This is a genomic window from Aquabacter spiritensis, assembly GCF_004346185.1.
Classification (GTDB): domain Bacteria; phylum Pseudomonadota; class Alphaproteobacteria; order Rhizobiales; family Xanthobacteraceae; genus Aquabacter; species Aquabacter spiritensis.
The window spans coordinates 56,857-112,464 of record NZ_SMAI01000016.1 but is presented as its reverse complement, the minus strand read 5'-3'; the positions used below and the strand labels follow the sequence as shown (position 1 = coordinate 112,464).

The 55,608-nt window shown below is 63.8% G+C and carries 56 protein-coding genes (1 of these 56 only partly in view); 22 read left to right on the top strand and 34 right to left on the bottom strand.

The window, feature by feature from the left end; genetic code table 11:
• Nucleotides 1-402: 402 nt before the first annotated feature.
• The 9 genes from EDC64_RS20455 to EDC64_RS20420 all read right to left on the bottom strand — a co-directional run bounded on the left by EDC64_RS20455 (nucleotide 403) and on the right by EDC64_RS20420 (nucleotide 8,551).
• Nucleotides 403-1,044, bottom strand: coding sequence for an NrsF family protein (locus EDC64_RS20455; protein ID WP_132034860.1), 642 nt, complete (start codon nucleotides 1,042-1,044; stop codon nucleotides 403-405).
• Nucleotides 1,041-1,598, bottom strand: a complete 558-nt coding sequence (locus EDC64_RS20450; RefSeq protein ID WP_132034858.1) for a sigma-70 family RNA polymerase sigma factor — start codon at nucleotides 1,596-1,598, stop codon at nucleotides 1,041-1,043. The genes EDC64_RS20455 and EDC64_RS20450 overlap by 4 nt, the downstream gene beginning before the upstream one ends.
• A gap of 115 nt (nucleotides 1,599-1,713) precedes the next feature.
• The gene (locus EDC64_RS20445; protein WP_132034856.1) at nucleotides 1,714-2,205 is read right to left on the bottom strand and encodes a DUF411 domain-containing protein; all 492 of its coding nucleotides are present in this window, start codon (nucleotides 2,203-2,205) and stop codon (nucleotides 1,714-1,716) included.
• A 35-nt stretch (nucleotides 2,206-2,240) separates the two neighbouring features.
• Complete coding sequence (locus tag EDC64_RS20440; protein ID WP_132034854.1) at nucleotides 2,241-2,933, bottom strand: c-type cytochrome; 693 nt, start codon at nucleotides 2,931-2,933, stop codon at nucleotides 2,241-2,243.
• A gap of 8 nt (nucleotides 2,934-2,941) precedes the next feature.
• Nucleotides 2,942-3,070 carry a hypothetical protein gene (locus EDC64_RS24065; protein ID WP_274594961.1) on the bottom strand — a complete coding sequence of 43 codons (129 nt, stop codon included), beginning with the start codon at nucleotides 3,068-3,070 and terminating at the stop codon, nucleotides 2,942-2,944.
• A gap of 15 nt (nucleotides 3,071-3,085) precedes the next feature.
• Nucleotides 3,086-6,250 (bottom strand): efflux RND transporter permease subunit, encoded by a 3,165-nt coding sequence (locus EDC64_RS20435; protein ID WP_132034852.1) that lies wholly within the window; start codon nucleotides 6,248-6,250, stop codon nucleotides 3,086-3,088.
• On the bottom strand, nucleotides 6,247-7,650 hold the full coding sequence (locus tag EDC64_RS20430; RefSeq protein WP_132034850.1) for an efflux RND transporter periplasmic adaptor subunit: 1,404 nt from the start codon (nucleotides 7,648-7,650) through the stop codon (nucleotides 6,247-6,249). Before EDC64_RS20430 ends, EDC64_RS20435 begins: the two co-directional genes overlap by 4 nt.
• Nucleotides 7,647-8,054, bottom strand: a complete 408-nt coding sequence (locus EDC64_RS20425; RefSeq protein WP_132034848.1) for a FixH family protein — start codon at nucleotides 8,052-8,054, stop codon at nucleotides 7,647-7,649. The genes EDC64_RS20430 and EDC64_RS20425 overlap by 4 nt, the downstream gene beginning before the upstream one ends.
• Before the next feature lie 128 nt (nucleotides 8,055-8,182).
• The gene (locus EDC64_RS20420; RefSeq protein WP_132034846.1) at nucleotides 8,183-8,551 is read right to left on the bottom strand and encodes a hypothetical protein; all 369 of its coding nucleotides are present in this window, start codon (nucleotides 8,549-8,551) and stop codon (nucleotides 8,183-8,185) included.
• Between the two features lie 235 nt (nucleotides 8,552-8,786).
• On the opposite strand from EDC64_RS20420, the gene EDC64_RS20415 reads away from it, so the two are divergent.
• The 7 genes from EDC64_RS20415 (at nucleotide 8,787) to EDC64_RS20385 (ending at nucleotide 16,646) form a co-directional block, all read left to right on the top strand.
• Nucleotides 8,787-9,170 (top strand): hypothetical protein, encoded by a 384-nt coding sequence (locus EDC64_RS20415; protein WP_132034844.1) that lies wholly within the window; start codon nucleotides 8,787-8,789, stop codon nucleotides 9,168-9,170.
• Nucleotides 9,171-9,259: 89 nt separating this feature from the next.
• Complete coding sequence (locus tag EDC64_RS20410; protein WP_132034842.1) at nucleotides 9,260-10,729, top strand: multicopper oxidase family protein; 1,470 nt, start codon at nucleotides 9,260-9,262, stop codon at nucleotides 10,727-10,729.
• Between the two features lie 15 nt (nucleotides 10,730-10,744).
• Nucleotides 10,745-12,625: a DUF3141 domain-containing protein gene (locus EDC64_RS20405; protein WP_132034840.1), complete on the top strand. Its 1,881-nt coding sequence runs from the start codon at nucleotides 10,745-10,747 to the stop codon at nucleotides 12,623-12,625.
• Nucleotides 12,626-12,641: 16 nt separating this feature from the next.
• Nucleotides 12,642-13,226 (top strand): Spy/CpxP family protein refolding chaperone, encoded by a 585-nt coding sequence (locus EDC64_RS20400; protein WP_132034838.1) that lies wholly within the window; start codon nucleotides 12,642-12,644, stop codon nucleotides 13,224-13,226.
• A gap of 69 nt (nucleotides 13,227-13,295) precedes the next feature.
• Nucleotides 13,296-13,595: a DUF2933 domain-containing protein gene (locus EDC64_RS20395; RefSeq protein ID WP_132034836.1), complete on the top strand. Its 300-nt coding sequence runs from the start codon at nucleotides 13,296-13,298 to the stop codon at nucleotides 13,593-13,595.
• Nucleotides 13,592-14,269, top strand: coding sequence for a methyltransferase family protein (locus EDC64_RS20390; protein WP_132034834.1), 678 nt, complete (start codon nucleotides 13,592-13,594; stop codon nucleotides 14,267-14,269). Before EDC64_RS20395 ends, EDC64_RS20390 begins: the two co-directional genes overlap by 4 nt.
• Nucleotides 14,262-16,646: a heavy metal translocating P-type ATPase gene (locus tag EDC64_RS20385; protein ID WP_132034832.1), complete on the top strand. Its 2,385-nt coding sequence runs from the start codon at nucleotides 14,262-14,264 to the stop codon at nucleotides 16,644-16,646. The genes EDC64_RS20390 and EDC64_RS20385 overlap by 8 nt, the downstream gene beginning before the upstream one ends.
• Before the next feature lie 32 nt (nucleotides 16,647-16,678).
• Here the strand turns inward: EDC64_RS20385 and EDC64_RS20380 are convergent, their stop codons facing one another.
• The 9 genes from EDC64_RS20380 to EDC64_RS20335 all read right to left on the bottom strand — a co-directional run bounded on the left by EDC64_RS20380 (nucleotide 16,679) and on the right by EDC64_RS20335 (nucleotide 24,209).
• On the bottom strand, nucleotides 16,679-17,956 hold the full coding sequence (locus tag EDC64_RS20380) for a type II toxin-antitoxin system HipA family toxin (protein WP_245504814.1): 1,278 nt from the start codon (nucleotides 17,954-17,956) through the stop codon (nucleotides 16,679-16,681).
• Nucleotides 17,953-18,261, bottom strand: coding sequence for a helix-turn-helix domain-containing protein (locus tag EDC64_RS20375; protein ID WP_245504813.1), 309 nt, complete (start codon nucleotides 18,259-18,261; stop codon nucleotides 17,953-17,955). Before EDC64_RS20375 ends, EDC64_RS20380 begins: the two co-directional genes overlap by 4 nt.
• 254 nt (nucleotides 18,262-18,515) lie before the next feature.
• Nucleotides 18,516-18,911 carry a hypothetical protein gene (locus EDC64_RS23630; RefSeq protein ID WP_165933833.1) on the bottom strand — a complete coding sequence of 132 codons (396 nt, stop codon included), beginning with the start codon at nucleotides 18,909-18,911 and terminating at the stop codon, nucleotides 18,516-18,518.
• 320 nt (nucleotides 18,912-19,231) lie between these two features.
• Nucleotides 19,232-19,471: a hypothetical protein gene (locus EDC64_RS20365; protein WP_132034830.1), complete on the bottom strand. Its 240-nt coding sequence runs from the start codon at nucleotides 19,469-19,471 to the stop codon at nucleotides 19,232-19,234.
• A 119-nt stretch (nucleotides 19,472-19,590) separates the two neighbouring features.
• Nucleotides 19,591-19,875, bottom strand: coding sequence for a copper-binding protein (locus tag EDC64_RS20360; RefSeq protein WP_132034828.1), 285 nt, complete (start codon nucleotides 19,873-19,875; stop codon nucleotides 19,591-19,593).
• Nucleotides 19,876-19,895: 20 nt separating this feature from the next.
• Nucleotides 19,896-20,369 carry a cupredoxin domain-containing protein gene (locus tag EDC64_RS20355; protein WP_132034826.1) on the bottom strand — a complete coding sequence of 158 codons (474 nt, stop codon included), beginning with the start codon at nucleotides 20,367-20,369 and terminating at the stop codon, nucleotides 19,896-19,898.
• Nucleotides 20,370-20,404: 35 nt separating this feature from the next.
• Entirely contained in the window at nucleotides 20,405-21,805 is a 1,401-nt protein-coding gene (locus EDC64_RS20350; RefSeq protein ID WP_132034824.1) for a multicopper oxidase family protein, read from the bottom strand.
• 13 nt (nucleotides 21,806-21,818) lie between these two features.
• Complete coding sequence (locus tag EDC64_RS20345; RefSeq protein WP_132034822.1) at nucleotides 21,819-23,228, bottom strand: TolC family protein; 1,410 nt, start codon at nucleotides 23,226-23,228, stop codon at nucleotides 21,819-21,821.
• A 495-nt stretch (nucleotides 23,229-23,723) separates the two neighbouring features.
• On the bottom strand, nucleotides 23,724-24,209 hold the full coding sequence (locus EDC64_RS20335) for a hypothetical protein (protein WP_132034818.1): 486 nt from the start codon (nucleotides 24,207-24,209) through the stop codon (nucleotides 23,724-23,726).
• Nucleotides 24,210-25,013: 804 nt separating this feature from the next.
• Between EDC64_RS20335 and EDC64_RS20330 the strand changes: the two genes are divergently transcribed.
• Nucleotides 25,014-25,649: a hypothetical protein gene (locus EDC64_RS20330; protein ID WP_132034816.1), complete on the top strand. Its 636-nt coding sequence runs from the start codon at nucleotides 25,014-25,016 to the stop codon at nucleotides 25,647-25,649.
• A gap of 125 nt (nucleotides 25,650-25,774) precedes the next feature.
• Here EDC64_RS20330 and EDC64_RS20325 read toward each other — a convergent pair whose 3' ends face one another.
• From EDC64_RS20325 to EDC64_RS20300, 6 genes are all read right to left on the bottom strand, one after another.
• Nucleotides 25,775-26,398, bottom strand: a complete 624-nt coding sequence (locus EDC64_RS20325; RefSeq protein ID WP_132034814.1) for a hypothetical protein — start codon at nucleotides 26,396-26,398, stop codon at nucleotides 25,775-25,777.
• Nucleotides 26,399-26,535: 137 nt separating this feature from the next.
• On the bottom strand, nucleotides 26,536-27,552 hold the full coding sequence (locus tag EDC64_RS20320) for an HNH endonuclease (protein ID WP_132034812.1): 1,017 nt from the start codon (nucleotides 27,550-27,552) through the stop codon (nucleotides 26,536-26,538).
• 178 nt (nucleotides 27,553-27,730) lie between these two features.
• Nucleotides 27,731-30,112 carry a S8 family peptidase gene (locus tag EDC64_RS20315; protein WP_245504812.1) on the bottom strand — a complete coding sequence of 794 codons (2,382 nt, stop codon included), beginning with the start codon at nucleotides 30,110-30,112 and terminating at the stop codon, nucleotides 27,731-27,733.
• Nucleotides 30,113-30,164: 52 nt separating this feature from the next.
• Complete coding sequence (locus EDC64_RS20310) at nucleotides 30,165-31,430, bottom strand: AAA family ATPase (RefSeq protein ID WP_245504811.1); 1,266 nt, start codon at nucleotides 31,428-31,430, stop codon at nucleotides 30,165-30,167.
• Entirely contained in the window at nucleotides 31,387-32,079 is a 693-nt protein-coding gene (scpB, locus tag EDC64_RS20305) for an SMC-Scp complex subunit ScpB (protein ID WP_132034807.1), read from the bottom strand. The genes EDC64_RS20310 and scpB overlap by 44 nt, the downstream gene beginning before the upstream one ends.
• 1 nt (nucleotide 32,080) lies before the next feature.
• Nucleotides 32,081-33,028 carry a DUF1403 family protein gene (locus EDC64_RS20300; RefSeq protein WP_132034805.1) on the bottom strand — a complete coding sequence of 316 codons (948 nt, stop codon included), beginning with the start codon at nucleotides 33,026-33,028 and terminating at the stop codon, nucleotides 32,081-32,083.
• A gap of 320 nt (nucleotides 33,029-33,348) precedes the next feature.
• Between EDC64_RS20300 and EDC64_RS20295 the strand changes: the two genes are divergently transcribed.
• Genes EDC64_RS20295 through EDC64_RS20285 form a run of 3 tightly spaced genes read left to right on the top strand, consistent with a single transcriptional unit; the run spans nucleotide 33,349 to nucleotide 35,083 of the window.
• Nucleotides 33,349-33,591: a type II toxin-antitoxin system VapB family antitoxin gene (locus EDC64_RS20295; RefSeq protein WP_132034802.1), complete on the top strand. Its 243-nt coding sequence runs from the start codon at nucleotides 33,349-33,351 to the stop codon at nucleotides 33,589-33,591.
• Entirely contained in the window at nucleotides 33,591-33,989 is a 399-nt protein-coding gene (locus tag EDC64_RS20290) for a type II toxin-antitoxin system VapC family toxin (protein WP_132034800.1), read from the top strand. The genes EDC64_RS20295 and EDC64_RS20290 overlap by 1 nt, the downstream gene beginning before the upstream one ends.
• Nucleotides 33,989-35,083, top strand: a complete 1,095-nt coding sequence (locus EDC64_RS20285; RefSeq protein WP_132034798.1) for a site-specific integrase — start codon at nucleotides 33,989-33,991, stop codon at nucleotides 35,081-35,083. The genes EDC64_RS20290 and EDC64_RS20285 overlap by 1 nt, the downstream gene beginning before the upstream one ends.
• A gap of 47 nt (nucleotides 35,084-35,130) precedes the next feature.
• Here the strand turns inward: EDC64_RS20285 and repC are convergent, their stop codons facing one another.
• The 3 genes from repC to repA form a co-directional block, all read right to left on the bottom strand.
• Nucleotides 35,131-36,408, bottom strand: a complete 1,278-nt coding sequence (gene repC / locus EDC64_RS20280; RefSeq protein WP_132034796.1) for a plasmid replication protein RepC — start codon at nucleotides 36,406-36,408, stop codon at nucleotides 35,131-35,133.
• A 168-nt stretch (nucleotides 36,409-36,576) separates the two neighbouring features.
• On the bottom strand, nucleotides 36,577-37,569 hold the full coding sequence (gene repB, locus EDC64_RS20275; protein WP_132034794.1) for a plasmid partitioning protein RepB: 993 nt from the start codon (nucleotides 37,567-37,569) through the stop codon (nucleotides 36,577-36,579).
• Between the two features lie 72 nt (nucleotides 37,570-37,641).
• Nucleotides 37,642-38,829 carry a plasmid partitioning protein RepA gene (gene repA, locus EDC64_RS20270; RefSeq protein ID WP_132034792.1) on the bottom strand — a complete coding sequence of 396 codons (1,188 nt, stop codon included), beginning with the start codon at nucleotides 38,827-38,829 and terminating at the stop codon, nucleotides 37,642-37,644.
• A 473-nt stretch (nucleotides 38,830-39,302) separates the two neighbouring features.
• On the opposite strand from repA, the gene trbB reads away from it, so the two are divergent.
• The 11 genes from trbB (at nucleotide 39,303) to trbI (ending at nucleotide 48,836) form a co-directional block, all read left to right on the top strand.
• Nucleotides 39,303-40,265 carry a P-type conjugative transfer ATPase TrbB gene (trbB, locus tag EDC64_RS20265; RefSeq protein WP_132034790.1) on the top strand — a complete coding sequence of 321 codons (963 nt, stop codon included), beginning with the start codon at nucleotides 39,303-39,305 and terminating at the stop codon, nucleotides 40,263-40,265.
• Complete coding sequence (locus tag EDC64_RS20260; protein WP_132034788.1) at nucleotides 40,255-40,623, top strand: TrbC/VirB2 family protein; 369 nt, start codon at nucleotides 40,255-40,257, stop codon at nucleotides 40,621-40,623. The genes trbB and EDC64_RS20260 overlap by 11 nt, the downstream gene beginning before the upstream one ends.
• Nucleotides 40,616-40,915, top strand: a complete 300-nt coding sequence (locus EDC64_RS20255) for a conjugal transfer protein TrbD (RefSeq protein WP_132034786.1) — start codon at nucleotides 40,616-40,618, stop codon at nucleotides 40,913-40,915. The genes EDC64_RS20260 and EDC64_RS20255 overlap by 8 nt, the downstream gene beginning before the upstream one ends.
• A 9-nt stretch (nucleotides 40,916-40,924) precedes the next feature.
• A complete protein-coding gene (locus EDC64_RS20250) occupies nucleotides 40,925-43,372 on the top strand; it encodes a conjugal transfer protein TrbE (RefSeq protein WP_132034784.1) in 2,448 nt (815 codons plus the stop codon).
• Nucleotides 43,365-44,144, top strand: coding sequence for a P-type conjugative transfer protein TrbJ (gene trbJ, locus EDC64_RS20245; protein ID WP_245504810.1), 780 nt, complete (start codon nucleotides 43,365-43,367; stop codon nucleotides 44,142-44,144). Before EDC64_RS20250 ends, trbJ begins: the two co-directional genes overlap by 8 nt.
• Nucleotides 44,141-44,368, top strand: a complete 228-nt coding sequence (gene trbK / locus EDC64_RS20240) for an entry exclusion protein TrbK (protein ID WP_132034779.1) — start codon at nucleotides 44,141-44,143, stop codon at nucleotides 44,366-44,368. Before trbJ ends, trbK begins: the two co-directional genes overlap by 4 nt.
• Nucleotides 44,362-45,549, top strand: coding sequence for a P-type conjugative transfer protein TrbL (trbL, locus tag EDC64_RS20235; RefSeq protein WP_132034777.1), 1,188 nt, complete (start codon nucleotides 44,362-44,364; stop codon nucleotides 45,547-45,549). The genes trbK and trbL overlap by 7 nt, the downstream gene beginning before the upstream one ends.
• Before the next feature lie 32 nt (nucleotides 45,550-45,581).
• On the top strand, nucleotides 45,582-46,244 hold the full coding sequence (gene trbF, locus EDC64_RS20230) for a conjugal transfer protein TrbF (protein ID WP_132034775.1): 663 nt from the start codon (nucleotides 45,582-45,584) through the stop codon (nucleotides 46,242-46,244).
• Nucleotides 46,245-46,309: 65 nt separating this feature from the next.
• Nucleotides 46,310-47,089: a P-type conjugative transfer protein TrbG gene (gene trbG / locus EDC64_RS20225; RefSeq protein ID WP_245504815.1), complete on the top strand. Its 780-nt coding sequence runs from the start codon at nucleotides 46,310-46,312 to the stop codon at nucleotides 47,087-47,089.
• Nucleotides 47,090-47,091: 2 nt separating this feature from the next.
• Nucleotides 47,092-47,553: a conjugal transfer protein TrbH gene (trbH, locus tag EDC64_RS20220; RefSeq protein WP_207916149.1), complete on the top strand. Its 462-nt coding sequence runs from the start codon at nucleotides 47,092-47,094 to the stop codon at nucleotides 47,551-47,553.
• Complete coding sequence (gene trbI, locus EDC64_RS20215) at nucleotides 47,550-48,836, top strand: IncP-type conjugal transfer protein TrbI (RefSeq protein WP_132034773.1); 1,287 nt, start codon at nucleotides 47,550-47,552, stop codon at nucleotides 48,834-48,836. Before trbH ends, trbI begins: the two co-directional genes overlap by 4 nt.
• A gap of 125 nt (nucleotides 48,837-48,961) precedes the next feature.
• Here the strand turns inward: trbI and EDC64_RS20210 are convergent, their stop codons facing one another.
• The 7 genes from EDC64_RS20210 to traA all read right to left on the bottom strand — a co-directional run.
• Complete coding sequence (locus tag EDC64_RS20210; protein ID WP_165933832.1) at nucleotides 48,962-49,684, bottom strand: helix-turn-helix transcriptional regulator; 723 nt, start codon at nucleotides 49,682-49,684, stop codon at nucleotides 48,962-48,964.
• A 299-nt stretch (nucleotides 49,685-49,983) separates the two neighbouring features.
• Entirely contained in the window at nucleotides 49,984-50,694 is a 711-nt protein-coding gene (locus EDC64_RS20205) for a LytR/AlgR family response regulator transcription factor (RefSeq protein ID WP_132034769.1), read from the bottom strand.
• A complete protein-coding gene (locus tag EDC64_RS20200; RefSeq protein ID WP_165933831.1) occupies nucleotides 50,679-51,557 on the bottom strand; it encodes a sensor histidine kinase in 879 nt (292 codons plus the stop codon). Before EDC64_RS20200 ends, EDC64_RS20205 begins: the two co-directional genes overlap by 16 nt.
• 402 nt (nucleotides 51,558-51,959) lie before the next feature.
• Nucleotides 51,960-52,577 carry a lysozyme family protein gene (locus EDC64_RS20195; protein ID WP_132034765.1) on the bottom strand — a complete coding sequence of 206 codons (618 nt, stop codon included), beginning with the start codon at nucleotides 52,575-52,577 and terminating at the stop codon, nucleotides 51,960-51,962.
• Between the two features lie 7 nt (nucleotides 52,578-52,584).
• Complete coding sequence (locus EDC64_RS20190; protein WP_245504809.1) at nucleotides 52,585-53,751, bottom strand: conjugal transfer protein TraB; 1,167 nt, start codon at nucleotides 53,749-53,751, stop codon at nucleotides 52,585-52,587.
• Nucleotides 53,741-54,274 carry a conjugative transfer signal peptidase TraF gene (gene traF / locus EDC64_RS20185; RefSeq protein ID WP_132034761.1) on the bottom strand — a complete coding sequence of 178 codons (534 nt, stop codon included), beginning with the start codon at nucleotides 54,272-54,274 and terminating at the stop codon, nucleotides 53,741-53,743. Before traF ends, EDC64_RS20190 begins: the two co-directional genes overlap by 11 nt.
• Nucleotides 54,271-55,608 carry the 3' end of a Ti-type conjugative transfer relaxase TraA gene (gene traA, locus EDC64_RS20180; RefSeq protein WP_132034759.1) on the bottom strand. 1,971 nt of this gene lie beyond the right edge of the window, so the window shows 1,338 of its 3,309 coding nt (coding positions 1,972-3,309); its start codon lies off the right edge, out of view — the gene reads right to left on this strand; its stop codon occupies nucleotides 54,271-54,273. The genes traF and traA overlap by 4 nt, the downstream gene beginning before the upstream one ends.

Sequence of the window (55,608 nt, the reverse complement as noted above, 5' to 3'; positions counted from 1 at the left end):
CCAAACGCTCGAAGGCACTGTGCTTATGGACGTCCATACGCGCAGTCTCTTACCGCGCCGGTCAGTTCGAAAGGCGGTTTAGACCGTAGGCGTACAGTGCTTGTTCGAAGTGGCGGCAGCATTTGCAATGCCGGGGACCGCCAGCAACGGCAGCAGCAACGTGGTTGCGAGAAGGCGTTTCATGATCATGGTCCTATTCCTTATCGGTCAAAGAGCGCTTTGCGTGCTCTGACCATGAGTTCGGAAGGACCGACAGATCGGACACAGTTTCACAGGAATGTGAGATGGCAGAACCAACGACGGAGAATGGCTTCGCGAGCCTGGACGTACCCTGATCGAGTCAGCAGAAACGCAGCCCGCGCCGCCGTGCGGTCTTGGCGCACCACCGTGCCCAGAAGCAGCTCACCAACGCAGGAGCCATGGCCCGAGCTTGGCACCGGCGAAGCTGCACAAGGCGATGGTCCCGCCGTACCAGAGGGCGATGAACGGCAGCGAGTCGTCTATGCAATGAAGCGCGTAGCCAGTCGCGCTCACGGCGCCGGCGATCAGGCCCACCAGGGCGCCTGTGCGCACAAGATCCGTCGGCGCCGTCCTACGCACCGCCCAGATGATCACAGCAAACGGTACGATGGCGATGGTGGGAATGGATAAGAGACATTCGAGCCATTGGTCTCCGGTGATCATCTTGTTCCAATGCGAACTCGGCGCCGATGAGAGACTGATGGCGGCGAGCAGCATGATCGCGATGAACGGCAACGCCATCAAGGCGATCGATGTCTTTCGTTCCCCGCCGGGACGGGAGAGCCTGATCAGGTAGACGGATGCCGGAACGAGGATTCCCATGGTGAAAGCGAGCTTCAAGAACAGGGATGTCAGGGCACCCGCTTCGTCCAAGTCCGCACGAATGCCAAAAGTGAACAGCATGGCGCCAAGCGCCACTATAGCTCCGACCACGACGGCTGAGCTGAGCGTCCGCACGAATTGCCGACGGTCTACCCGCTCGACATTCGCACCCAGCATGGAGATCAAATCATCCGTCTTCATGTTCTCTTCTCCCGCGCGATCACGGCGGCCAGGGCCCTCAACCCTCGTTGTATGTTGACCTTCACTGCCGATTCCGAAGTGCCGCACTGCGCCGCAGCCTCGGTCACACTCAAGCCGTCCAGCTTCACGCACTGGATTGCGCACCGCATGCGATCCGGGAGCTGCCTCAGAAGTCTGTGAAGATCATATGCGCTTTCCACTTCGACGTGATCGTCATGCGCCATGAGCTCCCCCACGTCGTCGATGGGCACTTCCTTGAGGGATGCGCGTGTTCGGCGCAAATGGTCGATGAGCTTATAGCGCGCGATTGCATAGACCCAGGGGGTGAATAGCTCGTCAGGATGATAAGTATGCCTCCGTGTGTGCACGGCCAGGAGCACCTCCTGTACCAAATCCTCCGCCTCGGATGCATCCCGAGCGATACGCGCCAACCTTGTTTTGTAATAGCCGCGCAAATACCCGCTGAGCCGATCGAGAAGCATTCGATGCGCGGCCGAGTCTCCGTCGAGACCAGCGGTCATCAGCCCCTTCAGCTCGGCCTCGCTCGCCGTCATGCGCGACGCTTGTCTCCGATCAGGCGTCACCTGACGGCCAGCTCCCATGGGAGTGGTCATTATAGGGCCTTCATTTGCCGCTGGGCGTGGCCCGCGGCGAGGGACCCTCGCCCAGTCATAATTCCTGAGCACCGCGATAGTACGCGAACGTGCGATTCCCTGCTTGCCCGAACAGAACCACCTCGTAGGTCTCCGGCGCCTTGCCGGGAGCCTCCATGCCGGGCGATCCAAGCGGCATCCCGGGAACAGCCAGACCTGTCGCCTTTGGGTGCTCGGCGAGGAGCTTCTTGATTGCGCCCGCCGGCACATGGCCCTCGATCACGTACCCGCCGATCTGTCCCGTGTGGCAAGCAGCCAGGGCGTTCGGCACGCCGAGCCGGACCTTGAGAGGAGCGAGATCCGCAAGATCCACCACCTCGACCGTAAAGCCGGAGCGCCTCAGATGCGTCACCCAACCGCCACAGCAACTGCAGGTCGGGTCACGGGTCACGACCATCCTGGGCAGCATCTCAGCCGCCCAAGTGACTCGCGACACGGTGAACATGGTGGCCACTTGCGCGGCACCAATTATCAGCTCCCGACGTGTGCAAAGTAGATTTGGTTTCATGATGTTCTCCAGGTTAGGCCGCCTCGACGAAGACCTCAGCAGCCTGGCTTGATCCACGCGCTGATCTCTTCCGGCACGGCGAAGATCACCGATGCACGATCGCCCATCATGCCGGCATCGAGGATGGCCGGCGCATTCCTTTCCGGTCCGTCGCCACCCGAATCCGTCTTGAAGCGGAGATTGCGTTCCCAGATTTCATGCGTCTGGCCATCGGCCGTGGTGACACGGTAGGTGTCGCGGCAATAGGTGATTGCCTGCACCCGCTGAGCAGGCTCAAGCCGGCGCAGATTGGGGACGGGGCCGCCTCCCATCATCCCACCCCTGGAAGCGGCGGGCGGCTCGGCTGCCGTGCGACCCGGAACCGTTGCATCCTTGAGGAAGGCGATGAGATCGGCGCGCACGCCGGCCTCCTTGATGCCCGGAAAGGTCATCCGATTTCCCGGAATCATATGTGCCGGATCGGCCAACCACGGATCGAGAGAGGCTTCATTCCAGACAACGTCGGCAGTCTTCAGCGCCGGCGAGTAGCGTTCGAAGCCTGCCAGGCTTCCAGCCTTGCGTCCCCATAGCCCGGCAAGGCTCGGCCCGGTCATGTTGCGGTCGGGCGCGAGCGAGTGGCACGCGGCACAGGCCCGGTAGGCTTGGCGGCCACGGGCGACATTACCTTCTGCCGCGAGAGCGGGTGAGACCAGGATGCAGACGATCGATACGGTGAATAGTGAACGCATGATCCGCCTCACCGGAACAAGAGGTATTTCACGAGGGCGGCAATCACCAGACCCAGGACGATGAGGCCGACGATGCCGAACAGGCCCATGCCCCACATCATCCCTCCATTCATCATGTCGGACATCATGTCGGACATCATGTTCTCCGCCCTTCATTCCGCAGCGCCGAGCGCGGGATCGCGCACCCGCGCAGCGGCCTCCACCTCCCTGGGCAACTGCCAGCCCTTCACGAGGGCGTAGATGGCCGGGATCACCACCAGGGTGAGCAGCGTGGAGGACACCATGCCGCCGATCATCGGCACGGCGATGCGCTGCATCACCTCCGAGCCGGTGCCGGTGCTCCACAGGATGGGCAATAGGCCCGCCATGATGGCGACAACCGTCATCATCTTCGGACGCACGCGCTCCACAGCGCCGAGCATGATGGCCTCATGGAGATCGGCACGGGTAAAGAGGCCTCCCTCTCGGGCCCGCTTCTCCCGAAGCTCTTCCAAGGCCTGGTCGAGATAGATTAACATGACGACGCCAGTCTCCGCGGCGACCCCGGCGAGGGCGATGAAGCCCACCGCCACCGCGACCGACATGTTGAAGCCGAGCCACCACATCAGCCAGACGCCGCCCACGAGGGAGAAGGGCAGCGAGAGCATGACGATCAGCGTCTCGGTCAGGCGCCGGAAATTGAGGTAGAGCAGCAGGAAGATGATGAGCAGCGTGACGGGGACGACGATCTGCATCCGCGCCTCGGCCCGTTGCAGATATTCGAACTGTCCGCTCCAGCCGAGGGATGTGCCTGGCGGCAGTGTCACCGACGCGGCCACCGCCTTCTGCGCGTCGGCCACGTAGCCACCGAGGTCGCGGCCCGCGATGTCCACGTAGATGTAGACGGCGAGTAGGCCGTTCTCTGTGCGGATCGAGGTGGCGCCGCGCGTGAGCTCCACCTTCGCCACCTCGCCGAGCGGAACGGATCCGCCGCCGGGAAGCGCAACCTGGACCTCGGTGGCGATGGCACGCGGGCTCGAGCGCAGGTCGCGCGGGTAGCGGATGTTGACCCCGTAGCGCTCGCGCCCCTCGACCGTCGTGGTGACGGTCTCTCCGCCCAGAGCGGTGGCGATCACGTCCTGCACGTCGCCGACAGCGAGGCCGTAGCGGCCGAGCGCCGAGCGGTCCGGGACGATGTCGAGGTAATAGCCGCCGATCACCCGCTCGGCATAGGCACTGGAGGTGCCCGGCACGGTCCTCAGCACGGCCTCGATCTGGCGTGCGATCTTCTCCATCTCGGCGAGGTCGGTGCCGAACACCTTCACCCCGACGGGCGTGCGGATGCCGGTGGAGAGCATATCGATGCGGGCGCGGATCGGCATGGTCCAGGCGTTCGAGACACCCGGGAACTGGAGTGCCTTGTCCATCTCCGCCTTCAGGCTGTCGAGGGTGACGCCGGGGCGCCACTGGTCCTTCGGCTTCAGGTTGATGATGGTCTCGAACATCTCGGTCGGCGCCGGGTCGGTGGCGGTCAGGGCGCGCCCCGCCTTGCCGTAGACGGTGTCCACCTCCGGGAACGTCTTGATGATGCGGTCCTGCATCTGGAGGAGTTCCCCCGCCTTGGTGACGGAGATTCCCGGCAGGGTGGTGGGCATGTAGAGCAGCGTGCCCTCGTCGAGACTCGGCATGAATTCGGAGCCGAGCTGGCGCGCGGGCCAGACGGTGACGGCCAGCGCCGCCAGCGCGAGCAGGATCGTCAGCGTCTTCGCCCGGAGCACGCCGCGGATGACGGGGCGATAGATCCAGATCAGGAAGCGGTTCACGGGATTGCGGTGCTCGGGGATGATCCGGCCACGGACGAAGATCACCATCAGGGCTGGCACCAGCGTAATCGACAGCAGGGCCGCCGCCGCCATGGCGAAGGTCTTGGTGAAGGCGAGCGGGCCGAACAGACGCCCCTCCTGCGATTCCAGGGTGAAGATGGGCAGGAAGGAGACGGTGATGACCAGCAGGCTGAAGAACAGCGCGGGCCCGACCTCGCTCGCCGCCTCCACCAGGATTTCGATGCGGGGCTTGCCCGGCGGGGCGCGCTCCAGGTGCTTGTGGGCGTTCTCTATCATGACGATGGCCGCGTCGATCATGGCGCCCACAGCGATGGCGATGCCGCCGAGGCTCATGATGTTCGACCCGATGCCCACCAGCTTCATGGCGGCAAAGGCCATGAGGATGCCGACCGGCAGCATGAGGATGGCGACGAGCGCGCTGCGCAGGTGCAGAAGGAAGACGATGCAGACCAGCGCGACGATGATGCTCTCCTCCACCAGCGTGCGCGTCAGGGTGTCGATCGCCGCGTTGATGAGGTTCGAGCGGTCGTAGACAGGTATGATCTCGGCACCATTCGGCAGGCTGCCGGCGATCTCGGCGAGACGGTGCTTCACGTTGTCGATCACGGTGAGGGCGTTGGCGCCGAAGCGCTGCAAGACGATGCCGCTCGCCACCTCGCCTTCGCCGTTGAGCTCGGCGATGCCGCGCCGCTCGTCGGGGCCGATCTCCACCCGCGCCACATCCCTGAGGCGCAGCGGAACGCCGCCCTCCGACTTCAGGACGATGTCCTCGATGTCCGCCGTCGTCTTGATGTAGCCGCGGCCGCGCACCATGAACTCGAACTCGGAAAGCTCCAGCGTGCGCCCGCCCACGTCCCGGTTGCTGGCGCGCACGGCATCGCGCACGACCGCCAGCGAGATGCCCTGCGCGCGCAGCCGCAGCGGGTCAACGACGATGTTGTACTGCTTGACGAAGCCGCCGACGCTCGCCACCTCCGCGACGCCCTCGGCCTTGGAGGCGGCGAACCGGATCACCCAGTCCTGGAGCGAGCGGAGCTCTGCCAGGGTCATATCCTTGGCAATCACTGCATACTGATAGACCCAGCCCACGCCCGTTGCGTCCGGGCCGAGGCTCGGGGTGATGCCGGAGGGTAGGCGCTGGGCTGCCGTGTTGAGATATTCGAGCACGCGGCTGCGCGCCCAATAGGGATCGGTGCCGTCCTCGAAGATGACGTAGACGAAGGACACGCCGAAGAAGGAGAAGCCGCGCACCACCTTCGATTTGGGCACGGTGAGCATGGCCGTGGTGAGGGGATAGGTGACCTGGTCCTCCACCACCTGGGGCGCCTGGCCGGGGTAGTCGGTGTAGACGATCACCTGGACGTCGGAGAGGTCGGGGATGGCGTCGAGCGGCAGGGTCCTAACCGCGTAGATGCCAGCCGCAACGGCGAAGACGGTGCCGACGAGGATCAGGACCAGATTGCGGGCGGACCAGGCGATGAGTCGGGCGATCATGGCGTCTCCTCCACCTTTGCCATGCCGCGGAGCGCGGCCTTCAGGTTGCTTTCGGCATCGATCAGGAAATTCGCGGAGACGACCACCCGGTCACCTGACGCGATCCCGGTGCGGATCTCGGTGTAGCCGTCGCCCTGAAGCCCGGTCGTCACGTCGCGCGGCTCGAAACGGCCATCGCCTTTGTCCAAGATCACCACCTGGCGCGTGCCGGTGTCGATCACCGCGCTGTCGGGGACAGCCACCACTAGGCTGCCGCTGCCCGCCGCGATCTCGACGTCGGCATACATGTCCGGGCGCAGCACGCCGTCCGGATTGGGGATCTCGATCCGAACCTTGGTGGTCCGCGTTTCCTTCGCCACCTGGGGATAGATGAGGGCCACGCGCCCCTCGAACGTCCGGCCCGGCAGGCTGCGGATGCGGACGGTTGCGGATTGGCCGGGTGCGATGCTGGCGAGGTCGTATTCGGGCACGTCGGCCAGCACCCAGACCGTGGAGAGGTCGGCGATGCGGAACAGGACCTCTCCCGCCGACATCCTCATTCCTTCGGTAGCGTTGCGCTCCAGCACCACCCCATCGCGCGGCGCGGGCCAGCGGAACGCCGGCGGCACCTTTCGCGTCCGCTCGATCTCCGCGATCACCTCCTCCGGGACGCCGAGGTTCGCAAGGCGGCGGTGGGAACCTTCATAGCCAGGGGTGATCAGGAGCTGGACGGCGGCGGTGGCGATATCGGCGGAGCGCAGCTCCAGCAGGGGCTGGCCCTTGCGGACCTTGTCGCCCGTGGTGACCTTCTCCACGATGCCGACGAAGGAATCCGCTGGAACCGCCACGACCGAGACGCTGCGCTCGTCCGGCTGCACGGTTCCGGGCACGCGCACCCGGCGCAGGATCGCGCGCTCGGATGCCGTCTCCGACCGCACGCCCGTCCGCTGCAACTTGCCCAGCGCGATCTTTACGATCGATCCGTCTTCGTCCTCGCCCTCATGGACCGGGATGTAGTCCATCCCCATGGAATCCTTCTTGGGCACGAGCGAGGTATCCGGCAGGCCCATGGGATTGCGGTAGTAGAGGATCTTCTTCGGCGTGGCGTCGGCCGCCGATAGCGCCGGGACGGGTGGACGGTCCTCGAAGCTCACGTCCTCGCTCGCCCGGACGGGCAGGAAGTCCCGCCCGTCGTCGGTCTTGCGGGGATCGAGCGAATAGGCCGGGCGGCCGTCGGGGTCCCGGTAATAGATGATGGGACCCGAAGCGACTGTGAGCGTTTGCCCCGCTGCATTCATCGAAGCGGGCGGGGGGATGGAGGAACCGGGGAGCACGACGCCGTGCTGCCCGACCCAATAGCCTCCGGCCCCCGCCGCCACGATGGCGACGAGGGTGAGGCCCGCAAGGGCGGTCCGTGTCACGGCACGGCCTTCAGGACCAGCTTGTCCTCGACCGTCCCGGTCTCGCCCTGGACTTTTGCGCCGAGCGACAGCCGCCAGCCGCCTTCCATGGAAAGCTTGGTCTTGAAGCGGTAGACGCCCGGCTCGGTGGAGGACACCTGCTCGATGGGCGAGGCCATCATCTCCATGCCGTCGGGCGCCATGTCGATGCGCTTGGCGAAGATGACGGCATCAGGCACCGCCTTGCCCGACTTCTTGTCGATGAGCCGGACGGCGACGATCGCGCCATCGCCGACCTTCACCTCGGTCTGGACGAGCTGGAACTGGTAGTCCTGGGGGTCCGCCCACGCCGAGGACGTGGTGACGGATACGGCAAGGGCCGCGAGCCCCGAAAAGAGGGGCCGCTTCATGCGGAAGGAAGTCATTTTCCGGTTTCCTGAATCATCGTGAGGACGCGCAGGAGCGGCAGCTGGGTGCCGCATAGCTGCGCATTCGTGCCGCGCGGCTTAAGCCACGCGCGCTCTCCGGCTCCCGGCGGGAGCCGACGATGGTGTCAGGTTCGCGGAGGCCTTGGCGGGGGTTCGGCGGCCAGGCCCGATGGAAGAGCCTCATCCCGCAGTCCGATGATGTCCGTCAGGCGAAGCGCCAACCTATCCGTGGCCGATGCCGACGGCCCCGGCTGGAAGCACTTGGCGAGGCAGGACATCATCAGTGGGCAGAGCTTCTGGCAGTCGGGCAGCACCGGCTTCTCGTCCGGGCAGCACGGCATGTCGCCCGCCATGGCCTCGTCGGTCATCGACATCGACATCGCCGCAGGCGACGGCTCCATCGGACCGACCGCCGCGGATGCGGCGAACGGCCCGGCAGTGAGCCCCACGATCACCAGGATCGCAAGCAGACGACGGAGAAGGGACCCGGACATGGCCGGAAGGTCTCACAGGCGGCAGGCAAATGGAAGTGAGGCGCTCCATCACATCCTTGCGTGGACCAAATCCGATCTCCGCGGAGGACGTGGTCCCTGGAATTCCGCGTCACCGCGTCCGGCCGGGAAAGAGCGGTAATCTGCACTCCCGAACGAGCCCGTTGATCCCGATCAAGGTGGTGCGTTTCGAGCTGCACCAGAATGATGTAGTATTCACTTTGGGTGAGCTAGGCACATGATCCGCTTCAGGCAAGCGATCGGGCACGTAAGGTTGCTGTCGGCCGTGCTGGTCGCGGCGGCGATGCTGCTCGCCCCGCTGGCCCAGGCGATGCCGGTACAATGCCACGATCACGCCGAGGATGCCCAGCACGCCACGATCGCGGACGGCCACGGCGCTGCGGTCGCCGATCACCATGACGAGCACGACGGTACGGCGCAGATGACCGACCATGGTGCATGCTGCGAGTTGGCCTCCAGCATCTGGGGCATTGCCATCGGAAGCACGGATACGGCGATCCAGCACTTGAAGTCTCTTGGCCATCATCCCCTGCCGTCTGACCGCGTTTTCCCCGGCCTCGCCGTCCCGCCCGGTCTCCACCCCCCTCGTTTCCCGATCTGAAGCTGCCTCTTCCATAGCTGTCGGGACTGCCCTCGGGCGTCCCTTGGATTGATGTCGGCCGCACGCCGACAGGAAACGAGCATATCAGAATGAAACGTCGTGATTTTCTCGGCCGTCTCGCGGTCGGGGCTGCCGCGCTTGGCGCGAGCCGGGCGTTCCCGGCCCTCGGCGCCGGCCAGACCCAAACCATACCCGTTCCGGGCGCCGATACCCTTGCGCTCCGTGCCGTCACCCGCACCATCGAGGTCAACGGAAAGGCCGCCCGCGTCTTCGGCCTCACGGCCGGAGCGAACAGCGGCCTCACGGTCGATGCGGAACGGACCCTGGACCTGTCGCTCTCCAACGAGATTGGCAGCCCGACCCTCATCCACTGGCATGGCCTCACCCCTCCCTGGGATCAGGACGGGGTGCCGGACAATCCGGCCTCTCTCCTGGCCGCAGGCGCCGCGCGCCGCTACGCCCTGCTCACCGGGCGCGGCGGCACGCAGTGGATGCATGCTCACACGCTCCAGGAACAGAACCTCCTGGCGGCGCCGCTGATCGTCCGCACAGAGGCCGACCGAAGCCGGGACGAGCAGGAGGTCGTGATCCTTCTCCACGACTTCTCCTTCACGCCAGCCGAGGAGATCCTGACGCGCCTGCAGCGGAGCACGTCCTCCGCCCATGGCGCGATGTCCATGCCCGGCATGGGCGGAGGCATAACCCATGCGGGGATGGGCTCCGGCATGGCCGGAATGATGCCTGGCGGAGGCCTGGCGGCCGCCGCCATGGACCTCAACGACATCGAGTACGACGCCTATCTCGCCAATGACCGAACCCTGGACGACCCCGAGGTGGTCCGTATCGAACGCGGCGGGCGGGTGCGGCTGCGCATCATCAATGGCGCCACCGCCACCGCCTTCACCATCCAGACCGGGGCGCTGACGGGCGACCTCGTCGCGGTGGACGGGCAGGAGGTGCAGCCGGTGACAGGCAATGCCTTCCCGATCGCCATGGGCCAGCGGCTCGACATCCGCCTCCAGGTTCCGGCGGGAAGCGCCCACCCGATCCTGGCCTTGCGGGAAGGCGCCCTCGAACGCACGGGCCTCATCCTCGCCGCTCCGGGCGCCGTGATCGCCAAGGTCCCCATCAAGGGCGGGACCAACGGACCCGTCCTCGATCTCGCCCTCGAGGGACGTCTGCGACCGCTTGCGCCGCTTCCGAGCCCGGCGGCCGACCGGCGCGTTGCCCTCACCCTCGCCGGGACGATGGAAGGGTATCGCTGGAGCATCGACGGGGCCGACGGGCTCCGCGTCCGTCGGGGCGAGCGCATCGAGGTCACGCTCGCCAACGCCACCATGATGGCCCATCCGATGCACCTGCACGGGCATCACTTCCAGGTGGTCGGCATCGGCGGCAAGGCGGTTGGCGGCGCGGTGCGGGACACCGTCCTGGTGCCGCCGATGACATCCGTGACGATCGCCTTCGACGCGGACAATGAGGGCCATTGGCCCCTTCACTGCCATCACCTCTACCACATGGCGGCGGGCATGATGGCTTTCGTCGACTACGCGTCGTGACGGCGGGAGGACACCATGACCATCCAAACCTCCCCCCGTTCGGACGTCGTTCCCTACCCGATGCCGCCGACTGCGGCCGGTGATGCCGGACGGCCGGACAACCCGGCGGTTTCCGATCCCGGTACCGTCTTCCGCGACCTCTTCGCCTATGCCGCCGATGCGGGTGAGAGATCGGTCCTGTTCTGGGACACGCTGCGGCAGCGGGCGGACAACATGCTGGCGCACGAGCGGGCAGGCAAGCCGCCGCTTCTCGACTTCGACCACGAGGTCCTGGCAGATGCACGGCGGTTCGAGCGGCCCGTCAACTACCTGCTCCTTCGGGTGACCCACGCCGGGGACGATTGCCTGGACGACTGCCTCGACCCGTCCAAGCCCCCTGTGGTGATCCTCGATCCCCGTGCCGGGCACGGCCCCGGCATCGGCGGCTTCAAGCGGGAGTCGGAAGTCGGCGTCGCCTTGCACCAGGGCCATCCGGTCTATTTCGTCGCCTTCACGCCGGAGCCCATGCCCGGGCAGACGCTTGCCGACGTGCTCCATGCGCTGCGGCGGTTCGTGGAAGAGGTGGCGAAGCGCCATCCCGGCAGCGCACCGATCCTCTACGGCAACTGCCAGGCCGGATGGGCGGTGACGCTCCTCGCCGCCGACTGCGCCGGGCTGACCGGCCCCACGATCCTCAACGGCACCCCTCTGTCCTATTGGGCAGGCGAGCCCGGCGTGAACCCGATGCGGATCGCGGCCGGGTTCGAGGGTGGCACCTGGCTTACGCATCTGCTCGCCGATCTCGGCGACGGCCGGTTCGACGGCGCCTGGCTGGTTCAGAACTTCGAGGGCCTCAAGCCGGAGTCCGTCTGGGAGAAGCACGCGAACCTCTACGTCGCGGTGGACACGGAGCGCCAGCGGTTCCTGGATTTCGAGCGATGGTGGAACGGGTTCTTCTTCCTCTCGCGGGAGGAGATCCTCGCCATCGTCGAGAACCTGTTCGTGGGCGACCGGCTGGAGCAGGGACGGCTTCGGATCTGCGATGGGTGCCACGCCGACCTCCGGCGCATCCGCAACCCCGTCGTGATCTTCGCCTCCTACGGCGACAACATCACGCCGCCACATCAGGCCCTTGGCTGGATACCCGCCGTCTACGCCGATACGCCGGACTTGAAGGCGGCGGGCCAGCGCATCGTCTACCTCGTCAACTCTCACGTCGGGCACCTTGGCATCTTCGTCTCCGCCAAGGTCGCCCGTCTCGAGCACCGGGCGATCCTCCAAAGCCTTCCCCGGATCGAGGCCCTGCCTCCCGGTCTCTACGAGATGCGGATCGACAATCCGACGGGCGATCCGGACTGCTCGGCCGATGCCTTCGAGGTGCGCTTCGAGGAGCGGCAGGTCTCCGACATCCGCTTCGCGCGGGCGGACGATGCCTTCCAGCGCGTGCGCCAGCTTTCCGAAGTCAACGAGAAATTCTACCGCACGTTCGCCAGCCCATGGGTCCGTGCGTTCACGACGCCATGGTCCGCCGCGGCCCTCGAATGGCTGCACCCGATGCGCGCCAGCCGGTATCTCCTGTCCGAGGGCTTTCTGCCCTGGATGCGCGGCATCCATCTTCTGGCGGACGGGATCGCCGCTCACCGTCATCCGGCGGCACCGGACAATCCCTTCAGGGTCCGCGAGGCTGGCTTCATCGCCGATGCCGCCGAAGCCATCGCATCCGCTCGAAGGCTGCGCGATTCCGCCTTCGAGCGGATCTTCGACACCACCTACGGACGATCGGCCCTGTTCCCGAGTTTGAACACGGTCCACCCGTCTCCGGCACCCCCTGAAGCGGGAACCGTAGCGAGCGCCTCCCCCGCGCCGGAAATGACGGAAGCCTTCAGCGAAGAACGAGCGGCTTCGGCCGCGCAATGACAGGAGCAAGCACACCATGACCACGTTCCGCAATCTGATGACGGCCGGTGCCCTGGGCGCGGCCCTGATCGCGTCGATGTCCGTCCACGCCGAAGATGCGCACCATCCGGCAGCCGCGCCATTGCCCGCGCCCCAATCCGCCGCCCCGATGCCGCTGCCTTCGGCTGCGCCCCCCGCCCAGGATCCGCAGCAAGGCGGAATGGGAAGCGGGATGATGGGCATGATGGGTGGCACGGGCATGATGGGCCAGATGATGGCACCGGCCCGCATCGAGGGGCGGATCGCCTTCCTCCGGGCCGAGCTCGGCATCACCGCCGCGCAGCAGCCGCTGTGGTATGCGTTCGCCGAGGCGCTCCGTTCCAATGCCCGGGGCATGACAGGAATGATGTCCGCCATGCAGGAGCAGATGATGTCCGGGCAAGGCGCCACGGCCGCGACCCTCCCGAAACGGATCGAGGCGCACGAACGCATGCTCGCCGCGCGCCTCGAAGCCCTGCGCAAGGTGAGGACGGCGCTCGACCCGCTCTACTCCTCCCTCGACGACGCCCAGAAGCGCACCGCCGACCAGCTCCTCATGCCCATGCCGATGGGCCTGATGTGAACCCGGCGGCGCCCGCGGAGCGGCTTCCCGCCGCGGGCGCCGGCCCGACCCATCTTGGAGAATCCGACCATGTCCATGCACCATGACGCAGATCATCTCGCCGCCGCCAACGACGACCGGGGTCGGCCAGCCGATCGCCCGTCGGGCGGCTTCTGGCGATCCAGGGGAGGCCTCGTCGCCATCGGCTTCCTCCTCATCGCGGCGTTCCTGCTGTTTTCCGAGCACCGCGCCCATGTCCTGGGCTACCTGCCGTTCCTGCTGCTCCTCGCATGTCCCCTGATGCACCTGTTCATGCATCACGGTCACGGCGGCCGGCACGACCACGGCGCAGGAGCCCCTCCGAGCCGTCCAGAGGGAGGCCCGCGATGAACGGATCTCCCGCCTATGGCCTCTGGGGCCTGGTGATCATCAACTCCGCGGTATTCATCCTGTTCGCCGCAAGCTTCGTCCGGCTGCGCACCTCCTTGGACTGGCGGTCGCTCGGCGCCTTCTCCGCCTTCGTCGTCGCGCTGTTCACCGAGATGTACGGCTTCCCCCTGACGATCTACCTGCTGTCGGGATGGCTCGGGCGGCAGTTCCCCGGGGTGGACTTCCTCTCGCACGATGCGGGACACCTGCTCGAGACGATGTTCGGGTGGCGCGTGAACCCGCACTTCGGCCCGTTCCACATCCTCAGCGACGTCCTGATCTTCGCCGGGTTCTGGCTGCTCGCCACGAGCTGGCACGTGCTCCATGCGGCCCAGCGGGAACATCGGCTGGCGACCACAGGCGCGTACGCCCATGTCCGCCATCCGCAGTACGTGGCCTTCGTCGTCATCATGTTCGGCTTCCTCATGCAGTGGCCGACCCTCGTGACCCTCGCCATGTTCCCGATCCTGGTGTGGGTCTACGTCCGCCTCGCCCGGCGGGAGGAGAACGCCTCCAGGGCCGAATTCGGCCCCGCATGGGACGCCTACGCGCGCGCCGTGCCGGCGTTCATCCCTCGGATCGGCATCGCATCCGGCCCGAAGCCCCACCATCCCGGAGCTCCCTCCCATGACTGAACCGCACGCCCATTCGGGCCATGCCCACCACCACGACCATGGCACGCATTCCCACGCAGGCACGGACGGGTCGCATGCCTCTCTCGTGAAGGATCCGGTCTGCGGTATGGAGGTGGATCCGGCGACCGCCACCCACCGCGCTACTCACCACGGGACGACCCATTACTTCTGCTCGGCGGGCTGCCAGGCGAAGTTCGAGGCGAACCCTTCGGCCTACGTCGCCGAGGGGCCCGCTCCCAAGGCGGACGGGAACAAGCCCGAGGGTGTGATCTACACCTGTCCCATGCATCCGCAGATCCGGCAGATCGGTCCCGGCAACTGCCCGATCTGCGGCATGGCGCTGGAGCCCGAGGTGGCGACACAGGAGACCGGTCCGAGCGCCGAACTCGTGGACATGACGAGACGGTTCTGGATCGGCCTCGTCCTCACCGTGCCGGTCCTCGCGCTGGAGATGGGCGGGCACCTCACCAACCTCCACATGCTGCTCGGCGCCAAGGCCGCTAACTGGATCCAGCTTGTGCTGGCGACCCCGGTGGTGCTGTGGGCAGGCTGGCCGTTCTTCGTTCGGGCTGGGCGCTCCCTCGTAACGCGCCATCTCAACATGTTCACGCTGATCGCCATGGGAACGGGGGTGGCCTGGATCTACAGCGTGGTGGCGACCGCCGTGCCTCAGGCCTTCCCGGATACGTTCCGCGCCGCCGACGGATCCGTCGCCATCTACTTCGAGGCGGCCGCCGTCATCACCGTCCTGGTGCTGCTCGGCCAGGTCCTGGAGCTGCGTGCCCGAGAGCAGACGGGCGGCGCCATCCGCGCCCTGCTCGACCTCGCTCCCAAGACCGCTCGCCGCGTGCGGGACGACGGCTCCGACGAGGACGTCTCGCTGGACGTGGTCGCCGTCGGCGACCGCCTCCGGGTTCGTCCCGGGGAGAAGGTCCCCGTGGACGGGGACCTGGTCGAGGGCCGCAGCTCCGTGGACGAGTCCATGATCACCGGCGAATCCATGCCGGTCACCAAGGAGGCCGGGGCAAAGCTCATCGGCGGCACGCTCAACCAGACCGGCGGTTTCGTCATGCGGGCAGGCCGCGTCGGGCGGGACACGATGCTGGCCCAGATCGTCCACATGGTGGCGGAGGCCCAGCGTTCCCGCGCGCCGATCCAGAGGCTCGCCGACGAGGTGTCCGGCTGGTTCGTGCCGGTGGTGATCGCCATCGCCATCCTCGCCTTCGCCGCGTGGGGCATCTGGGGACCCGTGCCGCGCTTCGCCCATGGGCTGATCGCCGCCGTTGCGGTCCTGATCATCGCCTGTCCCTGCGCCCTCGGTCTCGCGACGCCCATGTCCATCATGGTCGGCGTCGGCCGGGGCGCCGGTCTCGGCGTCCTCATCAAGAATGCCGAGGCTCTGGAACGCTTCGAGAGGATCGACACGCTGGTGGTCGACAAGACCGGAACCCTCACCGAGGGCAAGCCCAAGGTCACGGCCCTGAAGGCTGCAGAAGGGATGGACGAGGCGGAGTTGCTGCGCCTCGCTGCGACGTTGGAACGAGCGAGCGAGCATCCCCTGGCCGCCGCCATCGTCGCCGCCGCGCTGGAACGCAATCTCGCGCTCGGCACCGCCGAGGACTTCGACAGCCCCGTCGGCAAGGGCGTGACGGGCAAGGTCGACGGGCGCAGGCTGGTCATCGGCAGCCACCGCATCATGTCCGAGGAGGGCGTCGACCTCTCTTCCCTCACAGGGGAGGCCGAGGCGCTGCGCGGCGAAGGCGCGACCGTGATCTTCGTCTCGGTCGACGGGCGCCTCGGCGGTCTCGTCGCCATCGCCGACCCCATCAAGGCGACGACGCCAGCCGCCGTCGCGGCGCTCCGCGGCGCGGGCATCCGCGTCGTCATGCTGACCGGCGACAACAGGACGACCGCGCAGGCGGTCGCCCGCAGGCTTGGCATCGAGGAGGTCGAGGCCGAGATCCTTCCCGAAGACAAGGCGAAGGTGGTCGCGAGGTTGCGGAAGGAGGGCAGGATCGTCGCCATGGCGGGCGACGGCGTGAACGATGCCCCGGCGTTGGCCGCCGCCGACGTGGGCATCGCCATGGGCACGGGCACGGATGTGGCGATCGAGAGCGCGGGCGTGACGCTCCTGAAGGGTGACCTCCAGGGGATCGTGCGCGCGCGTCAGCTCAGCCGCGCCACCATGGGCAACATCCGCCAGAACCTATTCTTCGCCTTCATCTACAATGCGGCCGGAGTGCCGATCGCAGCCGGAGTGCTCTATCCCGCCTTCGGCTTGCTGCTCTCGCCCATCATCGCAGCCCTCGCCATGGCGCTCTCCTCGGTCAGCGTCATCGCCAACGCCCTGAGATTGCGGACGACATCGCTGGAATGAGACGTGAAAGATCGTCGAGGCGGTGCGACCCATCATGGGCCACGCCGGGGTTTCGGCGTGCCTTGCACGCCTAAGGCTCGGCCGATCTCCGTTGCCCTTGATCTGGGCACCTTGGCGACGTCGGCGAACTCGGGCCAGCGATCGATGGCCTCACGAACCTCGTCGATGATGCTTCGAGCCACGGACTCTTCGATAGACATCGTCTCCGCAACACGAAGAATGTCGCGCTCGCGCGGATTCCGACCCTCGCCCGCGATGTCCAGGTTGTGCTCACCTCCCGCACCTGGTGAAAAGGTGAGGTCATAGGCTGGTGTCAGGGTCCAGGAACCTTGTTCATCCATCCGGAATGCGTGGTTCTTGGCGTGATCGTCCCTATTCCTCGCGAACACGTTGAAGGTCATGCGCCTGAACATCTCCGAGACCTCTCGTTGATCCCGCGTCAGGACCAGGACGATCTTGTGCAGCGTGATGTAGTCCAGGCTCGGCGAGCGGTGGTCGGCGTTGACCAGCGCGCTCGCCGTCTGGACGTGGACACGTCCTAGGGGGGTCCTGTCGAACCGCCGAGCGGCGAAGTAGCGCCCACCGGAGAGCGTTTCGATGAGTCGGGTCTCCGGCATGGAAATTCCCGCGGCATCCGCCATCACGGCATAGGCGTACTCCTCGGTCCCGATTTCATTGCCATCCTCGGCTCCGCGAAACTTCACGATCCATCGGGTGTAGGCCGGAGGCATTTCCTCGCCGTAATCCGGTCGGATGGAATCATCCGGACCGATGCCGACGTTTATCTTCGGCCTCGCTCCGCCCGATCCGCCCTGGGCGCCCCGTAGCACATCGATCTCCGATGTGCTGACATCGGCCATCACGAGTTCCGATTGCTCCGCGAACCAGTCGAGGTCATGGGAACCGCGGTCTTTCTCGTCTCCATCGAACTCGGGCGCATAGCATAACGCCCCCATGCCACCGGAACCTACAAAGGCCAGACGGTCGAGCGGGGTCAATGCAGTGAAATCCAGGCTTCTCCTGGCGAGCGACCTATCGAGCAGCTTGCGCCCCCAGCCATCGGGCAGACTGTCGTTGAAAACCCCATGGAGGCCTTGGAAGGGTTCGCGTGGCGCGGCATGTACCTCCGGCTTGACCGGCAAGTTGAATGGAGAGATTGGCAAGGGATCTACGATGAAGTCGGGATCGTACTCGAAAAATGCCCTGCGTTGTGCCGTGCCCCACGCAAGCCTTCCGACGGGGCGAGGGGTGTCTCCCACCTCAAGTGTGACCTTCAGTGTGGAGACCGTAGTGAATTGAGTCGACTTCACGTCCGACGCCCCCTCGCTCGTTTCGGCTTCTCGATCACATCCTCGATGGTGATTGGTTCGCGGGCAGGGAACAATCCCGCAAAGCCGGTTTCGGAATCGAGCGCGAATGCGATCTTGATCAAGCTGGCAAGGGAAATGACTCCGCTTCTCTCGAATAGCTTTAGGGTGCCGAGGCTCACCCCGCTCCGTTCCGCCAATCCGACCTGAGTCAGGTTCATCTCGAGCCGCTTGTCTCGGGCTCGGCGCGCGACGCCCCTCAGCACACCGCCAGGCGACTCGAGCTTTAGGGATGACATGATATCCATTGTCTTCCTCCGGCGGAATTAAGGGATAATATATTATCTATTAAATGATATAGATCAAGCTTTGGATGTCACGAATCTTGGTCGGAGGTGCCGGCAACCATCCCGAGTCCGGCAGGTCATAGCCGCAGGGAAGCACGCCATCGTTAGCGCAGATGGGCCGGGCAGCTTGACCCGGCCAGTGACCATGTCGAGACAATAGCCGCCCATCACCCGCACGGGACAGCAGTTTGGTAGCAAGTTGATTGTCGCGGGCCTCACCGGGGTTCAGTGTCAGCCGTCTCGGAAGGCCGTTGCTGCCTCGGTCGCCTTCTCTGGGCGATGCGCTCAAGGGACTGCGCTATCCTTGCAAACAAGCTACTGAAATCAGGAAGGTCAATCATCGCCAGCAGCAAGGCGGCGACCCAAAGAATATTTTGGTGGGTGAACATCGCAAGGAGGCATAAGACCGCGACAATCTCGTACTGAAATTTTTGTCCTTTGTGAGCGATATGCTCTGGCAAATGGTGCAAGCGCAGCACCAGTAGGCCCAAAATAAACGTGAAGAGCACCAGGAATATGCCCATCACTATCATCAGGATGTCGGGCTGGCCGGGCGCGGAAACGAACCATGGCACGTGCGCAGGGGAAATTGGCTGCTTTGGCTCGATCATGATGTCGCTGTCCGTATCGTCAGCCTCGCTTTCCATCGCGCGGGGCGCAAGGCAGATCGCCCTTCCTCCGGGAGGATTACTTAGGTGGTCTCTCCAGCAGGAGTTGATCTAAGTCTATATTCCAATGCCGCACTGCCAGTCCGGTCGAATACGTCGAAGCGAATATCCGTGCGAGTACCCCAGCCGCCGCACGAACGCCGCGTTGAAGCTTGTCGAGCTTTGGCACGCATTTCGTGCGGACCTCCGTCTGTCGTCGATCCGCACTATGGCTCTGCATGGTGGGTCCGATGGAACATGGCCGATGGATCGATCAAGTCGCGCTACGGATTGATGGTCGGCCTCCGCCCTGTAGCGCCCGCGGGACTGACGTCGGTCGCACCGTGCGGCGCGGCCACATCACTGCATAGCCGACGCACTGGTATGGCCGAACGCTGAACATCGCGGAATTCGTGACGCGCCTTCTCCTTCTGCGAGAGCCGCGACGAATACGGATCGGACAACGCTGGCGCGGTCGAAAGCGCGACCAGCGTCGTTGCCAGGATGATCTGCCTGATTGCCATGAGGGGGTCTCCTTCCGCCGTTGCGTCCGCGGATCAGGAACGCGGCATAGTCCGTGTCCCGTCCGCTGGATCGATCTTGGTTGCCCGCGGGGCGGTCTCCCGCCCCGCGGGTGTTCGAATCACTTCGCCTTCTGGATCTTGGTGACGGTGAGCCGTCCGTTGACCCGGTCGGCCTCGAACGTGACCTTGTCGCCCGCCTTCACGGCCTTGAGCATCGCCGGATCGCCGGCGGCGAACACCATGGTCATGGCGTCCATGTCCAGGTTCGGGATGGCGGCGTGCTTCAGGGTGATCTTGCCTTGCGCCTCGTCGACCTTGGTCACCTCACCGCTCACGGGAGCAGCCTGGGCGAACGCCGCGGCGGTCGTGAGCAGGAATGCTGCGGACAGCAACAGCTTGCGCATGATGGGTCTCCTTGGTTGGATCACTTGACGATGATGGTGCCGAACATCCCGGCTTCTCGGTGGCCCGGGATGAGGCAGGAGAAATCGAAGGTTCCCGCTTTCGTGAATTTCCAGACGATCTCGCCCGTCTTCTTCGGCATCAGGCGCTTGGCGTTGGGATCGTCGTGCTCCATGTCGGGGTTCTTGCGCATCTCCTCGGCGTGCTTGAGGTTGTCCTGAAGCGTCGCGAGGACGATCTCGTGATCGAGATCGCCGTTGTTGCGAAGCACGAACCGGACCTGCTCTCCGGTCTTGATCTCGATCTTGTTCGGGATGAACTGCATCTTCCCGTCCGCCTCGCTCATGACGACCTGAATCACGCGGGACGGCTGCTTCGGATTTCCCGGCTCGCCATAAGCGCGCTCCTCGCCATGGGCATGCCCTGCGTCGGCGAAGGCGGGAGCGGTGGACACGACCGCCGAAAGCAAGGCGGCGGCGATGAGGTATATCTTCATGGTTGGTCCTCTCGTTGAACCTGGGATGGGGAAAGTCAGTGCTGGTGTCCGCCCGCCCGCCCGGCGCCGGGCTTGACGACGTCGACCTCGATGGTCCGCGCGGGGTCGTAGGAGGGCGCGGGCGCGCGCTCGGCGGCCTTGTTCTCGCCGGTCCACTCGAACGCGACGGTGCCCGGCGGGTTCTTGAACCAGCCCGGGTCCTTGTAGTCGTTGCGCTCAAGGCCCTCGCGCACCTTGACCACCGAGAACATGCCGCCCATCTCCACCGGGCCGAACTGGGCGAAGCCGGTCATCATGGGCAGGGTGTTGTCGGGCAGCGGCATCTCCATTTCGCCCATGTCCGCCATGCCCTTGGCGCCCATGGGCATGTAGTCGGGCACGAGCTTGCGGATCTTGCCGGCCGCCTGCTTCAGGTTGGCCCCGATGTACGTGCGCACGTCGTGGCCCATGGCGTTCATGGTGTGGTGGGACTTGTGGCAGTGGATCGCCCAGTCCCCCTCGTGATCGGCCACGAAGTCGAAGGCACGCATCTGGCCGACCGCGCAGTCGATGGTCACCTCCGGCCAGGCGGCCGCCTCCGGCACCCATCCGCCATCCGTGCACGAGACCTTGAAGTCGTAGCCGTGCATGTGGATGGGATGGTTCGTCATGGTGAGATTGCCGAACCGGATGCGGACCTTGTCGCCCTTTCCCACCACGAGCGGGTCGATGCCGGGGAAGGCGCGGCTGTTCCAGGTCCACAGGTTGAAGTCGAGCATCGTGTTGACCTTGGGCACGTAGGCCCCGGGCTCGATGTCGTAGGCATTGAGGAGGAAGACGAAGTCCCGATCCACGCGGCGGAAGGACGGGTCCTTCGGATGCACCACGAAGAAGCCCATCATGCCCATGGCCATCTGGACCATCTCGTCCGCATGGGGGTGGTACATGAAGGTCCCGCTCTTTCGGAGCTGGAACTCGTAGACGAAGGTCTTCCCCGGCTTGATGTGGGGCTGGGTGAGGCCGCCTACCCCGTCCATGCCGTTTGGCAGGATCTGCCCGTGCCAGTGGATGGTGGTGTGCTCCGGCAGCCTGTTGGTGACGAAGATGCGCACCTTGTCGCCTTCCACCGCCTCGATGGTGGGGCCGGGTGACTGGCCGTTGTAGCCCCACAGATGGGCCACCATCCCCGGCGCGATCTCCCGCACCACGGGCTCGGCGACAAGATGGAATTCCTTCCAGTCACCGTTCATGCGCCATGGCGCGGTCCAACCATTGAGGGTGACCACGGGCTGGTAGTCCGGACCCGTGGTCGGGAAGAGAGGCGGCTGCATGGTCGCCTCCTTCATGGTGGCGGCCTCGGGAATGGAGGCCGCCTGGACGCGGCCGGAGACCGCGCCTGCGCTCACCAGCGCCAGGGCGCCGGAGGCTCCGAGGAATCCTCGTCTTGAAACGGGCATGGTTCGTCTCCGATCAGTCGCTGGCACCGGCGGCCGCGGAGGCGAGAACGGTTTCCCCGCCTCCCGCACCGCCGCCGATGATGGCCGTCTGGAAATCCACCTCCGCCAGGAAGAAGTCGCGCTGGGCGCCGATGGCGGAGACGTTGCTGTCGATGCTCTCCCGCTCCGTGGTGAGCAATTCGAAGACGTCGATGAGCATGCCGTTGTATTCCAGCAGCGCCTGCTCATTGATGGTCTTGCGCAGGGGGAGGATCCTCGCCTGGTACTGGCGGGCGATGTCGTAGCTCGCCCGGTAGGTCACGTAGGCGGCCCGTGCCTCGGAGCGGACGTTCACCGCCTTCTCCATGAGGAGGTTCGCCGCCTGCATGTAGGTCTCCTGCGCCCGGCGGACGTTGGTCTCGCCGAGGTCGAAGATCGGCACCTGGACCTCCAGCTCGAATCCCTGGGGACGCAGGGTCTCCCCGTCCGCACGCTGGTAATTGCCGCGGTATCCCCCCTCGAGCAGGGAGACGAAGCGCGTCGCCTGCGTGAGGCCGAGGGACTTCGCCATGGCATCGAGCTCGAGCCGAGCCGCGATGAGGTCGGTGCGCTTGAGCACCGCCTCGACCTCCACCTGGGGTTCGGTCCGGATGCGCCCCGGCAGCCGCGGGAGCTGGGACGGCAGCCTGTAGCCGACGTCGTTGCCCCACAGGCCGAGTTGCCGGGTCAGGGCCTCCCGGTCCGTCGCGGACTTGAGGCGTGCCCGGGCGAGCTCGTTCGATACCTCGGCGTAGAAGGCGCTGGCCCTCGCCTGGTCGAGCTTCGTCGCCGCCCCCGTTTCGCCGAGCTTGACGGTGAGGTCGGCGGCCGCATCCGCCGTGAGGCGGGCCTTCTCGAGGAAGGCCTCCGCCTGGCGCGCCGCCACGGCCCGATAATAGGCGCGACGTGCCTCGGCGGCGGTCCTGAAGGTCGCCTCGATCGCCCGGTGGCGGGCAGCCTCGAACTGGACGCCGGCGATCTCGCTGCGGGCGGGAAGCGTCAGGAGCGCGAGCACGTTCGCGACCAGCCGCCGCTCCACGTCGAGTTCCCCGCCGCCGTTCAGCCGCTCCACCCCGAAGCTGGGATTGGGCGGGAGGCTCGCCGCCACGTAGGCGGCCTCGGAGATGCCCAAGGCGTTGTACTGCGCCTGGAGACCTCGATTGTTGAGGAGGGCGACCTGGAGCGCCGCACGGGCGTCGAGGGGCCGGGACAGGAGCGCGGACACGCGTGCCCGCGCCGTCGCGGCCTCTTCCTCGGACGTGATCTTCACCACCTGCCCGCCGATGTCGCCCGAGACCCGGCTGGCGACGGGGGCCATGCCGCCGTCGGGGGTGAAGGTGACGCAGCCGCCCAGCAGCAGCGCCAGTGGAATGGCGAGCACCATCCCGGAAGGAAGCGGAGCCATCACCGCCCTCCCTGGCCGGGCGCCAGGCCCTGGTTCTGCTCGATCCAAGAGCGGGGCGGCACAGGACGGTAGTCGACGTCGCCCGCCAGCACCGGAGCGTACCGGACGGCGGGCACGGCAACCGAGGGGTCGGCTGGATCCGGGCCGCTCGTGATGGGCGGCGGACCGGAACATGCGGAGACGAGGACGGCGAGGGCCGTCGGAAGCAATGACTTCATGAATGACCTCGGGGTGCGGCCCCGTCGGGGGCGCCGCTCTACAGCCGGGAACGGATGGGCTATGGGCGCGGGCGCGCAGTGCGCGGCCGCGGCCTGCCGTCGGCTGGGTCAGGGACCGGTCGAGGAGCGTAGGATTGCCGACCACCGAGGCCGGATGCCAGGGCAACCGGGGGCGGACGGCCTTGGTCCATGGACGTCAGGACCCGCTCGGTCGGGACGATCGAAGATCATCCGCGGCGAGCATGTCCGATACGTCCTCGACGAATCGCGAGACGGATCAGCCGATCTGGGGGCTGGAGAGCTTCGGGGGCCGGTCGAGCCGCATCACCGAAGCCTGGATACCGTCGGTGTCGGGCGGTAGGGCCTGCCTGCCGAGGACAAGGAGTGTCACCAACGGCGCGTGGAATGCGGTCGGGATGGCCATATGGCACGCCGCCGCGCAGCACGAGCTCGCATCGCCGACATGGGCATGACCGTCGCCGCAAGCCGCCTTGTCCGTGCAGGGATCGGCTGCCTCCGAGGCGTGATGATGGCCATCGGAGGCTTGTTGCGCCTCATGCCGATGCCCGCCTTGCGCCTCTGCCATCGCCCGGTGGTGGGCGGTGTCCCCGCTACCCAAAACGGTGCTTGCGTTCGCATAGCCCCAGCCGACCCCGGACGCCGTAAAGACGATCGCGGCGGCGAGCAGTACGAGGTTGCGAAGGGCACGAAGCATGCGGCGCAGGATAGGGGCTTCCTGCCGCATGGCAAGGGGTGAGCCCATGGTCGGTATCACGGTCGCGGGAACACCGGTACGTGCGTGCCGGAGTGGTTCGTCCCGTGGGAAAGCGACGCGGGGGTCGAGTTCAATCCACAGCGGCGCCGGTCACGCTTGGCGCGGGTGATTCCCTGTGAGTAGGCGTTGGCCAGTCGCATCAGGCCCTCGGATTTGGACAGCCGCCTCTGATTCTCAATGCCGAGCTCGGTCGCCAGCTGCATCGCCGCGGCAACGCGTCTCTTGGCCGGCGTGCGGGCCGACCGGTCGCCAGCAATCGGCCGACTTCGTCCGGAATAGATGCCAAGTGGTCGTTCTGCCGATACCCGGCAGCGAACGCACCAATCGGGGTGCCGCAGCGTCAACGCCGGACGACCGGTACCAGGCGGCTAGTGAGAGCCGGAGCGACCCAAGAGGCGCCTCCACGAGATCCGCCGCCGAGCCGCACAGCAGCCCCGGCCGGAGACGCCTAGCGCGATCGAGGGGAGGATAGGAACATTGCGGCGCAACGGCAAGTTCTTGCGCCCATATTGAAGGTGGAGGGAATTGAACCTTCGGAATGCGGGCTTGGCGTCCTACGCATACGGCTTGGACGAGCGGTCATGCGCATCGTTGGATCATCAGCAATCCGTAGCATCAGATAATTTGTTCTCGTTCTCCGCGTGAGCGAACCGCGTTCACGTCATGCCCGAGCGCTTCAATGCGCTGGTGAGGCTCAGGGTAAGCTGAACTGCCGTCAGATCACGCTCGGACGACGTGGTAGGATGTGGCGACTTGTCGTCCACACGCATGCGACGATTGGAATCTCGCGACATGAGTAATCTTCCGCCCAAAAGTCCCCGCTCTAAGCAACCTAAAGCCAGATCGGCCGCAGGCCGCAAAGTCATTCAACAAAACCTCTCAGACGGCGCCCGCATCTCCGAAGGAGTGCCGGATGCAATTAAGCTTGCCATGGCGGACGCGCTCATGGTGTTTTCAGAGATGGAGATGAGCGCCGAGCATTTCATTTGGGATGTGCTTGGACTCTCGGCTGACGATGGGAAGCTCGTCACGCAGATTGAGACAAAGGAAAAGATCGAACTCGCGAAAAAACTATCTCACCGCTATGGTTTGCCGCTCCATCGTCACGCGCGAACAACCGCGGACGCTTGGTCAGCGATACGCCTTGCGGTCGAAGCCAGAAACAAGATGGCTCATGGCATTTGGCGCATGATCGATGGCGAGACCCCTATCGTCGTATCGTACCGCATCCCAATTGAGGCTGGCCGCATCAACAGCGAACATTTTCCGCTTGATCGGATCGAGGCCGTTACCTCGGCCTGTCTACGAGCCAAGAAGCTCTTTGACGCGTTGTGTGCCCGCATAGCAACCGAAGGCAGGCCAAAACCACCCGTGCCGGCCCCGACACCCAACGACCCAGAATTCTCGAAAAGCGACGAATGGAGCTGAAGCGATATAGGCCCACCCCGCGGCGGAAATGAATGCCTGAGAAAATCCGAACCGGCCCATTCCCCTGCGCGCCCGACGCTTTCTTGAGAGTGGCTTAGATCAGCTCGTGAAATGTCGTACCGCACTCAACCGTAGTGCGGCTCTTTCACCGCCATGTGTAGCTTGTCGGCGCAGCCCCAGAACCGGGCGCAGGCGCCGGCGTAGCGTGACACGTCGCTTGGCCTCACCAGCAGAAGCTCGCTCTCCTCGGCGTTGGGCGGCAGCAGGTCCACATACCGAGAAGGTTCATAAGTCCAGCGATCGGGAGCATGCAAGCGTAAGTCTCTGACCGAAGGTCCGTCACCATGACGGTAAATATTGGCTACCAGGAACATTTCAATAAGGTTGAATCCAACAAGCCCGTCATCTAGGTCTATATTGCCAGTCCTAGCGCACAACGGTAGGTATTCCCGAAAGGGTTCTAATCCTGATTTGCGCCTTGCCATCGATACGCCCAAGCTGCGGCCCCAGAACCTGAGTTGCCGCTCGAACAGCGCCGCAAGCATCATGGTGAACGCCTTCGCCGCTTCGTTGGCTGTGTAGTTATCGACTATAGCCGCTGAGCGATCGAGAAGTTCGTCCATTGTTCCAGCCTCGCCGAATTGAAGCTCCGGATGTATTTGCAAAGCCTCAAGACTAGGGTGGATGAGACGTTTGAAGATTCGATCGATATTAGCTTGAAATATTCTCGGAACATTATCTTGTTGCATCGTGTTGACCCCAGCCTATTTACCAGAATTCAGACCCTCGCTCGAAATATTTCTACAAAATTGGTCGCGCGAGATCTCGGTCAGACGAGCATGAGTGAAGACTGGAGTGTCCTGGCAGAGCGTGGCAGGTCATTCTATCAGCCGGCATCTGGAGAAAGCGCCGGAACGGATCCCCCATCATGGGCCGCCCCCAGCGACGTTGCTCTGGTCGACAGGGATCTAAGTCGTAAACGTACGTGTTCCACCTTGTGGCATGTCGGGCATAGAAGCGTGAAGTCCGCGGTCGTTGTGTGCCGGGTCCCCTCCGCCAAGGGGTCATTGTGATGAACTTCCAGGAGGCTTCGCGGTTTGACACGGCTAGGGTCGAAAATCATCGCTGGGTCAAAAGCACAGGCGTCGCAACTGAGCCTTCCAGCACTTTGCCGCTCCCGGATGAACTGGTCCGCTTTCCAAGCGGCTCTCCGCCTAACTCGAATGCGGCGCTCCTCTGGCATTCCCTCTAAGGCACCCAGGTCCTGGTTGATGAACTTTTGAGTGCGCGCGTCGATCTGACTCCGCGCGGCGGCTGCAAAATCGTCCTCGATACCGATCCAAGCGCTCGCAGCTACAAGGGGTTCGATTTCCAAGTCGGCAATCAGCTGGCGCTCCTCATCGTTGAGGGCCCGAAGCGTAGCGGAAGAGTGTCGGTACAGGCGCCGGTATGCGATGTCGCCGAGCACGGCCTTCGCCTTTGGGCGCCCCTTGATCGCGTAGCTCTCGACGATTGGGAAGGCGACTGACCACCGATAACGCTTGCCATCCTGTGCCCACATATCCTGAATTCGCTTGTATTCCTCGTCACCTAGGATTGTTTCGAGCGGCCGGGCAGTCGCCCTAAGTTTATGTACAGCGATGAGCCGGCCCGCCAAATGTCCATGGGCTTCCCTCTCCGCCAGGTAGATAGGATCGTTCTGGTAGCCTGCGTTCGGTTCACTAAATTGCTCTGTGATGTACTCGATAACATAGCCCGCGCCATACTGCCGTTGGATCGTGCTTTGGCATTGATTTCTGGTTGCAAGATCACTGTCAGCAGGCGTGAAGCCGAGCCAAGATGTCCCGGCGAGCCAGTCAGCCTTGGAGGCGGTGACAGGAGCTGGAAGGTCTTTGATTTTCATCGGCCTTCTCACCCTAACCGAAGTTCGATTTAAGAACCTGCGCGTCGACCCCTGTTCTCGGCTTTGTCGTAGCCACCGAGGAGTTATTGTCGTTCAGCGCCGAGCTGACTTACCCTGCGCAAAATTAGGTCGCTCGCAACGCCCTTCTCCCGCTCCAAGGCCTCTTTTTTGCCCGTGTTCACCTAACCACCTGACGCAAAGCGTCTCGAACCCGATCACGTACTTCGTCGTAAATCTCTTCAACGCCCGGCATCGACAGCGTGATAGCGAGGCCGAACGGAACCGCATCATCTATTGCGGTGGCATCCGGCTCGCGCTGAACACGTAATGGCAGAGACATGCCGGATGCCACGATCGCAGCCTGATCGCCGCTCCAACACCGAGTGTAGACGGTTCCGCGATTAGTCTGGTTGCCATCGGGCTGGTTCCCGTGCGCCAGGACACCCAATTCACCGACCTCGGCAGGATCGAGGATCTTGAGCCGGACTGCGCGATACGCTTTGCGACCTGGGAGCACAGGCGTGAACCACGCAAGGGTAGCGGCAATAGAATGCGGCCGAGCCTTCCCACCGTACGCCGCCGGAATGGGTATCGATACGTCGACACCGCGCTCTCCACGCAGCGAACCTACCGCCCAGAACGTTGCTCTGTCACCAGTACATGCGACGGCATCTTCTGGATCGACCACACCATAGCCGAGGAACCGGCGAATATTGTCCTTCTGGCGCGACGCCTGTCCCCTCCCGGTTGGCCCGAGAAGCTCACGCACCAGCGCTGCCGTGTCCTCCGGCCAGCGCGCGGGATGCACCAGGAGTGCCTTGATGAGCACTGCCCTTGATACATTGGGCAACCGGAGAAAGTCTTCTCCGTATTCGCCCTCCAATGCGTCATGGATACGATGAGCTGTGCGAGACGCTATTGCGGTGGCCGCGCTCGTTCCATTCGTAAACGCTTCGGCATTCTCGAGACCTTGGCCGGCCGGCGGCGCGGCGACTCTAAGCCCCATCCCTCGTCCCGGGCGGCCTGGTGTGACAGTGATGGAGTCGCCGCTGCCGACAACACGGAGATGCTCGCGGCCACCTGGCATGAGGAAATCCGGCTTTACGGAATCGGCAAAGCCTGGACCCAGTGCGCTCGACGGATTGGCAGTGTCCAGTGCCGGGAATGGATCAACATTTGAGTGTGCGAAGTGCCGATCCCGCGTGGAAACCCAATCCCAGTTCCTGGCGCCAATTGTGAGACCGTTTACTGTCTCCGCAGGCGAAAGCAAACGGCGATCGCCAAACACTCCCGCAAGCGCATTGATCGTCCCGCGAGCTCGCTGCGTGGGATTGGCCTCTTCGAACTGCACGCTCGTCGAAAAAGCATGCATGGAAAACTCGTCGAGAACGTTCCCCGCACTAACTATGAAGAGGATGCCGAACCGGTAAGCCAGCCGATCGAGAAGGCGCGCCCACGGTGAGAGCTGACCATGGAATTGCCGACGTCTGTTACCGAGTGAGATGTTGACGATGATGACGTGGGGCGCCGAGGGCTCGGCGTTTCCACGCATCTGAAACACGGCCTGATAGATGAGGTCGACGATTAGCCGATCGGGAGGGAAGCCGTCTCCTGACCCAAGAACCGGGATGCAATGAACCCGCCGAGGCAGGGCGGGCTCTGGCCGATTGCGATCACCGTGTACGATCAGCGAGGTCATCGCCGTTCCATGCAGGCGTTGTGAAACCAGGGCATTCGCCTCGAGCCCGAACAGGTCCTCGATGATCAGGTGCCGCTGAAGCAAGGGATGCCCGGCCATCGGGACGCCATCGAGAACCGCAACGATGGGATCGGCCCCGACGTCCCTGCCTTGCGACGGCGTTTCGAGCGGTTGGTTGTCGACCAGATCGAGCAAGGACACCCGACTTTGCGGGCGTATGTACATAACGGGTTCGAGACCGGCTATGCTTGCCTGAGATCTCGCTGTGATTTCACGAACTGCACGGACGGGCAGGCGTGCCAGCACGGCATGGTATGCGATATCGTCCAATCGGGCTCGGCTGATAACCCTGCCGCCTTCGGCCTCGATGGCTTGGCTCAGAATTGCTTCACTTGTCACCCCGGAAGCCGTTTGAGGTCGAAAGATCAATTCGATTTCAAGCGGAATGACATCGTCATCGGATTTACCGAAGATCTCTTCGCTCAGAGTATCTCCGTCGGCTGGCTGTACCCGATCCTCAGGTCCCCATGGACGCAAGGCTCGAAGGCAAGCAAAAACATCTCGCCACGGCGTGAATCCATCGGGCATCTCGCGTCCAGCGCGCCAATTCCTCCATAGACTTTCAATATGTCGTAGAGCTCTGACGTCAGGAACCAGGAGATAAGCCACAGGTGACTTATCCTCGTCTTCCGGAAGCTCTTCCTCATCGACAAGTTCGAGACCGCGGACTTTATTGATGGCCTTCACGAAGGGCGCGATGCTTCCGCGGACTTCAAACACGAGCAGCCGCTCAGGCGCAAGTCCTGCGGGATCTGCCCTTAGCTCGAGGCCAGCCGGATCGCGAGCGAGGACCTCCGCCAATCGGCTGAATGTCGGCCCGAAGCGACTCTCCTGAACGTCGCTCGAGTAGGCCTCAGATCTCGGTGGCCGTGCCTGCCTTCCGAGGACTCTTGGCTGCGGCGCGCCTGGACGGAGTCGAAGGAGTGGTTTCGTCGGGTCGCTCGGCATCTGGCTCCTCTGGCTTCACACGAGAGGACCAGAGGTCAAGTTCAACGCGCAGGGCGTCATCAATGGAAAGCTCCCCCAAGTCCAATATTTGTCTTCTGCGGACATTTTGGCAGAAATCCAGCGCTTCTGCGTAACTTACACACCCGAGCTTGGCTGCCACCTTTTGCGAAGGGAGGCGCGGCTGCTCCGGCCAACGAGTTAGTATTCGGTCAAGGAACGCTTCGATTTGCTTCTTGTCCGGTGCAGGAAAGCCAAGACGGAGTTGGAACCGCCGCCACACTGCGCGATCCAAAAGCTCAGCATGGTTGGTAGCCGCAATAACGACCACATAGCTCGGCAATTGGTCGAGCTGCATCAGCAAGAATGAGACGACGCGCTTGATCTCGCCGGTCTCATGCGTGTCCCCACGTTCCTTCCCGATGGCATCGAACTCATCAAAAAACAGAACGCTTGGGCGTGTGCGGACATAATCGAACAGCCTTCTCAGGCGAGCGTTCGTCTCGCCCAGATAGCTACCAATGAGAGCGTCGTAGCGGACAACGAAGAATGGCAGTCCAAGTGCTTCCGCAACAGATTCAGCAAACGAGGTTTTGCCGTTTCCCGGTGGACCAGAGAGCAGCACGCGGTGACGAGGCTCATAGCCATGTGCTCTCAACACGTCGGCGCGGACATGCTCTTCGATGAGCTGTCTGCCGTTTTCCTGCACCGGCAGAGGCAGCAAGAGCTGGTTCATCTGAGCCCGCGGCTCGATCTCTAGAATCGCGTCCTTGCCGGGCCCTGCAAGATTTGCGGAGGCCGTGAGCGCCGGGGGCGTGACCGGAACGGCGGACATCGCCCTTTCGAGTCGGTCTGCAACGATATGATGATTTTGAGCCCGTTCTTCGGCCACCAGCGCCTCTGCCGTTGATCTCAGCATTTCCCGATCGCCGGTCGCGCCGGCGCGTACGAGGGAAACAAGAAGGTCGCTTCGTGCCATGATCGAAAAGGGCTTGCCGCGGGTGAGGCCTAGGGATCCGTCCGCCGAATCGTACACGGAAAGGTCAAAATTGTCCTCCGCCGGGCGATGATTTTCGGAGCGATCTAGACAATCCTCCAGCCAGCCGTAGCGCCGGTAGCTAGGCTCATCATCACTCCCCGAATACCTCTTCCGGATCGAGAGGCTCGCCTTCATCCCCGATCCCATCGCCACCTAGCGCCGGAAAATCCCCCGCCAGCAGCCGCTCTTTGCTGAGCAAGCCCGCATCCTCCAACGCTTCCATGTCCGGCAGGTCGCGCAGCGTGTCGAAGCCGAAGAAGCTGAGGAAGCCCTTCGTCGTCACGTAGGTGTACGGCGCGCCGGGCACCGGACTGCGCGGACCGGCAGCGATGAAGTCCAGGCCGCGCAGATGGCCGATGGTGTCGCGGCTGATCTCCTTGCCGAAGAACTGGCCAAGCTCGCCGCGGGTGATCGGCTGGAAGTAGGCGATGGCCAGGAGCACCAACTGCTCGGACTTCGACAGCGGCTTCGGATCGTTGGTGCCAAGGCCGGTGGCCACCTGGATCGCCTCCGCAAACCCCTTCTTGGTGCGATGCTGCCAGCCGCCGGCGACCGCCACCAACTCGTAGGGCCGGCCGCGCAGTTCGGCGCGGATGTCGTCGATGAGGAGGTCGATGCTGCAGTCGCGGCCAACGACGCGGGCGAGCACCTCGCGGGTCACCGGCGCGGGCGCGGCAAAGATCACCGCCTCGACCCGGCCCATCCATTCGCGCCAGCGCAGCTCCGGCGGCAGGTGCGCCAGCTCGGTGTCGAAGGGTTCGGGCGGGCGCGGGCGGCGGGCCATGTCAGAGCCCGTAGAGCTTGAAGCTGGATCGGCCGGACAGTTCGCGCACGGCGCCAAGCGTGACCAGGCGCTCGAACAGCCGGCGCGCCGCGAAGCGGGAGAGCGCGTCGGTCTGCAAGGTCCCGGGCACGACGTCGTCGTCGAGCAGCCGGCGCACCGCGTCGCCGGCGCCCTTGGCGCGTAGCTTCGGCACCACCGCGTCGAGGCCGGCGGCGCGCGGGGCGATCGAGGCGGCCAGCCGGCAGGCCCGGGTGGCGCCCTGCGCGACGGCGACACAGACGGTGACGTCGAGGCCGTCTCCCTGTGGCGAGAGGCCCCCTCCCCTCCCCGCCCGGCGGGGCCCGCCAGCCTCGGCCATCAGCAGCGGCACCGGCAGCGGCCAGCGCAGCCGGAGCGCCAGGACCTGGTCGGCCAGCCACCAGCCGAGCAGTTCCGCGCCAGGCTGCACTGCGGCCACAGCCCGGACGACCGCCGTCGCGGCGAGCGGCGCCGGCCGGCTGGTGGCCAGCAGGCGATCGATCTCATCCGGAAGAAAGGCCAGCCGATCATTCCAGGCAAGGCCGAGCAGCGCGCACACCGATTGGAGCGCCGCACTGTCCACCCCAGGTGAGCGCTCGGCCAGACGCCGCCACGCCGCCAGCAAGCGCCCGGCGGGCCCGGGATCGGCATCCGGCGGACGCAGATGCCAGGCGTCCCGGAGCATGCTTTCATCCTCCGCTCGACCCGCCTGACGCGCCGCCACGGCGGCGCAGGTCAGCGCCAGCCGGGCACGCCACGCGCCGGCCCAAGGCGGGTTCGCCCGCACCAGATTGTCCAAGGAATTCAAAGCTGCGCCGGCCAGGAAGGCTGCCTCAGGCAGGTCCGTCATCGGGCCGTGCGGCACCGCCCAGCCCGGCACGACCGGTACCGGCGATGGCGCTGCGGGCGCTGGAATCGGCGCGAGATCCATGCGCGAAGCCTAGCCGCGTTGTGCGCTTTTAGCTATCGTTATCCGCCTTATCCGCACGCCTTGTCTGAGAATAAGAACGTCCGATAATGTTGCATTATCGGATGTTTTGTACCTTTATATAAGGAATGGCGGTTTTGGGCATGTTGGCGCCCGCCGGCGGCCACCGGCCGGGCCGGAGGCAGCGAGATTCGCGTTCCGCAGGTGTCGGTTTTTCGGGAACGGGTGGCGCAGGGCAAAGGCTGGCGAGCGCGCCAACATGCTCTGTATGGATGATCTCATCCATACGTCATGATAAACGCGTCCATACACAGGAGCGCCCGATGCGAACGCTACAGATCCGTGATGAACGCGCCCGCGCGCTGGCCGAACAGCTCGCGGCGCAGCGCAAGGTTACGATGACCGAAGCGGTGATCCAAGCGCTGGAGAGCGAGCTGACGCGGGAGAAGGACAAGGAGCCGCTGGCCAGCCGGCTCAAACGCATCGCCACCGCCCTCGCAGCAGAGGGACAGCCCACCGGCCGGGAGATGAGCAAGGACGAGATAGACGGGATGTGGAGCCGCTGATGTTCGTGGACAGCTCAGTCCTCGTGGCGATCCTCGCCGATGAGCCGGACGCCGCCGGCTTCGCCACCAAGCTCGCCGCGGCACCGCACCGCTACACCTCGGGCCCGGCGGTCCTCGAAGCCGCGATCCGCTTGTCGCGCCGGCTCGCCGTCGACCCTGTGGCGGCGGAGACGCGCCTCAGCCAGGTCCTGGAAGAGGCGCGGATCTCCCTCATTCCAATCAATGGCAGCATCACGAAGCGCGCCGTCGCGGCCGTCGCGGCCTTCGGCATGGATGGGAACCATCCGGCCCAGCTCAGCCTCGCCGATTGCCTGTCCTACGCCAGCGCGCGGGCCTATCGGGTGCCCCTGCTGTTCAAGGGCGCGCATTTCTCGCAGACCGACATCGAGGTGGCGTGATGATGGCCAGCAGCGCTCCCATCGATGACCAGCCCCACGAGGATGACGACTCGGCCGCCGGCGCAGGTTCAACGCAACCGATCGCCCAGGCCCCCTCCCCTGCCCTGCCGGCGCATCTCACGCGCCTGACCGAACGGGCGCGCGATTACATCGATGCGGCGAGCTCGGCGAACACCCGCCGCGCCTACGCCTCCGACTGGAAGCACTTTTCCAGCTGGTGCCGCCGGCAGGGACTGGAGCTCCTTCCCCCCTCCCCGCAAGTCGTCGGGCTCTACATCACCGCGTGTGCCTCGGGCGCCGCGGTTCCCTGCGGCAAGCCGAACACCGTCTCGACCATCGAGCGGCGGCTGTCGGCGATCGGCTGGAACTACACCCAGCGCGGCACGCCGCTCGACCGCAGCGATCGCCACATCGCCACCGTGCTCGCTGGCATCCGCAACACCCATGGCGCTCCGCCCCGGCAGAAAGAAGCCGTGCTGCCCGAGGACGTCATTGCCATGCTCGAAACGCTCGACCGTGGATCGCTCCGCGGCCTGCGCGACCGGGCCATGCTGCTGCTCGGCTTCGCCGGCGGCCTGCGACGCTCCGAGGTCGTCGGGCTGGACGTCGGCCGGGATCACACCGAGGACGGGACCGGCTGGATCGAGATCCTCGACAAGGGTCTTCTGGTGACGCTGCGGGGCAAGAACGGCTGGCGCGAGATCGAGGTGGGCCGTGGCTCGTCCGACGCCACCTGCCCGGTCGTCGCGCTGGAGACCTGGCTCAGACTGGCCAAGATCGGCCACGGTCCGCTGTTCCGCCGCGTGACCGGCCGGGGCAGGGATGTCGGTCCCGATCGGCTCAACGACCGCGAGGTCGCGCGGCTGGTCAAGCGCACGGCCCTCGCCGCCGGCGTCCGTGGCGATCTCACCGAAGGCGAACGGGAAGAGAAATTCGCCGGCCATTCCCTGCGCGCCGGGCTGGCTTCTTCGGCCGAAGTCGATGAACGCCATGTCCAGAAGCAGCTCGGCCACGCCTCGGCCGAAATGACCCGCCGCTATCAGCGCCGGCGCGACCGGTTTCGGGTGAACCTCACCAAAGCCGCCGGGCTGTAGGACCGGGTTCACGGTTCCGCAGCCATCCATCCGCGCCGAGGATAGCATCACGGCGTCTCGCCGGGGATCCGGCGAGCAGACCCCGCCGATCCCCGAGCTCCGCCGCCGCCCCCTGCCCCGTCGGCTTGCGCATCCAGCTTCGCCCGCAAGAGCGCCATCACCATCGGCCAGGTCGAGAACTTCCCATCCTGGGCGCGCTTCGTCAGGCTGCGCAGATAGCCCCCATGGCTCGAGATGTATTCGGCCCGCTGCAGGATCGCGGCGATGACCGTGGCCGCATTGGTTTCGCCCATTGCTGCGCATGCATCCTGATAGGCACTCGGGCTAATCCCGAGGAAAGCCCGCGCCAGTTGTGCCGTGGCTAGAAGGTCGCGCCAGGTCCTGATTTCGCTGCCCGGAGCCAGGATCACGATCTCCGGGCAGGCCTCAAGCACAATCCCAAGCGGCAGATCCCGTTCCGTGAGCGCACGGAGGTTATCGGGAGCTGCGGCTTCCGCCTTCTCACTCTTCCGAAGGCCCTGTTCAGATTCATGTTGGGAGTCTGGGTTTGAATTCTGTTTGTGACGCTCAGCTTGAGACTCATTGACGCTTGAATTCTGGGAATTGAGGAAGTCTTCCAGCGCCTTATGCACAGCGCCTCGGAGATCGGAGAGCTCCGCCAAGATCACGGCGATGGTCGCCTTCGACGCTGATCTCGGCAGCCGCCCCATCAGGTCCTCGTAGCGCGCCCGATGGGCTCGCCAGTCTCCTGGAACGCCCTCCTCGATGCCGGCGGCGATCAACTTCACCACATCCCGGCGCGCGATCGTCAGCCGCTCGCGCACAATCCGCAGCGCCTTCTTCTCAGCCTGCACCGCCTCGGCGAGCGTCCTGAACTCCTCCGCACGCGCCACGATCGGCGCCAGGTCGAATCCGTAGGCCTGTTCTATCTCGCCCGTTGGCCCCTTTCGGGCAAAGCGCTTTCCGTTGGGGCTGTCTCTGCGAATGACCAAGCCACAATGCACGAGGACCGCAATGTGTCGGCGGAGCGTCGCGGGCGCCATCCCGTTCGCGCGATCGCTGAGCTGGTTGTTGGACGGAAACACCACGAGATCAGAGTCCGCGCACAGCGTCGTCTCCTGGTGGAACGAGAGGAGGGCGCTCAGGATGGCGAGAGAGCGATCGGATGCGCCAATCGCCTCACGGGCTTCCCGGATGTGCTGGAACACCTTCCATTTGTGAACGATGGCTTCCGGTGGGGCGGCACGCGACGCCATCTGCGTCGAAATTTGGTCAAGCGTCATCGGGCGCCGCCCAAAGGGCGTCGTTGCGACATGCGTCTGCATTTTCCTTCACCTATCGCTAGGCAAAAGAAGTCCGGCCTCCAAAACGGCATACGTCAGCATGCCGGTTGGCCTTGACACTGATTCGCGGAAGTGGGATTCTCTCAGTCGCCAAACTGAAAAGAGAAGGGCTTCCGGAACTCCGTTTCGGGGGCCTTTTTCTTTTGCGGGTTAGCCTCCATTTTCCTGTGAACCGACGTCCTGCCGAAAGGCCTCGTAGAGACGATCGAGATTCTCCGACAGGTACTCACCAAACGCGCGGGCGTCAGAGCTCTTGGCTTTGAGCGCCAACGTGAACTTCTTGCTCTCGATCGCCATATCGGCGCTCAATGAGCTGTCCGAAGATGCCCAGGTCTTTTTCTCCGGCTCGGCCTTAGCGCGCTTGCGCGCCGGCACGGTCTTCAGACGTCGAACAAAAAGCTCGAAGCGCTGATCACCTGCGGCCTCGGTAACGGCTGGATCGCGAAGAAGCTCATCCGCGCGTGCATTGTTTGCCGGGTTGTCCAGGAGGAGCTTGAGTTCGTACCAGCGGTCCCGACCGATTCCCTTTGCCTGCTCGAGGGCACCCAGCACGCCTGCCGGCAGGTTCGCCACAGCCAGAAGCTTCGAGAGCGTGCCACGGTCGACAGACAGCGCGCTCATGATCGTCGCGTTGTCGTCGTCGTAGCGCAGTCGAGCGAGCTCTCCGGCAAACAGCGCGCGGTCAATGAACGGCACATTCGCCCGAGCTGAGTTCTCCTGGCCGAGCGCAACAACGTGGTCGCGGTCCTCCATCTCCTTGACGATCGCGCGCACCGTCCGGCCCAGGGCCTGGGCGACCTTGAGGCGTCGATGCCCGAAGACAACCATGTAGCGCCCGGCCGCTTTTGGATGCGGCCGAACCAGGATCGGCGTGTCTTGGCCCCGATCGCGAATTGCGGAAAGGACGACATTGAACTCTTCCGGATCATCTGTCCGCCGATCGCGCACGAACGAGGGATCAATCAGGTCCGGCTCGAGTTCGATGACCGTCTCGCCTTCCGCAAGCTTATCGGCCTTGGCCGCCATCTCATCTAGCGAGCTGAGAAGCGATCGAGATGCGCCCTTGGCCGCATAGTCCAGCACAGAGCGGTCCAGCGCTGGCCCACTGGCCGATAGGTTTGCGAGTGGATTTTTACGAGCCATCTCACGCGCCTCTCAAACATGCTAGATGATTGAAAGTGTGCTGGTTTTTATGGGTTTTGACTGCAGTCAACATCACAGCCGCCCCCACGCTTTGTGAATCAGAGCCTGAACCTCGAAATTGACGGCGTCCAAGGCCTCGATGGCGCGGTCGTAGGTATCGCGGTTGAAGTTAGCGCGCTCGACCTCGTAGAGCGTCTGCTTAGTCAAGCCGGCGTCGGAGATGGCCGTGGACTTCACCATCGGGTGTTTCAAGATTTCCTCGGTGAGCATCGACTGCATGAAGCCGAGCATCTGGACCTGCGGCACATCCGTCGCCTCGTAACGGGTGATCAAGTAACGGAGCCAGTCAATCTTCACCGGCGCCCCATTCTTCCGAATGGCCTGCACGAAATTTCCGAGCATGAGAAGGAACTGGCTCATCGACATCAGGTCGAGCATCTGCGGATGAACGGTGATGAGCACCGACGACGACGCAGTTAGCGCGGTCAGGGTCAGGAAGCCGAGCTGGGGAGGGCAGTCGATCACGACGACATCGAAGCGGTCGTCGACATCTTCGAGCGCCCGGCTGAGCCGCGTGAAGAACAGTTTGCCCTCACTCGAACGCTGCATGAACAGCGGCGTATCATACTCGTACTCCTGCAGCTCCAAGTTCGCCGGAATGATTTCGAGAAGCGGAAAGTTCGTCGGCGCAATGACGTCGGCGATCGGCTTACGCTTCTCATCGTACCGGATAGCGTCATAGAGCGAGGGATTCCGGTCGATCTCGGGCTGGAATCCGTGCAACGCAGACAGGGACGCCTGGGGGTCGAGATCGATCGCCAGCACACGGTGGCCTGTCAGCGCTAGGTGCTGAGCGAGATGGGCGGCCGTCGTCGTCTTTCCCGAGCCGCCCTTGAAATTCACAACCGCGATGACTTGAAGCTTCTCGCCCGGCTTACGGTAGGGGACATACTTCTTCGCGTCCGAACGGCCGTTCTTATCGAGATAGTGCCGGAGCTCGATCATCTGCTCAGCGGTGTAGAAGCGTCGTCCGCCACCCGCGATAAGAGGCTCCGGGCCCTTGCCCTCCAGGTGAAGCCGCTTAAGGTTGTTTGGGGAGACGCCGAGATAATGGGCGACCTCGGCCATAGGAAAACGGCGAAGCGTCTTCTTCGCGTCCGGCGGGAATTTCTCCAGCCGGAGCTGATCGAGCTTGCGAGAGATCTCCGCTCCCTGAGCTAGGATCTTCTCATCAAATTCGAATGATGGAAGTGAACCCATCCTTCCCGCCTCGATTCAGATAATGGCGCCAGCAGCGCCTAAAGTGCCGATTTAGCGCCAGTATGTGCGATTCCCCCCCGCTGGCAAGGAGATAAGGGTTACTGAAAAGTAAACGCCGCTCCGAATCGAACCCTATGCTAGGCGATCGATCAGCAATAGTCGCCTTATTTTCAATAGCTTAGCCTATAACGCAAACGTAGCTGCTACCCCGCATAAATGCCGGGTCCAAGCTCTCTTCAAGCGATGCGAGGCACCGGCTCAGTGCAAGGCCTTCGCCGCAGAATCGGCAGCCTCCGGTTCCACTGGTCCCCTATTTGCGGCTGGCCCGGCATTTCTGCCGGGGTGACCCTCGTGCCGTCCACATGCTGGTTTCCTTCACCACGATTTGGGTGAGGGACATTCACCGTGAACAGCACGAGCTTTCGAGCTTTCCAGGCTGAGGTATGCCACATCGCCGGCGTCGGGACGGCGCGGTGATGGAGCTGCGCTCCCACCCGCGACTGGTCCGCAAGCTCCAGACTGCTCTTGGTGACACCATTTGCTCAGCCTTGGATGAGCCGACTGTCGTTGAAATCATGGTCAATCCAGACGGGCGTCTCTTCATCGAGCGGCTAGGGCAGGGGATGACGCACGCTGGCTCGATGCCTTCCGGCTCGGCGGAGATCATCATCGGAAGCGTTGCGCACGCACTCCAATCCGAGGTCGATCACGAGAAGCCGATCGTCTCAGGGGAGCTGCCAATTGGAGGGCATAGGTTCGAGGGCCTTCTGCCGCCCATCGTCCAGTCGCCTAGCTTCACGATCCGCAAGCGAGCCTCCAAGCTCATCAGCCTGGAGGAGTATGTCGGCGCCGGCGTGCTGACCGAGGGCCAGTTCAAGGCCATCCGTAATGCCATCGAGGCACGCCTCAATATCGTGATCTCGGGCGGAACTGGGAGCGGCAAAACCACGCTCGCCAACGCCGTCATCACCGAAATGGTGAATGTCGCCCCCGACCACCGTCTGGTGATCCTGGAGGACACCGGCGAGATCCAATGCGCCGCCGAAAACGCGGTTTCCCTGAAGACCAGCGACGCGGTCGACATGGCCCGCCTCCTGAAGAGCACTATGCGCCTCCGGCCGGATCGGATCATCGTCGGGGAGGTGCGCGATGGCGCTGCGCTGACCTTGCTCAAGGCTTGGAACACAGGTCACCCGGGCGGTGTCACGACCATCCATAGCAACACCGCCCAGTCGGCACTGCGCAGGCTCGAGCAGCTTACCGCTGAGGTGAGCCACCAGCCGATGCGCGAGGTGATCGGCGAGGCAGTGGACCTGATCGTCTCGATCGAGCGCACACCGCGCAACCGCTGCGTGCGGGATGTCGTGCACGTCGAGCGCTACGTCGACGGTGCCTACCAAATGGAAATCTGCGGAGGAGTTCAGCATGCTGGGTAGACGGGCAATGCGCGTGGGGTTTGCGGTCGCGGTTCTCGCACTTGCGGCGGGACCGGCGATGGCCGCCACCGGCGGCGGGGGCGGCCTTCCCTGGGAAGCCCCCCTCCAGCAGATCCAGCAGTCCATCACTGGACCCGTCGCAGGCTTCATCGCCCTAGCCGCGGTCGCGGTTGCGGGCGGCATGCTCATCTTCGGTGGCGAGCTGAACGATTTCGCGCGGCGCCTCATGTACGTGGTGCTGGTCGCCGGCATCCTGCTCGGCGCCACCCAGATCGTCGGCATGTTCGGGGCGACCGGCGCATCGATCGGCGACGTGAGCTCGCTGATCGATAGGGCAGGGGGCAGCCTAGATGGCTGATGTGCCGTCCCCGCTTGCCCGGAGCCTTATCCACCGGGCGCTTTCGCGGCCGAACCTCCTCATGGGCGCTGACCGCGAGCTCGTTCTTGTGACGGGCCTCGCCGCAATCATCCTGATCTTCGTGGTGTTGACCTGGTACGCCGCACTTCTCGGTCTAGTGATCTGGTCCGTGGTCGTCGGCATGCTGCGAATGATGGCCAAGTCCGACCCGCTGATGCGGCAGGTCTATGCGCGACACATTCGCTATCGGCCCGATTACCGGCCGACGTCGTCACCGTGGCGCAGATACTGAGGCGGGTCCATGGTCGCGCTGCGTGATTTCCGCCATCACGGACCGTCGTTCGCCGATCTCCTGCCATATGCTGGCGTCGTGGCCGACGGCGTGATCCTCCTTAAGGACGGCTCGCTCATGGCGGGCTGGTACTTCGCGGGCCCCGACTCCGAAAGCTCGACCAATCCCGAGCGGAACGAAGTCTCGCGACAGATCAACACGATCCTCGCACGCCTGGGCTCTGGATGGATGATCCAGGTCGAGGCGGTCAGGATCCCGGCGACGGAGTACCCTCAACCACAGGCAAGCCGATTTCCAGATGCGGTCACCCTTGCGATCGATGCCGAACGCCGCGCCCACTTCGAGCGTGAGGGCGGTCATTTCGAGAGCCAGCATGCACTCATCTTGACCTATCGGCCGACAGAGCGCCGCCGCTCGGGGCTCACCCGCTACATGTATTCCGACTCCGAAAGCCGGACGGCGCGATACGGCGACCTAGTGCTGGAAGCTTTTCAGAACGCGATCCGGGAAGTCGAACAGTATCTTGCGACCGTTCTCTCAATCCGACGCATGCGCGTGCGCGTGGCGCAGGAGGCGAATGGCCCGGCTCGTTACGACGAGCTGTTCCAGTTCATCCGGTTCTGCATCAGCGGCGAGAACCATCCGGTGCGCCTGCCCAGCGTGCCGATGTATTTGGACTGGCTCGCAACTGCGGAGCTCCATCACGGCCTCTCCCCGTTGCTCGATGGCCGATACCTGTCGGTCGTCGCGATCGACGGCTTTCCGGCGGAGAGCTGGTCCGGGATCCTCAACTCACTCGACTTGATGCCCCTGACCTACAGGTGGTCGAGCCGCTTCATGTTTCTCGACGAGCAGGAAGCGCGACAACGCCTCGAGCGCACGCGGAAGAAATGGCAACAGAAAGTCCGACCCTTCTTCGATCAGCTGTTCCAGACGAGCTCGCGTTCCATCGACCAGGACGCACTGGCGATGGTGGCAGAAACCGAGGACGCTATTGCCCAGGCCGCGTCACAGCTTGTCGCCTATGGGTACTACACCCCGGTCATCGTCCTCTTCGACAGCGACGAGGCGCGCCTGCGGGAGAAATCCGAGGCTGTGCGCCGCCTCGTACAGGCCGAAGGGTTCGGGGCGCGCATCGAAACCCTGAACGCAACCGAGGCCTATCTCGGCAGCCTTCCCGGAAACTGGTACGCCAATGTCCGCGAACCGCTCATCAACACCCGGAACCTCGCCGACCTCATCCCGCTCAACTCGGTCTGGTCCGGAAGCGCCGTCGCGCCATGCCCCTTCTTCCCGGTCGGTTCTCCGCCGCTGATGCAGGTCGCGTCCGGCTCGACCCCTTTTCGATTGAACCTGCATGTTGACGACGTCGGCCATACCCTGATCTTCGGACCGACCGGGTCGGGAAAGTCCACTCTCCTCGCGCTGATCGCAGCGCAGTTCCGCCGCTACGACCGCGCCCAAGTCTTCGCCTTCGACAAGGGCGGCTCGATGCTGCCTCTGACGCTGGCCGTGGGCGGCGATCACTATGCCGTCGGCGGGGGAGGGGAGGGGGCGGCTGAGCTCTCCTTCTGCCCGCTAGCGGAGCTGGCCACCGACAGCGACCGCGCGTGGGCAAGCGAATGGATCGAGACGCTCGTCTCGATGCAAGGCGTGACGATCACGCCGGACCACCGAAATGCGATCTCGCGCCAGATCGGCTTGTTGGCGGCGGCGCAGGGCCGGTCGCTTTCTGATTTTGTCAGCGGGGTGCAGTTGCGGGAGATCAAGGACGCTCTCCACCACTACACCGTCGACGGTCCGATGGGCCATCTCCTCGACGCGGAAGAAGACGGGCTGACGCTCAGGGCGTTCCAGACCTTCGAGGTCGAGGAGCTCATGAACATGGGGGAGCGGCACCTGATCCCCGTGCTGCTCTATCTGTTCAGACGCATCGAGAAGCGTCTCACCGGCGCACCAAGCCTGATCATCCTGGACGAGGCCTGGCTGATGCTCGGCCACCCGATCTTCCGGGACAAGATCCGGGAATGGCTGAAGGTGCTACGCAAGGCGAATTGCGCCGTAATCCTCGCGACGCAGTCCATCTCCGACGCCGACCGGTCGGGGATTATCGACGTGCTGAAGGAGTCTTGCCCGACGAAAATCTGCCTGCCGAATGGCGCGGCGCGCGAACCCGGAACGCGCGAGTTCTACGAGCGCATCGGCTTCAACAGCCGGCAGATCGAGATCGTCGCGACCGCCACCCCCAAACGCGAATACTACGTCGCGTCCCCGGAAGGCAGGCGCCTTTTCGATATGGCGTTGGGGCCGATCGCGCTCGCATTCGCCGGGGCCTCCGGAAAGGAGGACCTCGCCCGGGTCCGCGCGCTCCGGCAGGCCTTCCAGGAAGCGTGGCCCATCCATTGGCTTACGGAGAGAGGGGTTGGGAATGCCCACACACTGCTCGCCAATGCGTAGCGCGATCACCGCCGCCTTTGCGCTCGCCTGCGTCATCGCAGCGGTCCCGGCGCACGCCGGTGCGGCCGCCGGCGGCGCGACGGAATTCACGCAGCTGCTGAACAACGGCGAGCTCGTGAGCCTCGTCGGCAAATCCGCCGATCAGATCACCAATCAGCTCAAGCAGATCGACCAGCTGGCGCAGCAGATCCAGAATCAGCTGAACATCTACAACAACATGCTCCAGAACACGGCGCGCCTGCCAAGCCATGTGTGGGGTCAGGTCGAGCAGGATCTCAACCGCCTGCAGAGCGTCGTTGCCCAAGGGCAGGGGATCGCCTTTTCCGGTGGCAACATCGACGATGTCCTAAGACAGCGCTTCCAGAGCTATTCGTCATTTCGAGGCGCTCTCCCAGGCGGCACGACGTTCTCCAGCTCGTATCAGAGCTGGTCCGACACCAACCGCGATACGATCGCCGGTACCCTGCGGGCGGCAGGCTTGACCTCCGAACAGTTCGGCACGGAGGAAGCGACGATGTCCTCGCTTCGCTCGATGTCCGAGACGGCCGACGGGCAGATGAAGGCCCTCCAGGTCGGCCACGGGATCGCAGCCCAGCAGGTCGACCAGTTACAGAAGCTGCGCGGTCTCTTCTCGCAGCACATGGCGATGGTGGGCACCTGGTACCAAGCGGACCAGGCACAGAAAGACCTGGCCCAAGCGCGACGGGAGCAATTCTTCAACGCACCGGTCAATGGTGTTCGCGGCGGCCAGACGATGGAACCGCGCTGGTGAGCCCGCGGATCCTCATGCTCATCGTGGGCGGGCTTATCGCCATTGGCGCGAGCGTCACCATCTGGATCGCCGCGCGACCGGCATCTGCTCCGGCATCGGCCGATGCCGCCCCGGCGATTGTCACTTCTTCAGATTCGCAGCGCCGCGAACGGGCCGAGAAGTTCCTAGGCGGCAACCCCAATATCGATGTGCGGGGCGGACAGGAGATGCGCCCGCGATGGTGAGCCATGATCCCCCACGCGCCGGCCTGACGACTGTTCTGGTGGTTGGCATTGTTCTCCTGGCTGTGGAGCCGGCCCTGGCGCAACAGGGCGCTGTCCTCACTACGCTGGAGAACTCCGTCGTCACTGCGGCCAAGGGCTGGGAGGCAACGGTGACGAGCGCGGCGCGCTCGCTATTCTGGATCCTCGCTGCCATCGAGATCGGCATCGCTGCGGTCTGGCTCGCGCTTCAGGCCGCCTCGCTCGACAGCTGGTTTGCCGAGCTGGTGCGCCGGATCATGTTCATTGGCTTTTTCGCGTTCGTCCTCGATCGCGGCCCAGCACTCGCCAAAGCCATCGTCGACAGCCTTTTCCAGATCGGCGCCGGCGGTGGCTCCGCTTCGCCCGCGAACATCTTCGATGCCGGAATCCGCGTGGCATCGAAGATGTCGGAGCAAGCGAAGTTCGGCCTCTTCGAGGACAACGCGCTCGCTATCGCCGCGGTCTTCGCCATGGTCGTCGTTGTCATCTCCTTCAGCCTGGTCGCGGCGATCTTCGTCGCCGTCATGGTGGAGATGTATGTCGGGCTTCTCGCCGGCATGATCATGCTCGGGCTCGGCGGCTCATCCTTCACAAAGGATTTCGCCGTCCGATACCTCGTCTACGCGTTCAGCGTCGGCATGAAGCTGATGGCGCTCGTCATGATCGCGCGCATCGGCTCCGACGTCCTCCTTGGCCTCGCTGAAGCGCCCACGGCGTCCTCGGACCAGTTCATCACCACCTTGGCGATCGCCGGCATCTCCGTCGTGGTCTTCATCATCGCCATGTACGTCCCGAGCATCCTCCAGGGCGTCGTGCAGGGGGTCTCCGTGTCGAGCGGGATGGAAGGCATTCGCCACGGATCGCAGGCGGCAAACTTCGCCCTTGCCACTTCGGTGGGTGGCGCCTCGCTTGCCTGGGGCGCCGCCAAGGCCGGCGCCGCATCTTATTCCGATGCGCGGGCCCAAGGGTCCTCAATGGCCGGGGCCGCGCTCAAGGGGATGGCCGGTGGCATTGGCGCCGCGGGTGGCGCGGTGGCGGCCGCCGCTCGCGACCAAGCCATGGACGCCCGGGGCACGTTCGGCACATCCACACTCGGCCTCGCAAATGCCAAGCTCGATGAGGCTCGCAAACAATCCATGGGAAATAGGGGAGGGGGGAAATGACGCCCGCCGTTCGCAAAAAGGGGAGGCCTTGAATGCCATCGCCGAGCACTCCAGAAAGCCCCTACCTTGCCGCGCGCCAAGAATGGAACGAGCGCTACGGCTCCTACGTCCGAGCGGCTGCGGCCTGGCGGACCGTGGGCATCATCGCCCTCGCCATGGCGGTCGTCAGCAGCTCGTACGCGCTCTATCAGAGCACGCAGGTCAAACTGGTTCCCTACATTGTCGAGGTCGATAAGCTCGGTACGGCTGCAAGTGGCGGCTACCCTCAACAGATCGAGTATGCCGACCCGCGCGTGGTGCGAGCGACCCTTGGAAGCTTCATCTCGGCATTCAGATCGGTGACGCCCGACACGGTCGTGCAGAAGCGGTACATCGACCGCGCTTACGCGATGCTGCGGACCTCAGATCCCGCGACAGAGAAAGTGAACGGCTGGTTCCGTTCGAACTCGCCTTTCGAGAAGGCAAAGGGGGCGACCGTCGCGGTCGAGGTGAACAACATCGTCGCCCTGTCACCTCAGTCCTGGCAGATCGATTGGACCGAGTTTGAACGCGACCGACAGGGCAAAGAGCTCGCTGCGCGGCGCTTTCGCGGTGTTGCAACGGTGACCCTGACCCCGCCGCAGGATGAGGGGGTTATTCGGCTCAATCCGATCGGGCTGTACCTCAAAGACTTCGATTGGACCGCCCAGCTATGATCGCCACAACATCGTTCGCCATGGATACGACTAGGAGCAGGCTTTTCGCATGCGCCCTCGCCATCATGGCATCAACCGCCTTCAGCACCACGGCGGTGCGAGCCCAAGGAATGACTGCCAACGAGGCGCGAGGGACCGCGATCTCATCGCGTTGGCAGCAGGGCAGGGGTCTCGTCACCCGCGGCCCGGACGGGCAAGTCATATTCCTTTATGGCGAGGTCCAGCCATCCGTCGTCTGCTCGCCCCTCCAGGTCTGCGACATCGAGCTCCAAGGGGGTGAGGTGGTCCGTGACGTGCTCGTCGGGGACACGGTCCGGTGGAAAGTCGAGCCCGCGACTTCCGGCGCAGCCGGCGCTCAGGCCGTGCACCTCATCGTCAAGCCGGCCGAGGCTGGCCTTGTGACCTCGATGGTGGTGACGACGTCGCGGCGGACCTACCACATCCAATTGAAGTCGAGCTCCGGCCAGTACATGGCGCGTGTTGCATTCGCCTATCCCGAAGACGTCAGTGCGAAGCTTTCGGAGGTCAACGCACGTGTCCAGGCGGGTGGTGCCGGCGGCATTCCAGCCGAGCAGCTGAATTTCGAGTTCCAGGTCATTGGAAATGCGACCTGGCGCCCGTCGCGGGTCTATTCGGACGGACTGAAGACCTACATCCAGTTCCCGTCGGCATTGCCCGGGCAGGACGCGCCTGTCTTGTTCGTCGCCTCGGGTGGGCAGAACCGCATCGTCAATTATCGCCTCAACGGAACGATGATGGTTGTCGACTATCAGATCGACGAAGCGATCCTGATTTCCGGCGTCGGCTGGACGCAGCAAAAAATCACGATCCGTCGCGGGGGCTGAGAATGGCGAACTTGGCAACCCTCTCCCGCGCGACGGCCGCGCTCCTGGCGGCAATGTGCCTTGCCGGCTGTGGGACCATGGGCGATGGCGCTCTTACAATGAGCTCTGGTCCCTCGGAGATTCCGCCGGCGGCTGCCGCCGCAATTGCCGGTGACATGGTCGGTCGGTTGAGTGAGCGGATCGGGCCCGCTCGTCCGACTGTTCAACTCAAAACCGATGGCTCCCCCTTCAGCCAGGCACTGCAAAGCTCGCTGAAGTCCTGGGGATATGGCGTGGTGACGGACGGCCAGGCCCAGACCGGCCCAACAATCACGCTCGCCTATGTCGTGGAGCCAATGGATGGGCAGTATCTCGCCCGCCTGTCGACGAGCGATTTCGACCTTGGACGTTTCTATCGCGTCACGACCGCCGGCGCCGCGCCTTCGAGCCCGCTCTCGGTGTTGGAGAGGGGGCAGATGTCATGAGTGGCTCTCTCAATCTCGGGGGCGCGCCTTCCCAACCTCCTCGCATCCGGCGCCTCAATCGCCTGCCGGTGGTCATCGCGATCGCCCTCGCGGTCGTGTTCTTCGGGGTGATCGTTTACGGGCTCTCGACCCGTGGCATGCGCTGGGCGGACCGCGGTCTTGAGGCCGGGTCCAATTCACCACCGGCATCCAGCTTTCGCGACCAGCTGAAGGCTGGGGTGCGTGACGGCATCATCGGCGCGCCACAGGAGGTCACACCCCCGCCGCCGACCGAACGGCCAGCGGAGGCCCACCCGCCTTCTCCGCCACCGGTGCCCACCCCTCCACGCACGGCCGGAACGTCCCAGGCGCTTGAGCCGGAGGAGGCTTGGCGTGCGCGTCTCCTCCGCGAGCAGGAAGAGCAATACATCCGGGAGCGCCAACGCCAGAGGATGGCCCAGCTGCAGGCCGACCACGCGGCCTACGATTCGCCCATTACCGTGGATATCAAGGGCGCGCAGGCGTCCGTGGCACGGCCGGGGCCGAATGGCGCTGCGATAGCGAGCACCGGCTCCCCGGCCAGTTCCTCCGACCTCTATACGGCCGCATTAAAGGGCGGCTTAGGAGGGGCAGTCGATCCGAATGGCCAGAATGCCAAGGAGACCTTTTTCAACCAGGACTTAAAACAGGTCGGCTACCTGCCCAATCAGGTCGTTACACAGACCTCCCGTTTCGAACTCAAGCGCGGCTCGGTTATTCCGGCGACGTTGATCACGGGCATCAATTCGGATCTTCCCGGCCGCATCACGGCCCAGGTTAGCCAGAACGTCTATGACAGCGCGACCGGCCATTGCTTGCTGATCCCGCAAGGCACGAAACTACTGGGCAAGTACGACTCCAAGGTGTCGTTCGGACAGAGCCGCGTGCTCGTGGTGTGGACCGACATCATTTTTCCGAACGGCTCGACACTACAGATTGGCAACATGGCGGGAACAGACGCCGCAGGGTATGGCGGCTTCAATGACGAGGTCGACAACAAGTATTTCCAGACCTTCGGGTCGGCGATCCTTGTCGCGCTGATCGGCGCCGGCATCAACGCGGCGACGCCACAGAGCAATAATCCCTTCAACAGCACCAACAGTGCGCAGTTCGCTGCTCAACAGTCTTTCGTGGAAACCTTCGGCCGGTTCGCCCAGGAGACGATCTCAAAAAACCTGAATGTCCAACCGACGCTTCAGATCCGGCCGGGATACCAATTCAACGTCCTCGTGGACCAGGATATTGTCTTTCCGGCTTCTTACTGAAATTGAATTGTCCAAGCTGAGGTTAGATCGAGTACCCAGCGGGGCAAATCGCGCTAGCGGCCCTTCCATATCTCCGAGGGCCGATACACTGATCGCAACCGAAGGACTTTGGCTCACCCTGGCGGTCAGATTAACTCACGTGTAGTGGCGATCCACACGGCATGCGCTATGTTCGCCGCATGGAGCTTTTCCCGAGCCTGCTCAAGGTAGAATCTCACGGTCTTCTCAGTAATACCGAGCATACTTCCTGTTTCAGCCTTCGTCTTACCCATAGACGCCCACTTAAGACAAGTGAGTTCGCGAGGTGATAGAGTTATATCGGCGGCGTTCAAAAGGGCCGATCCAAGTCGCGTAATGTTGAGATGCAGGAGGGCAACTGCCGTCGTCACGTGTGTGGGGTCGCGAACGGCGATGGTCTCGGTCGGGCGCTCTGAGGCCAGGGTCAGCATTGCCATGGTTCCGAACCCGACCCTGATGGGAATAGAAAACCCCGAGACTCGCCCGAACGCCTTTGCTTCCTCGATTATCTCAGAAACCTCGGGATTTGCCCGCCCCATTACCGGTCCCGACCACGCAAACGGCAGCATCGACCGCCGAGCGGTCACGACAACTGGATCGATCGCAAAGTAATTCCTGGAGAGATAACGTTGAACCCACTCTTCTGGGTAGTTTGAGAAGAGACGACTCTCTGCTGCCCTGATAGCGGCGTACGTGAAGCGCTCGAAACCGGCGCGGTCCGCAAATCGAGCAAGTGCGCTCTTAATTGTCTGCGCATCCTGAGCAACTTCCATGGCATCGATCAAATCGGGCACATAGTCGTCCAGAAAACGCTCCGCTGCCGCCGACATCCACTTCTCCATCCGGCAGGCTTGGCCCTCCATGGCCGAGCTGCCGCGTTCCTTCCGGATGCCTGCGGAGGGCAGCCGGCAAATTTCTGACATGATGGAGATGGCACGATCGATTCAGTTTCGCAGCGGCACGAGACTTACGGATCGACGAGCATGACATTAAAATCGGTCAGCATGGCGTAGAGCGCAAAGGCTCGAGGTGTGCAGCCGAACGACGACAATCGGCTTTTCCATTTGCCATGCACATCATCTACACGGCGCTGCTAAAACATGAGTGCTGAGAAGACCCAACGCGGCAGCTAGATGGGCCGCGACCGCAATACAGCTCGCAGCCGCAGCGCCGCCATCCGCCCGATCGTCAACGGCGACGATATTCCGTCCATCGTGAGCCAAATGTCATCACGTGAGCGCACGTCAATTCGCCGAAGACGGTCTCGATTGATCATGAGGGACCGCCCGAGACGTAGGAAAGGTGGAGACGGGAGCTGGCTTTCAAAATGCTTCAGTGTCCTCAGCATCATCAATGCACCTTGGTCCGCGAGGAGGACCTGTGTGAAGTCTCCATCGGCCTTTAATGCGACGATCTCTTGCGGAGCGACCAGAACGGAACGGCTGGGCGTCCGCAGTTCAATCGGGGGGTGAAATGCGCGCTCACTAAGGAGCGCTTTCTCAACCCGCACGATGGTTTCCGCCAGCCGCTCCTCGTCCACCGGCTTCAAAATGTAGTCCACCGCTGCTACCGAAAATGCATCCAGAGCGTGTTCAGGGTGCGCTGTGATGAAGACGATCTTCGGTGGTCTGTCAAAGTTGGAGATTACGTCAAATCCATTCGATCCGTTCAGAGCGATATCGAGGAATACGAGATCTGGACGCCTCGATGCGATGAGCTCCAGTGTGTCGGCAATTGCCTCCGCCTCTCCGACCACCTCGACGTTCGGATGATCGGCGAGAAGGCGTCGCAGCCCCAGGCGAGCGCGAGGCTCGTCGTCGACAATCAGGACGCGGAGCATGGCTCACCCTCCAGCACCAGCGTCGCAAGAACATGATCAACTCCACCTGCGCCCGGATTGATTTGGCGGAGCGCAAAATGATGCCGACCAGGATAATGCACCTCCAGCCGTCGACGGACATTCGCGAGCCCTATTCCGGCATGAGGAGGCGCCGGCGCATTGGACTCCAGCCTCCCCGTATTCTCAACTTCGGCTATCAGCGCCGTGTCTTGGAATGTGATGCGAACGCTAATCTCCAGCAGGGAGCTCCGATCACCGTGGTTCACGGCGTTTTCCACCAGGGGCTGAAGAAGGAAGTGTGCAATCGGCCGATCAGCGGCAGCTGGGTCGACCAGGACTGATGAATTTAGTCGCTCTCCGAAGCGATCTTTCTGGATAGCCAAATAAGCAATCAGACCTATTGCTTCATCCTCTGCCTGAACCACTGGATTTCGAATTCCGGCAAGTGAGTGCCTCAGGTACGCAGCGAGATCCTTCATCATTGGGAGTGCAGCACCGGAACCGCTTCTTACTTCCTCAATGATGCCGTTGAGTGCGTTAAACAAAAAATGTGGCTCAAGCTGAAGGCGCAGTTGGCGGATTTCCGCACGCAGTGCGTCCGCTTCTGCTGCAATGGCACGTCGCTGCTCGGATTGCTTTGCCATTTCCGCATGAACACAAAAGTATAAAATGCTCCAGCTCGCCAATACAAATGTGTAGTGAATGAATGGTATCAATAATTGTTCATACGTGCTCCAAAATGGAATACTCCAGCCCATCGTCAATCGTATTGATGCGATCAATCCAGAAATAATGATTCCGCCTGTTAGCGAGAGAATCACAATCATTCCAATGCTTTTTGCGATGGACTGAACCTTCGCCATGCGATCTAAATATATCCGCCGCATTCCCGCGGATAATATTAAAAATGCCGGAAATGCAATGACTGATAGTACAATTGAGACGAGTACATTTTCGTATATGAGCTGTCTATCAGAGAAATCTACTATAGCGAATAAACCCCAACCGATTATCTGAGCCCGCCAGAATCGCGGAATTCCGTCAAACCCAATGAAAGTTCTGGTCTCTTGGTATACGGACATTGTCTTTCCTCGGATCGGTCCAACCCGGCAATCGCGAGGATGATTATACAACCCCATGGTTGCAGACGTTTGTCACAGCCGGTTCCCATCCAAGTCGCCAGCATCACCGTGAGGGGACCAAGGGGACGTGGGAATTTGTGGCACCGGCTTCGTGGCGATGAAAATAATCTCTCTGATTTATTTCTATTTTCGGCCTGACAGTGCGCTTAGGTCTACCCTAATATCGGCCGTGTTGGGATTATTGGCCTTGGTCTCCAGATCCGGCTGCTGAACAGGCTGCGATTTTGCCCCTTCTCGACTGACTCCTTCATATGTTTGATCCCCGTTGATACTATCAGCTCCGCCATTAGCCTTCGGAGGACCTGGATCCGGCTGCGAAAAGACATACTCACCGTCAAAATAGCCGGTTTTCCATGCCGAGATCGCGTCTGTAAGCGCCTCGTCACGTGGTGCACCATACCATTTCACAACGATGCGATAGATTTTGCCGAACAGCTGCGTGCCGAGCTTGATGTTGGTGCAGGGGTCGACGACCTCCGTGATTTCGCTCGGGTCAGCCGTACCAACACCGGCTGGCAATTGAGTGATGCCGACGCGTACGACAGCGTGGCCCAGATAGCTCCGGATAAGCGATACCGCATCCTCTGGTGTCGCCGACGGTGGCACGAGGATCACTCGCTTTCCGGAGGTGATGGAGATCGCAAGCGGGTTATCGGAACCGACAGCGGAGACGAATTTTTCGACAATCGCGGGCTTGAGCGCCGGGTCGGCGCACTGCTTGATCATAGCGGCATCGAACATGGCGACCTCAGGTGTTGAAGGCGAGCACAAGTGGGAGGCCGAACAACCTCGCCCAGGCTTCTGCGTTGGCGTGCTGGATTGCGATGATGTTTGTGCCGGCCGCCCACCAGCCATTCCCTGCGCTAACGATCACATCGGGCGTGTGCAGCATCGATTGCAGCACCGGCCAGACAATGAGCTGCTCGTAGCAAATCAAGGGGGCAATGCGCCGGCCGGCGAGCGTCACAACGGGATTGGCGAAGAAGTCCGCCCGTGCTCCACTACCGGACCCCGACCCGTCTGACCACGGGCGCCACATTGAGACCGGGACTGGCATCCGCTCGCGATAAAGCACGCGTGCGCCTGCCGCCGAGACCTCCATCAGGACGTTGTCGTAACCCTCACGCGTGATCAGGATTGCGCCGAGAGCGATCACTGCCGGCTGACCCCGGAACCTTTCGACCCAGAGCCGTTCAACGGTCGCGGTCCATTGGCCAGCAGCGCTTTCCGGGAGAACCACCACCTCGGCGCCGGCTGCTACCGCGGCCTTCACATTCGCGATCGTCGCGGTCTGGAACGCGTAGGCTGTCCCTGGGCCAATGATGTCGCGGAGTTGCGTGTCGACGCCCACCCATCCAGTGGGAGTTGGAGGCGGCTGCCAATGGACAATGGCGATGCCCCACAGGCCCAGCAGAAGCGCGACCGGAAGCCACCGTCTCCCCGATGCCAGACCGACGAGCAGCATGAAGGCGGCCAGCAAACCAATCCATCCCATCGCAGGGAAGATGACGCCGGCGGCAGTGATCGGATGGGCCCAGCCAACGATGCCGAACGGTGGCAAGGCCATCAGGATCGCGGCGATGGCATATCGCGCCGGTCCGCTCCAGCCCGCCCGTTGCGTCCAGAGGGTCGCATGGACGAGAACAAAGCCAATGGAGGCGATGCCCCAGAGCGCGATGCCGGTCAAAAGGTCGCTCGCGAAGAACGTGGCCACGCCCTGCGGCAGCCCCCGCGATGCCGCGAGAAAGTAAGCCGCGGACGCCAAGCTCGCCACGGCGCGGTATGGAGCCAAAGACCAAATGGCCGGGAACAGCATCGCTGCCGGCAGCAACCGAGGATCGCCCTGCCAGGCGACCAGGCCGATCACTGCGCCGGCGGCGACGAGACCCGCGCTGAAGAGGGTTTCACCCGCCAAAGGTGAGGACCGGCTGCGCCAGCCCAATGACGCCGGCGGCGGGCACGGGCCCGAAATATCTGGAGTCATAGGAACCTTCAAATTCGGAGTGGAGGAAGAGAAAGCCTGCCGGCACGACCCCGCCGGAATAGGCGATGAGCGGCCTGCCCCCCGCGTCAGCAGCGCGGAGGTCGGAATGAGGAAGGAGGCGACCGTCGATCCGGATCGCGGCGCCAACATCGATTTGCTGGCCAGCGACCGCCACGATCTTTTTGATCAGCGGTGCGATCCAGCCTGGGCATGGACCGCCCAGGAGGTAACCCCGCTCTTTAGCTCGTTCAAAAATCTCCGAGGCCGGCGGGCAGATCAGCACCAGATCGCCGACCTCAGCCGGCCGAGATAGCGGCGAGACGCGCCAGAGGCCGACCGGATAACTCGGCGTCACATTGATGCGATAGCCGGCCAGCCCGGCGCCCAGAAATCCGCCAGCCACTGCGGCACCAACCGCGCCGACAATGATCGCCCGGCGTCGTGTGGCTTTCATTGGAGCGTCTGCCTCTGCCCCTGCTTCAGGCGCTGAGCCTCGGACTGACGAAGCGCCTGGGCGGTACGTTCTTGTGCGGCGAGCTGCTGGGCTGTGCGCATCGTCGGCCATGCGGTGGCCAGTTGCTCGCGCTGGGGCGCGTTCATGCCGGCCGCGAGCCGCTCGAATGAGGCGCCGACTGCTGCTTTCGAGGCATTCGGGAGGAAAGCGCGATCGCCAAAGCGCTCAGCGACCGCCTTGTTGAAGGCATCGATCTCGGCTTTGACCATCTTGTCCGAGAGCGCGAAGCCGAGAGCGCTCGGAAGGTCGTTTCTGTCGATGGCATCGCGCACGCGCTCAAGCACGCGGTGGGCCGCCGGAGAGAGCGCCGGCACATCGATGGATGCGCGCTGGCGGACCGACCGCTCCTCGGCCTCATGCTTGTGCTCCGCCTCCGCGCGCACGCGCAGGTAACGTTCGATGTCGTCCTTCAGAGCCGGCACGTTCAGCTCGGCACGCCGCCGATCTTCCTTCGAAGCCCTGCCGGCGAGCAACCCGACATTGCCGCGCAGGATACCGAAGGATTCGGGCTGTCGCGCCAGCCTCTCAAGCGTCGCTGACGCCGCCACAGGATCCTTCAGCATGGTGTCCAGGGCGAGCGCTTTGAACGCGGCCTCCGGCTGCGCATAGACGAGCTTGAAGCGACTGAGGATCTCCTCCCATTGCTTCTTGACGGCAGGATCGGCAAGGACCTTGTCCTCGATCGTGTGGACGATGGATTTCGGGAACGCGGCGACCCCTTCGACCATGGGCAGCGCCTCCTTGGACAGTGCGGTTGCGGACTTCTGATGGATCCCGACGAGCCCGATCTTCTCGCCGAGGGCGCGCAAGCGGGACACGAGATCGGCCAGCCTGTCTTTCTGCCGGAGCGTCCAGCGCGCCTGGTCCTGAACGAGCGCGCGCGCGACTTTGACGATGTGCAGCCCGCGGTGTGAGGCGAAGCGCAGCGCGTCGCGATAGAAGCGACCGCCGGCATAGTCGAGCGTCGTCTCCTTCGCGTTCGCCCTAGACAGCACCGCGGCAAGGCCCCCATTCATCGCGAACGAGCGCCGCCCGTAATAGAGCGCAACATCCAGGCGATGGCGGGTCATCACGACATAGGAGAGGTGCCGGTCGAGCGACAGCGTGGCAAGCACCTTCACACGATCGACCGTCGCACCCTGGGATTTGTGGATGGTCGTGGCATAGCCGTGATCGACATTGCGGTAGAAGCGCTGCTCGACGTTGATACGGCGTCGCTGCTCACCCTCGCCGAGCTCGACGACAATGCGACGCGGCGCGACTTCGGCGACCTT

Bases quoted from the DNA above. Each gene is read 5' to 3' on its own strand.
- EDC64_RS20455 (WP_132034860.1), bottom strand. From the start codon at position 1,044: ATGAAGACGGATGATTTGATCTCCATGCTGGGTGCGAATGTCGAGCGG.
- EDC64_RS20450 (WP_132034858.1), bottom strand. From the start codon at position 1,598: ATGACGGCGAGCGAGGCCGAGCTGAAGGGGCTGATGACCGCTGGTCTC.
- EDC64_RS20445 (WP_132034856.1), bottom strand. From the start codon at position 2,205: ATGAAACCAAATCTACTTTGCACACGTCGGGAGCTGATAATTGGTGCC.
- EDC64_RS20440 (WP_132034854.1), bottom strand. From the start codon at position 2,933: ATGCGTTCACTATTCACCGTATCGATCGTCTGCATCCTGGTCTCACCC.
- EDC64_RS24065 (WP_274594961.1), bottom strand. From the start codon at position 3,070: ATGTCCGACATGATGTCCGACATGATGAATGGAGGGATGATGTGGGGC.
- EDC64_RS20435 (WP_132034852.1), bottom strand. From the start codon at position 6,250: ATGATCGCCCGACTCATCGCCTGGTCCGCCCGCAATCTGGTCCTGATC.
- EDC64_RS20425 (WP_132034848.1), bottom strand. From the start codon at position 8,054: ATGACTTCCTTCCGCATGAAGCGGCCCCTCTTTTCGGGGCTCGCGGCC.
- EDC64_RS20420 (WP_132034846.1), bottom strand. From the start codon at position 8,551: ATGTCCGGGTCCCTTCTCCGTCGTCTGCTTGCGATCCTGGTGATCGTG.
- EDC64_RS20415 (WP_132034844.1), top strand. From the start codon at position 8,787: ATGATCCGCTTCAGGCAAGCGATCGGGCACGTAAGGTTGCTGTCGGCC.
- EDC64_RS20410 (WP_132034842.1), top strand. From the start codon at position 9,260: ATGAAACGTCGTGATTTTCTCGGCCGTCTCGCGGTCGGGGCTGCCGCG.
- EDC64_RS20405 (WP_132034840.1), top strand. From the start codon at position 10,745: ATGACCATCCAAACCTCCCCCCGTTCGGACGTCGTTCCCTACCCGATG.
- EDC64_RS20400 (WP_132034838.1), top strand. From the start codon at position 12,642: ATGACCACGTTCCGCAATCTGATGACGGCCGGTGCCCTGGGCGCGGCC.
- EDC64_RS20395 (WP_132034836.1), top strand. From the start codon at position 13,296: ATGTCCATGCACCATGACGCAGATCATCTCGCCGCCGCCAACGACGAC.
- EDC64_RS20390 (WP_132034834.1), top strand. From the start codon at position 13,592: ATGAACGGATCTCCCGCCTATGGCCTCTGGGGCCTGGTGATCATCAAC.
- EDC64_RS20385 (WP_132034832.1), top strand. From the start codon at position 14,262: ATGACTGAACCGCACGCCCATTCGGGCCATGCCCACCACCACGACCAT.
- EDC64_RS20375 (WP_245504813.1), bottom strand. From the start codon at position 18,261: ATGGATATCATGTCATCCCTAAAGCTCGAGTCGCCTGGCGGTGTGCTG.
- EDC64_RS23630 (WP_165933833.1), bottom strand. From the start codon at position 18,911: ATGATCGAGCCAAAGCAGCCAATTTCCCCTGCGCACGTGCCATGGTTC.
- EDC64_RS20365 (WP_132034830.1), bottom strand. From the start codon at position 19,471: ATGGCAATCAGGCAGATCATCCTGGCAACGACGCTGGTCGCGCTTTCG.
- EDC64_RS20360 (WP_132034828.1), bottom strand. From the start codon at position 19,875: ATGCGCAAGCTGTTGCTGTCCGCAGCATTCCTGCTCACGACCGCCGCG.
- EDC64_RS20355 (WP_132034826.1), bottom strand. From the start codon at position 20,369: ATGAAGATATACCTCATCGCCGCCGCCTTGCTTTCGGCGGTCGTGTCC.
- EDC64_RS20350 (WP_132034824.1), bottom strand. From the start codon at position 21,805: ATGCCCGTTTCAAGACGAGGATTCCTCGGAGCCTCCGGCGCCCTGGCG.
- EDC64_RS20345 (WP_132034822.1), bottom strand. From the start codon at position 23,228: ATGGCTCCGCTTCCTTCCGGGATGGTGCTCGCCATTCCACTGGCGCTG.
- EDC64_RS20335 (WP_132034818.1), bottom strand. From the start codon at position 24,209: ATGGGCTCACCCCTTGCCATGCGGCAGGAAGCCCCTATCCTGCGCCGC.
- EDC64_RS20330 (WP_132034816.1), top strand. From the start codon at position 25,014: ATGAGTAATCTTCCGCCCAAAAGTCCCCGCTCTAAGCAACCTAAAGCC.
- EDC64_RS20325 (WP_132034814.1), bottom strand. From the start codon at position 26,398: ATGCAACAAGATAATGTTCCGAGAATATTTCAAGCTAATATCGATCGA.
- EDC64_RS20320 (WP_132034812.1), bottom strand. From the start codon at position 27,552: ATGAAAATCAAAGACCTTCCAGCTCCTGTCACCGCCTCCAAGGCTGAC.
- EDC64_RS20310 (WP_245504811.1), bottom strand. From the start codon at position 31,430: ATGAAGGCGAGCCTCTCGATCCGGAAGAGGTATTCGGGGAGTGATGAT.
- scpB (WP_132034807.1), bottom strand. From the start codon at position 32,079: ATGGCCCGCCGCCCGCGCCCGCCCGAACCCTTCGACACCGAGCTGGCG.
- EDC64_RS20300 (WP_132034805.1), bottom strand. From the start codon at position 33,028: ATGGATCTCGCGCCGATTCCAGCGCCCGCAGCGCCATCGCCGGTACCG.
- EDC64_RS20295 (WP_132034802.1), top strand. From the start codon at position 33,349: ATGCGAACGCTACAGATCCGTGATGAACGCGCCCGCGCGCTGGCCGAA.
- EDC64_RS20290 (WP_132034800.1), top strand. From the start codon at position 33,591: ATGTTCGTGGACAGCTCAGTCCTCGTGGCGATCCTCGCCGATGAGCCG.
- EDC64_RS20285 (WP_132034798.1), top strand. From the start codon at position 33,989: ATGATGGCCAGCAGCGCTCCCATCGATGACCAGCCCCACGAGGATGAC.
- repC (WP_132034796.1), bottom strand. From the start codon at position 36,408: ATGCAGACGCATGTCGCAACGACGCCCTTTGGGCGGCGCCCGATGACG.
- repB (WP_132034794.1), bottom strand. From the start codon at position 37,569: ATGGCTCGTAAAAATCCACTCGCAAACCTATCGGCCAGTGGGCCAGCG.
- repA (WP_132034792.1), bottom strand. From the start codon at position 38,829: ATGGGTTCACTTCCATCATTCGAATTTGATGAGAAGATCCTAGCTCAG.
- EDC64_RS20260 (WP_132034788.1), top strand. From the start codon at position 40,255: ATGCTGGGTAGACGGGCAATGCGCGTGGGGTTTGCGGTCGCGGTTCTC.
- EDC64_RS20255 (WP_132034786.1), top strand. From the start codon at position 40,616: ATGGCTGATGTGCCGTCCCCGCTTGCCCGGAGCCTTATCCACCGGGCG.
- EDC64_RS20250 (WP_132034784.1), top strand. From the start codon at position 40,925: ATGGTCGCGCTGCGTGATTTCCGCCATCACGGACCGTCGTTCGCCGAT.
- trbJ (WP_245504810.1), top strand. From the start codon at position 43,365: ATGCGTAGCGCGATCACCGCCGCCTTTGCGCTCGCCTGCGTCATCGCA.
- trbL (WP_132034777.1), top strand. From the start codon at position 44,362: ATGGTGAGCCATGATCCCCCACGCGCCGGCCTGACGACTGTTCTGGTG.
- trbF (WP_132034775.1), top strand. From the start codon at position 45,582: ATGCCATCGCCGAGCACTCCAGAAAGCCCCTACCTTGCCGCGCGCCAA.
- trbG (WP_245504815.1), top strand. From the start codon at position 46,310: ATGGCATCAACCGCCTTCAGCACCACGGCGGTGCGAGCCCAAGGAATG.
- trbH (WP_207916149.1), top strand. From the start codon at position 47,092: ATGGCGAACTTGGCAACCCTCTCCCGCGCGACGGCCGCGCTCCTGGCG.
- trbI (WP_132034773.1), top strand. From the start codon at position 47,550: ATGAGTGGCTCTCTCAATCTCGGGGGCGCGCCTTCCCAACCTCCTCGC.
- EDC64_RS20210 (WP_165933832.1), bottom strand. From the start codon at position 49,684: ATGTCGGCGGCAGCGGAGCGTTTTCTGGACGACTATGTGCCCGATTTG.
- EDC64_RS20205 (WP_132034769.1), bottom strand. From the start codon at position 50,694: ATGCTCCGCGTCCTGATTGTCGACGACGAGCCTCGCGCTCGCCTGGGG.
- EDC64_RS20200 (WP_165933831.1), bottom strand. From the start codon at position 51,557: ATGGCGAAGGTTCAGTCCATCGCAAAAAGCATTGGAATGATTGTGATT.
- EDC64_RS20195 (WP_132034765.1), bottom strand. From the start codon at position 52,577: ATGTTCGATGCCGCTATGATCAAGCAGTGCGCCGACCCGGCGCTCAAG.
- traF (WP_132034761.1), bottom strand. From the start codon at position 54,274: ATGAAAGCCACACGACGCCGGGCGATCATTGTCGGCGCGGTTGGTGCC.